The sequence below is a fragment of the Streptobacillus ratti genome (assembly GCF_001891165.1).
GTDB classification, from domain to species: domain Bacteria; phylum Fusobacteriota; class Fusobacteriia; order Fusobacteriales; family Leptotrichiaceae; genus Streptobacillus; species Streptobacillus ratti.
Map to the genome: position 1 here is coordinate 1 of NZ_LKKW01000004.1, position 57671 is coordinate 57671.

Below are 57671 nucleotides of genomic sequence, written 5' to 3' on the forward strand. Positions count from 1 at the left end.
TTTTTTTCACACTCTCAAAAAATAAGGAAGTATTATCTTCCTTATTTTTTTAACTCATATCCTGTAGCTTTTAATTTCTCAGTCCATTCCTTTATTTCTTCTTCAAAATTTCCTAAAAAATCATTTACATCATATCCTGAAATTTCAATATCTAATATTGAATCATCTTGTCTAATTAATCTTGCAATTGATAAATCATTTCTATCTTTTAAGTTTCCAATAATAGAATATTCATCATTATAATCTTCAGCTTTTTGTAATGTTATAAATATTTGTGAACCATTTGTATTTTTTCCAGCATTTGCCATAGCAAGTATTCCAGCTCTATCAAATCTCAAGAAACTAAATTCATCATTTAATAAATATCCTGGATTTCCAGTACCATCTCCAGCTCTATCTCCAGATTGTATAATATTATTTAAACTAACTCTATGAAATTTTAAATTATCATAATAGTCATTAGTTGCTAAAAATACAAAATTGGCAACTAATTTTGGTGCAGCTTCAGGATATAAATAAACATTTATATCACCTTTAGTTGTTTTTATTACTGCTTCAAGTTTATATGCTTTCATTTTATTAGCTAATTTTTCTTCTTCTGTTAAATTAAATAGTTTTTCTCCTAAAAAGCTTGTCAAAAATTTTTCACCGGCACTAGTACAACTTACTACAAAAAGTGAAAAACAAGCAATAAATAATAATTTTACAATTTTTTTCATTTTTTTACCTATAAATATTGAATCCTTCAACCATGTTTTCAATATCTACTTTTTCCTTTCTATTAAAATTAAATATATTAAAATTAAATTCTTCTACTTTTAATGAACTTAATAATTTCATTTCTTCTTTTTCTGAAACTAATAAATCATAAATAACTAATAAATCTAGTACTTCATCATTTGAACTTACAACTTCTACAATTTGAATTAATCTTCTATTATTAATATTCAAACTTTCTTTTAGTATCTCATTTGCAAGTTTTTTATTGGCTATTGCATTATATAAATTAGATTCTAAATTATTTAAAACTAAACCAAATAATATATTAGGTTTATGAGGTTTTTTAATTTTTACTATTGCCATTAAATCTCCTTCCTTTATGTGTAATTTTATCATATTAAGATTAGGAATTCAATTATTATTACCTTAGTTTATAAATATTATTTAACTCATTAAAAACTTCTCTTATCGGTAATCCCATTACATTATGATAAGGTCCTTCAATTTTTTCTATTAAAATTGAGCCTGCATCTTGTATCCCATATGCACCAGCTTTATCAAATGGAGAGAAATTATCAACATAAAAATTTATTATTTCTTCAGAATTATTTGCAAAATATACTTTAGTTTTACATGTAAATTTTATAATATAATTATCATAAATAATACATACTGCAGTAATAACTTCATGTACATTTCCATTTAATTCATGTAACATTTTTAAAGAGTTTTCCTTATTAATTCCTTTTCCATATATTTTTTTATTAAAATATACTATGGTATCTGCTGAAATAACAATTTTATCTTCAACATTTTCAAGTTCATTAAATGCTGTAATTCCTTTTCTCTCAGCTAATTTTAAAGTTAATTCTATAGGATCATTTATATTTATTTCTTTAGTAAATTTCTCCTCATCAAATTTTGGTATATGTATTTCAAAGTTATCAGTTATCATAGAAAGTATTTCTTTTCTTCTAGGTGATGAACTTGCTAAATATATTTTCATTTTAACTCCCTTATATAATAAATACCGATTATATTAATCGGTATCTAATTTATACTAACTCTTTAATGAATTCTTCCATCCAACTACATAATTTCTTACTTGCTTCTTCTGCAATTAAAACTACTTCATCGTGTGAATGATTACCTACACGTAACCCTGTTGCCATATTTGTTATACATGATATACCTAATGTCTTTATCCCTACATAATTTGCAACGATAGTTTCTGGTACTGTAGACATACCTACTGCATCACTTCCTGCACGACCAAACATTCTAATTTCAGATGCACTCTCATAATACGGACCTTGGAAAAAAGTATATACACCTTTCTTTATATCTAGTCCCATTCTTTTAGCTACATTTTCAGCTTTCTCTCTTAATTCTAAACTATATGGTTCTGACATGTCAGGAAAACGTACCCCAAATCTTTCATCATTTGCTCCTCTTAAAGGATTATCTCCAACAGCATTAATAAAATCTTCTATTATCATTAAATCACCAGGTTTAAAACTTGGATTTATTCCACCACACGCATTTGTAACTATCATCTTTTTTATTCCTAATAATTTCATAACATATACAGGATATGCTGTTTCTTTCATAGAATATCCCTCATAATAATGGAATCTTCCTTGTAATGCCATAACTTTTGTTTTTCCTATTCTTCCAAAAACTAAATTACCTGCATGACCTACTACTGATATTTGTGGGAAATTAGGTATATCTTTATATGATATATATTTCTTATCTTCCATAATGTCAACTAATTTACCTAATCCACTTCCTAAAATTACTGCTATGTCTATATCTGTATCAACTAGTGATGATATATAATCTGCACTCTCTTTTACTTTATTATAAAACATGTCTTCTCCTTTTTTATTTTATATATTCGTTATTATTATAACTATATTTTATATTCTAGTCAATATATTTATCTATCCAATATTTCTTTCTTATCCTTAATATATTTTAAAGATAAAATTGCAAAGTATAGTATTATAAATATAAATAATTTTACAATTATTTCTATATTTTGATTTTGTATATTTATAGTATTTTCTATTATAAATATACAAATTATTGAGTTTACAAAAGAAATCATAATAAATTTAAAATATTTTGATAAACTTACATTTGAATATCTAGTTTTTAATGAAATTAGTAGAATTACATAATTTACAAAAGCTGAAAAAGTAGTAGCAAATGTAAGCCCTCTATGAGTAAATTTTTTATATAATAAAAAATCTAAAATAATATTTATAGTAATTGCAATTAGAGATGAAATTACAGGTAATTTTCTATCTTTATTTGCATAATGGGCTCTAGTTAATAGATGTATTGTTGAAAAAAATATTAATCCCAAAGCATATATTTCTAATATTTCAGAAGTTAGAGTTACACTTTCTAATGTAAATTTACCCCTTTTAAAAAGTAAAGTAATAATTTCTTTAGAATAATATATTAAACCTAAACTAGACGGAACAATTAAAATAACAAGTAAATTCATTCCTCTTTCTATAGTAAGTTTGAATAATTCATTATTCTTTTTCAAAACTGCCTTAGATAAGTCTAGAAAAACTACAACTGATAAAGATATTGCAAATACTCCTATTGGTAATAAATATAATCTTGAAGCATAGTTTATAGCACTTATTGTACCGAGTTTTAAACTCCCAGCAAATGCAGTGTCAACTAATTCATTTATTTGATACCCAAATATACCAATTAATGTTGGAATCATTAATAAAAAAAACTTTTTAACATATTCATCTTTATAATCAAATGTAAATTTATATGTTTTCAATATTTTTAAAAATGAAGGTAATTGTATTAAAACTTGAAATAGTCCCGATAATAAAAATGAAACTCCAAGTCCATATATTCCTAAACTATTTTTAGTTAATATTGCTCCTATTATTATTGTTAAATTAAATACTACTCCAACTAAAGTTGAAATATAGAATTTTCCATAATTATTAAGTAGTGATGAAATTAATCCTGAAATAGAAATAAATATTAAGTAAAATGACATTATTTTTAGTAAAATTGATGCTGTAGCAAGCATTTCTGGATCTTTAAATTTCAATATATATTTTAAAGTAAAATCTGAAAATAAAGCCATAAATAAAGAAATAGTAAATGCTAATGAAATTATTAAATTAGTTAAGTTAAATACAAAATCATTAGCTCTCTTTAAATTTTTTTCTTCTTTAACCTCATTATAAATTGGGATAAATGCTGTACCAAGTGAACCCTCACCTAATAAAGTAGTAAAAAAATTAGCTATTCTTGATGATGCAAAATAGGCATCAGTATAACCAGTAGCACCAAAAAAAGCAGCAATAACTATTTCTCTTATTAGTCCTAAAATTCTACTTAACATATTAATTAACATTACAATTAAACTTGATTTAAACATGTAATTCCTTTCTAATAATAAAATCATTATCAGATAAAGTTATATCTATACTACCCTCTTTAAATAAATCTAGTATAGCTAAGAAAAAACTAACAATTCTTCCTTTTGAAAAATTCCCTTTCATTAATGAAGAAAATAATAATTCATTATTTTTACTAAATTCTTTTTCAATTTCAAACAACGCATCTGTTGTTGTAAATGTATCTACAACATTTATTTTAATATTTTCCTTAATTTCTACTTTATTAATCAAATTATTAAATATTTCACACAAATTATTCAAAGTTAAATCTTCCAAAGAATAATATATGTTATATTGCTCTTTAGTTTTATTTCCTTTAACTATATATGGAACATTATATTCAATTTCTCTTTTAGAAAATTCTTCAGCAATTTCCTTAATCACCTTGTATTCAAGTATTCTTTTTTCTAAATCTTGTTCTTTTTCTATTTTTTTATCCTCATTTAATATAGAATAAGCCTTAATTTCTAATAGTTCTGTTGCCATAGCTAAAAATTCTATTTTAATTTTTAAATTTTGTTCAGTTTCTTTATTAATAATATTAAGATATTCATCAATAATTTCTGATATATATATTTTTGAAATATCAATTTTTTTATTATCTATCAAATGTAAAAATAAATCTAATGGACCCTCAAAATCTTCAGTTTTAACTAATAAATCAATATTTATCATATATTTTCTCTTTCCATATTTTTGTATCCATTAAAATTTGTTGTTTTAGTTCTTCTAATGAACACATCTTTTTTTCTAATCTAATATTTTCAAGTAAATCTACAACTATTATTTTATCATAGATTTCTTCATCAAAATCAAAAATATGAGTTTCAATATGTAACCCCTCATTTTCTAATGTTGGATTTTTGCCAATATTCATAATACCGTAATATGTATTATCATCATCTTCTATATGTATCCTAACACCATAAACAGCAAATAAAGGATAAATCTTATTTTTTGATAATAGATTTGCAGTCGGAAACCCTAGAGTCCTAGCAAGTTTTTTTCCATGAACTACTTTATCCATAATAATATATTCGTGACCCAATAATTTTTGTACATAAGTCATTTTACCATTTTCAATTAATGTTTTGATAAATGTACTTGAAATTACACAATAATCTTTATCTAAATAATCTTTTAATTCTTTTATATCTACTATTTTTAATTCATCAGTTTTCAAATTAAATAAAACAGGATTGATAACATTAACTTTAATCTTATCTTTTAATAATTCATTTAATTTTATAACATCACCTTTTTTTCTATTTCCAAAACTATAATTAAAACCACAAAAAATTTCTGATGCGTTTAATTTATCAATTAGTATATTATTTACAAAATCTTCTGGAGATAATTCATTAACATCAAAAAATTCTTCTAAATATACATAATCTAAATTCATTTTTTCAAAAATATATAATTTCTCAGATAATGTTGTAATTAAAGTATCCTTTTTTTTAGGATATTCTCTAAAAGTATATATCAATACTTTTTGATTTAATTTTTTCCCTAATTCTAATGCTTCATTGATAATTTTATGGTGTCCTAAATGGACACCATCAAAATTACCTAAAACTACTATATTTTTTTCTTTAAAAACAATATCATTAAGAATCTTACTCTTACTAAATTTTGCAAATTCCTCTGCATAACTTACATTTTTTAAGATTACTTTCATTTTTTACCTCTCGATTATTCAGAAAATACTATTTTTTCTACTTCTGAATATTTTTTTACATAATGTATTTTAATTTGTGATAATATTTCTTCTGGTAGCTCTACTGTATCACTTTTATTTTCAAAAGGAAGTATTATTTCTCTAATACCTATTCTGTGTGCTCCTAATACTTTCTCTTTTATTCCACCAACTGGAAGTACTTCTCCAGTAATAGTAATTTCACCTGTCATAGCAATATTTTGTCTTACTTTTCTTTCAGATAAAATTGAAACTATTGCAGTTGTAATTGTTATACCTGCTGATGGTCCATCTTTTGGTGTAGCACCCTCCGGGAAATGTAAATGTATGTCATATTCTTCATAAAATTTAGAATTAATTACTGATAACTTTTTATAATTTGCCCTAACATAAGTATAAGCAACACTTGCTGATTCTTTCATTATTAAACCTAATTTACCAGTAAACTGTATTTGACCTTTTCCATCCATTTTAACAGCTTCAACATCTAAAGTAGTTCCTCCAACAGAAGTCCAAGCAAGTCCCTTAACTACTCCTAATTTTGCATTTTTTTCTGCCATTTTATCTTTCTTATATTTTTCTGGTCCTAAATAATCTGATAAATTTTTTAAATTAATCGCATACTTTTTAGATGAATCTTCTAGCTTTAGTTTAGCAATTTTTCTAAGTATTTTTACTATTTCTCTTTTCAAATTACGAACTCCAGCTTCCATAGTATATTTATTAATAATTTCAAGTAAAACACTATCTGAAAATTTAACATCTTTTATACTTGTTTCAACTTTTGCTTGACTAACTAAATAATTTTTAGCAATAACTAATTTTTCTTGTATAGTATATGAATCTACATTTATTACTTCCATTCTATCAAGTAATGGTCTAGGTATACCTGAATAATCATTAGCTGTACAAATAAAGAAAGCATCTGATAAATCATATTCAAAATCAACATAATTATCTTTAAATGTTTTATTTTGTGCAGGATCTAATACTTCTAGCAATGCAGAAGCTGGATCTCCTTTAAAATTAGAATCTAATTTATCTATTTCATCTAATAATATTACAGGATTATTAACCTTTGCTCTTTTTAATGCTTCTATAATTCTTCCTGGCATTGCTCCTATATATGTCCTTCTATGACCTCTAATTTCAGATTCATCATGAACACCACCTAATGAAATTCTTTCAAATTTTCTATTCATAGCATGAGCTATAGACTCCCCTAACGAAGTTTTACCAACTCCTGGTGGTCCTATTAAGCAAAGTATAGTTCCCATTTTTTTATTATTTTCTTTATTTAATTGATTAACAGCAAGATATTCTAAAACAGTATCTTTAACTAATTTTAAACCAAAATGTTCTTTATCTAGTATTTCTTCTGCTATTTTTATATCAATATCCTCTGTTTCACTTTTTTCCCAAGGAATTTCAAGCATAGTATCTATATATGTTCTAATAACACCTGCTTCAGCAGAAAAATTATTCATTTTCTTATATCTATTAACTTCTTTCATTAGCTTATCTGCTAATTCATATGGTAAATCTCTTGATTCTATATGAGATATTAATTCATTTATTTCATCTTCAGTATCTTCTTCATCTAATTCAGAATAAAGCCCTTTAATTTTCTCTCTAATATAGTACTGTCTTTGATTATCTTCTATGTTTTTTTTAACCTTATTTTCTACACTTCTATCAATTTCTTCTAATTCTATTCTAATTTTTAATGCTTTAGTTAAATTTTCAAAAATCTCATCTACATTGTTAGATTTTAAAATTTCTACTCTATTTTCTTCATTTAAATCTAAAGTTGATGCTAAAGTATACATAAAAGTTTCAAAAGATTTAATTTCAAAAATACTTTTTATTAAATCTTCAGGAATTAATTTATTATTTACAATATTTAAATCTTGAATTAAAGATTGTAAATACATTCTATATTTCTTATTATTAGCTTTCTTTGTTTTTTCTATAGGATAGTTTTCATATTTTGCTTTAAACATCCCATTTTCACTAATAACATCTGTTACCTTTATTCTTTCTTCCCCTTCAATTATTAACCTTAAATTACCATCTGGTGTTTTCATTATTTGAATAATTTTACCAATTACACCCACTGTTTCAACATCATCAATTCCCTCTATTTCCTCATTAAATGAGTTTTTTTGAATTGCTAAAACTAATTTACCCTCTGTATGTTCTACAGAATAATCTACGGCTTTTTTACTGAAATCTCTTCCTACTATTATAGGTATAACTGCTTGTGGAAAAAATACTATTTCTCTAATAGGAATAAAAGGTAATATTTCCATTTTATTCATCAATTCTTCCCTTTCTCACTTTTTATAAATAATTCATTTTTTTCAATTATCATGTCTTTAGTAATAATTACTTTCTCAGTATCTTTTTTTGAAGGTATTTCATACATTAAATCAAGCATGGTATTTTCAATAATACTTCTTAAACCTCTTGCTCCTATTTTTCTTTTTAATGCAAGTTCAGCAATTTCTTCTATAGCATCTTCTTCAAAAATCAATTCTACATTTTCAATTTCAAAATATTTTTTATATTGCTTAATAATCGCATTTTTAGGCTTTGTTAAAATAGAAACTAAAGCTTCTTTATTTAATTCTGATAAAGCTGTTATTACTGGTAATCTTCCTATAAGTTCTGGAATTATACCAAATTTTCTAATATCTTCTGGTAAAACATGGTCAAAAATAGTCATATCATCTAATTCTTCGTTTTTATCCAAGTTTAAACCAAAACCAATTTGTTTTTTATTTAATCTTCTTTTTATTTTTGATTCAAGTCCCTCAAAAGCTCCACCAACTATAAATAATATATTAGTTGTATCAATTTCTATCATTTCTTGATTAGGGTGTTTTCTTCCACCTTGAGGTGGAACAGAAGATACTGTTCCCTCAACAATTTTTAATAATGCTTGTTGTACCCCCTCACCAGATACATCACGAGTTATAGAAGTATTTTCAGACTTTCTAGCTATCTTATCAATTTCATCTATATATATTATTCCTCTTTGTGCTAATTCTATATTATAATCTGAGGCTTTTATTAACTTTAACAATACATTTTCAACATCATCTCCAACATAACCTGCTTCAGTAATAGTAGTTGCATCTGCTATAGCTAAAGGAACATCAAGTATTTTGGCTAATGTTTGAGCAAGTAAAGTTTTACCTGAACCAGTTGGTCCAATTAATAATATATTAGATTTTTGAATTTCTATATCATTATCTTCTCTATCAAGTATTGAAAGTCTTTTAAAATGATTATATACTGCAACAGATAATACTTTTTTAGCTTGTTCTTGACCTATAATATATTCATCAAGTTTTTCTTTTATTTCCTTAGGTTTTAATAAATTAAAATTATCAAAATTATCTGTTTCTTCATATTCTAATTCAATATCTCTATTTTCAATACATTCATTACATATAAATGCAGTTGAATCTTCATTTGAAAATAATGTATCTACTTCATTTTCACTTTTATCACAAAATGAACAAAAACATTCTTTTTTATTTTTCATTCTTATTTCTCCAATACTTTATCTACTAATCCATAAGCTACTGCTTCTTCTGCTGATAAATAATTATCTCTTTCAGTATCTGCTATAATTTTTTCAAAACTTTGTCCAGTATTTTTTGAAAGTATTTCAGCTAACTTATGTTTTGTTTTTAATATATTTTCTGCAACTATTTGTATATCTGTTGCTTGTCCTCTTGCTCCACCTAAAGGTTGATGTATCATAACTTCTGAATTAGGTAATGCAAATCTTTTGCCTTTAGTTCCTGAAGATAAAAGAAATGCTCCCATACTTGCTGCCATACCTATACATACAGTTACAACATCACAAGATATATGATTCATTGTATCATAAATCCCAAACCCTGCTGTAACCATTCCACCTGGTGAATTTATATACATTGTAATATCTTTTTCTTTATCCTGTGCATTTAAGAATAATAATTGAGCTATTATTGCATTTGCCATTTCTGTATTAATTTCACCACTTAAAAAAATTATTCTATCTTTCAATAATCTTGAATAAATATCGTAAGTTCTTTCTCCATTACCCTCATTTTCAATTACATATGGTACTAAACTCATTTTTTCTCCCCTTTCTATATATTGGAAAACTAGACCTAAGTCTAGTTCCAAAAATTATTAGTTATTTATTAATAAATAATCATTTACTTTTGCAAAGAATAATTGTGAATTAATTTGTCCAAAAAATCTATTAACTCCATCTGTTTTTTCTAATTCAGCAGTTAATTGATCCATTGTCATTCCATACATTCCAGCAACTCTTTGTAATTCTGCATCAAATTCAGCTTCTGTAACTTCAATTCCCTCTACTTCAGCAATTCTTGATAAAATAAAGCTTGATTTAACACCTTTTTCAGCATTTTCTCTTAAGTCTTCTCTCATTTTTTCAACTGTTTGACCTGTCATTTGTAAGTATGCTTCTAAATTCATACCTTGCATTTGTAATGTTTGTGCAAATCTATCAATTTGTGCATTTATTTCTTGTTCTACAGTTATTGTAGGAACTTCCATTGTTGTTGCATCTGCTATATTTTCAACAATTGTTTGTAATCTTTTATTTTTTGCTTGATTTTCTTTATTTGATAATATATTTCCTTTAATTGCATTTCTTAAATCTTCTAAAGTATCTGAACCTGATGCTTTTGCAAATTCATCATTTAATTCTGGAATTATTGATTCTTCTAAACTATTTAATTTAACTTTAAATACTGCTTCTTTCCCTTTTAAATTTTCAGCATGGTATTCTTCTGGGAATTTAACATTTACATCAAATTCTTCTCCAAGTTTTTTACCAACTATTTGTTCTTCAAAAGTATCTATAAAGCTTTTAGAACCTAATTCTAATCTATGATTTTCTGCTTTACCTCCATCAAAAGCTACACCATCTACAAATCCTTCAAAATTAATAACTGCTATATCTCCTAATTTAGCCTCTTCTCTTTCAGTTTTTTCAAATTTCTTAGCTCTTTGAACCATTCTATTTATTTCATTTTCTACTTCTTCATCAGTAACTGATACTTCTTCTGCTTTTATATCTAACCCTTTATATTTAGGTAATTCAAATTCTGGAAATACAGCAACCTTTAAATTCATTTTTAATTTATTTTCATCATATTCTAATGAAACTATTTGTAAATCTGCTACAGGTCTTAATTTTTCTTCTCTAATTAAAGTAGTATATTCTGTTTTTAATATTTCATTTATTAATTCATCTCTTATTTCACTCTTGAATGTTTTTTCAATAACATCTACTGGTACATGACCTTTTCTAAATCCATCAACTTTAACATTTTTAAATTTAACTAAAATAGATTCTCTTAATGTTTTGTATTCTTGTCCTTCTTTTAATATTTCAAAAGCTACCTCTGAACCTGCTAATTTTTCTAATTTCATTTTTCCTCCTAATTATTCTATATCTTTTAATTTTAATCTTAATATTTTTTTACCTATTAATTCAGGTGTATATATTATTTTATACAATTTATTTGAATTTTTCAAGTTTAATTTATAACTCAAATTATAGCCTAATATTTGTATATCTTTACCATTTCTATATATATTTGCTTTAAAATGTTTATTATCAACACCAAATATTAAAATATTTCTAAATTTAATATTTTCATCATAGAAATTTGGTTCATCATTAGAAAGACCAAATGGTCCTAAACTATTTATTTCAGTCATTTTCTTTGTAGTTATTTGAGCTATAGGAAATTTAGCATCTATAACTATATTATTTTTTGATTTTTCTGTAAGATTTAAATTATACATCTTTTGTTTAAGTTTATCTCTTATTAAATTTAAGTTAGAACTTGTAATTAAAAATCCAGCTGCAAGATTATGTCCACCAAAATTAATAAAATAATCTGAAAATTCAGATATTAATTTATATATATTCTTATTTTCGATACTTCTACACGAACCTTTGCAATAACCATCAACCTTAGAAACAATAATCACTGGAACTTTAAATTCTAATGCTAATTTTGATGTAATAGAACCTAAAACTCCTAAGTTTATATCGTTTATTTCATAATATATATAATTTAATTTTTTAATATCTCTGTTTTCAAGAAATTTTACTATTTTATTGTATATCTTGCTTTCATAATTTTTTCTTTCGTTATTATACTCATACATTTCATTTAATATCTGAGTATTAATTTTTTCAGAATTTGATGTTAAAAATTTTATTATTTTTAACGGGTCATCTAATTTTCCTATTGCATTAATTAACGGTGATATTCTATAACTTATATCATTAATTGTAATATATTCTGGATCAATTTTAAAATTTTCTATTATCATTTTAAATGCCAAAATATTAGTTTTAGAAAAATTCTTAAGTCCTCTTTTTATCAAAAATCTATTTTCATCAACACATTCCATAACATCTGCAATAGTAGCAAGTGAAATTAATTCACAATATTCATATATATCTGAAATTGATTTATCTGGTAATTTTGAATATATAGCTTGAACTAACTTAAATACTACTCCTGCACCTGATAATTCCTTAAATGGATAATTTTCTGATTTTTTAGGGTTGATTTCTAATATAGATTTCATATTTTTATTATTATAATGATGGTCTGTTATTATTAAATCAACACCCATAGACTTTAACATATCCATATGTAATATCTCACCAAACGAATTATCCACTGAAATAACAAGTTTAATATTTTTATCTTCTATATTTTTAAAATATTCTTCATCCAAACTATATTTAAACATTGTTCTTGTAGGAATATATATTTCATTTTTTATATTTAATTTATCAAAAATTTTAGAAAGATAAAGTGAGCCTGATATGCCATCAATATCATAATCTCCAAAAATCAATATTTTCTTGTCTTTATCCATAAATTCTAAAATTTTATCAACTACTTCTTCCATATTTGTTAATAAAAATGGATCATGTAATTGTTTATAACTTGGATTTAAAAAAGAGTTCATTTCTTCTTTAGAATGTATTTTTTTATTAAGTAGTAAAGTTGTAATTAATTCATCTTTATTAAAAAGTTTCATTTTACTTTCTAAATAATCATTCTCATAGAACATCCATTTCCAATTCATGATTATTCCTCACTATCTATATTAACAGTAGCCATTGCTTCTTTTAATATTTTAGATATTTTCACACTATATTCTACACTATCATCTAAATGTATTCTAATTTCTGGAGTATATCTAATTTCTAAATTTTCACCAACTTTTTTCCTAAAAAATCCTTTTAACTTATTTAATTCTTCTAAAAGTTTTTCTTTATTTATATTTTGTTTATAATCTAAAATTGACATAATTACATCTGCATAACGAGCATCTGGCGATAAATTAACTGACTTAACTGTAACCAAGTTTCTAATTTTTTCATTTTTAACTTCTAATAATATAGCTGTACCGATGATTCTTGAAATTTCTTTTTCTAAACCTCTTTTTCTTCTAATATTCATAAATACCCCTATCTATTGTTTTACTTGTTCTACAACAAATGCTTCTATTATATCTCCTGCTTTTATATCATTGAAATCTTTAATTCCTATACCACAATCTTGTCCAATACTTGCTTCTTTAACATCATCTTTATATCTCTTAAGTGATGCAATTTCACCCTCATGAACAATAATACCGTCACGTAATAATCTAATCTTAGATTGACGAGTAATTTTACCTTCAATTACTAATGAACCAGCAATATTACCTACATTTGAAATTTTGAATACTTCTCTTACTTCTAATCTTCCATTATATATTTCCTTATATTCTGGATCTAACATACCTTTCATAGCTTTTTCAAGATCTTCTGTAACATGATATATTACATTATAGTTTCTAATTTCTACTCCAGATTTTTCTGCTTCTGTTCTCGCTGTATTTGTTGGTCTAACACTAAATGCAATAATAATTGCATTTGATGCTGCCGCAAGCATTACATCTCCCTCAGTAACTGCTCCAGCACTTGCTTGAATAATATTCATACTTATCTTATCATTTGATAATTTATTAATTGATTCTTTAAGTGCTTCAGCTGATCCTTTAGAATCTGCTCTAATAATACATTTTAATTCTTTTAATTGTTGATCTTCTAATTCTTTAGATAAACTTTCAAGTGAAATATGTTTTTTCTTATTAAGTTCATCTTTTTTCTCATTTTTAAAATCTTCAACTATTTTCTTAGCTTGTTTATCATTATTTACACAATATAGTAAATCTCCAGCTTCAGGTATTTCATTAAATCCTGTAATTTCAACTGGTTGTGAAACTCCAGCTTTAGTAATCTTATTTCCTCTATCATCTAACATAGATCTTACTCTACCATAAGATGACCCAGAAACAAATATATCTCCTATTTTTAATTCTCCCTCTTGAATTAAAATGTCTGCAACTGGTCCCATTTGTACATCTAATCTTGATTCAACTACTATAGCCTTAGCTCTCTTTTTGTGATTTGCTTTAAGCTCCATTATTTCTGAAGTTAAAAGTATTGTTTCTAGTAGGGCATCTAAATTTAACTTTTGTTTTGCTGAAATTTCTACCATTTCAGTATTTCCTCCCCATTCTGGAGAGATTAAACCATGTTCAAGTAATTCTTGTTTAACTTTCATTACATTTGCACCAGGTTTGTCTATCTTATTAATAGCAACTATAATAGGCACATTTGCTTCTTTAGCATGCGAAATTGCTTCAATAGTTTGTGGTTTAACGCCATCATCTGCTGCAACTATTAATATAGAAATATCTGTTATATTCGCTCCTCTTACTCTCATTTCAGTAAAAGCCTCATGTCCTGGAGTATCTATAAATGTTATTTTTTGTTTATTCCATTCAACTTGATAAGCACCTATTCTTTGTGTAATACCTCCAGCTTCACCATCAATCACATTTGTATGTCTTAGTGCATCTAATAATGAAGTTTTACCATGATCTACATGTCCCATAATTGTTATTACCGGAGCTCTTAATTCTTTATCTTCTTCTTTATCTTCTATTTCAAGATTATATTTTTCTCCATAAGATACTTCTATTATTTCTTCTTTTTCAACTATTACATTATACTCAATAGCTATTTCTTCTGCTTCTTCAATGTTTAATATAGCATTAGCAGTATACATCTTACCTTGCATAAAGAATTTTTTAATTATGTCAGATGAATTAATTCCTAATTTTTCAGCTAATTCTTTAATTGATATTTCTTGAGGTAGAACAACTAGTCCAACTCCACCCTCTTCATCTCTTATTACTTCTGATTTTACAACTTTTTCTTTTTTCTTGATTTTTTTCTTTTTATCTTCTTTTCTAAAATCATCACGTAATTCTTTTAATTTTCTTTCTTCATCTTTTGTTTTTTTATCATTTTCATATTTCTTTTTCTCAAATTTAGATTTTAATTTAGAGTTTTTAGATTTAACATCATTTTCCATTGTTGGAATTTCTATTATAGCTTCTTTTTCTTCTTTAGCGTGTGTTTTAAATGGTTTCTTATTATCATCATTTCTTCTATCTTTATTAAATGGTCTTCTTTCTCCATTTTCAAAAGGCTTTCTTTCTCCAAAATTTTGATTATTTCTTTTCTCAAAAGGTTTTCTTTCTCCATTATTGCTAAAGTTTCTATTGTCTCTATTTACTCTATTATCCCTATCTTTATTAAAGTTTTCTTTATTTTCAAACTTAGGTCTTTCTCCTCTAAAATTATTTTTTCTTTCATTATTATTTTTTTCAGAAAAATCTCTATTTTCTCTATTAAAAGGTTTTCTTTCTCCGAAATTTTGATTGTTTCTTTTTTCAAAAGGTTTTCTCTCACCAAAATTCTGATTATTTCTTTCTGGTCTTTCACCTTTATTTTCATTTTTATCAAATCTATCATTTCTAAATTTATTATTATTATTATTATTTTTATTAAATTTATTGTTATTTCTGTTATTAAATATTATTTTTTCACCAATTACTTCTTCTTTTTTAGAAGTATTTTTTTCAACTGATTTCATTGGATTTAATTTATTTTCTATATCTTTTATTTCACTTTCACTTAAAGCTGATAAACTTGATTTATCATATCCCATTGTTTTTAATTTTGTAATAAGATCATTAGTTGATTGTCCAATTTTCTTAGCAAACTCATAAACTCTCACTTATTCCACCTCCATTTTATTTAGTATCCCTCTTACAACCTTTTTAGTTTTTACCCCTATTACCTTAACATCACTTAAAAAGATTTTTTTTAAAGAATATTGTTTTTCAATAAATATTATATTTACATTATTTAACTTAGCTATTTTTTTTAATTTATTAACATATTTCCCATTAATATCAGATGGTATAATCAAAAGTTTCACTATAGAATCTTTCATTCCATCTAAATTTTCATCTACTCCATATACTAAATATTCAGAATTTTTTAATCCCTCTAATATTCTTAAAATATGTTCATCTTTGTTTTCTCTATTTTCTTTTTTTTCAAAATGCTTAAGAATTTTTTCTGCACTTTTCATTTCAACTTTAAATTTATTAAAAAATTTCTGAAAAACTTCTAAATCATTTTTGATATACTTTCCTCTATTTTGAATATTTTGATTTTCATCATAAACATATTCACCTTTTAAATTTTCAACAAATCTAAGTAAATTTTCTTTCTTATCATTAGCTCTTGTAATTACACAAGTTCTTATTATTACATTACTCTTGTTTTTCTCTCTCTTCTTCTCCAATTTCATCACTCGCCTCTATATTTACTCTTAATTTACATAGTTTACCAGCAAGTTTAGAGTTTACTCCTTTTTTACCTATAGCAAGTGTTAATTGACTTGGATCAACTTCAACTTTAGCAACTATTTCATCTTCATTTCTTACTATTTCTACTGAAAATATTTCAGCAGGATATAGTGCATTTTTAACAAAAAGTCTTTGATCAGCATTCCATTCTACTAATTCAATCTTTTCTCCATTTAATTCATTAATAACATTACTTATTCTAATTCCGTCTTTACCTATACAAGACCCTTTTAAATCTATATTTGGATCTTCTGAATAAATAGCTACCTTAGATTTAACTCCTACTTCTCTTGCTATGTTTTTAATAACTATGCTACCTGAAGCAATTTCAGGAACTTCTCTTTCAAATAGTTTATGTATTAATTTATCATCTGTTCTTGTAATATCCACTTTTGGAAATCTTCCATTAGTATCAACATTTCTAATATATGCTACTAATCTATCTCCAACTTGCACTTTATCAAGTTCTGATAATTCTCTTTGTGGTATTATTACATCTAGTCCATTCATAGAAACGTAAAGACTTCCATTTTCTTCAATTCTTCTTACTATAACATTTACTATTTGGTGTTCTATTGCAATAAGTTGTTTAGAAATTAATTCTTTCTCTTGTTCTCTTATATATTGAATAATTATTGATTTTGCTCTTTGAATTGCATTTCTATTAAATTCATCAGCATTTAATTCTATTTTTAAATAATCTCCAACTTTTATCCTTTTTCTATAGTTTTTAGCCTTACTAAAAGGAATTTCAGTTGTTTCATTATATACTTTAACTTCATCATCTATAATTAACTTTTCACAGAACATTTTAACATCTCCTGTTATTTGGTCAATTTCAATTTCTAAATTTTCTTGATCATTAAAATCCTTTTTATATGCAGCTAACAATCCTGTTTTTAGTCTTTCTAATAAATCACCTTTTGGTATACCTTTTTCTTTTTCTAATTCTTCGATTGCATCTAAAAATGTCAATTTATCTTTAGATTTCATTTTCAACATCCTCCTTAAATATTTTATCAGATAAATTAAATATTAATTTTGCAGTTTTAACTTTTTCTAAAGGTATTTCTATATTTCCTATAACATCATCCTTTAGTAAAATTAGATTATTTTCAAAACCTAATAACATACCTTCAAAACTCTTTTTATTTTCAATATTATTTTTTGTTTTCACACTTATCTTTTTACCTGTAAATCTAATAAAATCTTTTTCTTTTTTTAGCTTTCTTTCAAGTCCAGGAGTTGAAACTTCTAAATAAAATTTATCATCAATTAATTCATCAACAATATTATCTATTTTTGTACTTAGCATAACACAGTCATCTAAACTTGTATTTCCAGTTTTAGATTCAACATATATTCTTAGAAAATTGTATCCTCCCTCTCTAACATACTCAATGTCTGCTAATTCCAAAGAATTTTCATTTAAATATGGCTGTATTTCTTTTTCAATTTTTAATAAAACTTCTTCCACATTATATTCCTCCTTTATTTTAATATTAAAGAGTGGGTCGCCCCACTCTCCTTTCAAATATCATATTTATATTGTTATGATAACATATTTTTACTTAAAAATCAAGAATTTTAGTAATATATACACATTTTTATTTAATTTTTAAAAAGATTATGATATAATTAGGAATATATTATATAACGGAGGGAAAAATGGGAAGACACGGTACTATCGCAGGTCGTAAAGAGGCTCAAGATAGAAAAAGAGCATCTGCATTTACAAAATATGTAAGATTAATTACAGTTGCAGCTAGAGAGGGTGCAGATCCAGATTACAACGTTGCATTAAAACATGCTATTGAAAAGGCTAAAAGTATTAATATGCCTAACGACAATATACAAAGAGCTATAAAAAAAGGTTCAGGTGCTGATGGTGGAGCTGGTTATGAAAGCTTAAATTATGAGGGTTATGGACCAGGTGGAGTTGCATTAATAGTTGAAATACTTACAGATAATAGAAATAGAACTGCTTCAAGTGTTAAATCTTCTTTTGACAAAAACGGAGGGAATCTTGGAACACCAGGATGTGTATCATATATGTTTGAAAGAAAAGGAGAAATTATTATTGAAAAAACATCTGAATCAGATGAAGATGAATTAATGATGATAGCATTAGATTCAGGAATGGATGATATGAAAGTTTATGATGATAGTTTCTACATCACTACTCCTACTGATACTTTTGATAATGTATTAAATAGTATTAAAGAAGCTAAATATTCTGTAGTTGAGGCTGACATATCTTATGTACCCTCTATAGAAGTTGAAAATCTATCAGCTGAAGATTTAGAAAAATTAAATAAATTAATAGATGTACTAGAAGATAATGATGATGTTCAAAAAGTACATCACAACTATACTGGAGAATAAAAAAAAACGACTAGCGTCGTTTTTTTTTATAATAAATGTCTATATCTTTCTCTTAATCTTAAAACCCTTTCAGTTTTAAATTTACCCATACCTTTTATACTACATATTTGCTCATAATCTGCATTTAATAAATTACTTAAATTTTTAAAATGTTCTACAAGATTTTCAACATCTTTTTTTGTTAATTTATTGGCAGTATTAAGTATTCTATATCCCTTAGGAAATAAATTCTCATCAATAAGATCTTGTTTTAAATCATATCCAAGTACTTTAGCGAGTTTAGAATCATCTCTAATATCGTCCTTAGATAATTCAAGTAAATCAGCAAATATCTTTTCTGCACTTTTATTTTTTCTATTATAGTCTTTAATAAAATCTATTAAACTATTTTTTTGATTTGCCATTATCTCATTATGTTGTAATTCAACTAAACGTCCCTCTGTTCCAAGCTCCATTATATATTGTCTAACTTCTTTATCCATAGTAAACATTAAACAAAAATATCTTAAGCCAGAAATCACTTCTTCAAGCAATACAGTATTTTCAAATTCAGATATAGTTAAATTTACTAAATATTTATTCACTGAACTAGCATATTTTTCAAGCGACATTATAGCTTGTGATGATTTAATTAATAAATCTCCTACTAATTCTAATGTACGCTTAAATTGACCTTTTGAAACAGTAATTCTTTTTCTCCTCTCAGAAATAGTTATAACAATATTTCCTGTGAGTTTTGCAATTCTATCAGCAGTTCTATGTCTTGTTCCACTTTCGGTAGTTTCTACATTTTTATCAGGTTGTAATTGTATATTAGCTCCATGAATTATTTTTAAATCTTCAGAAATTAATATTGCTCCATCCATTTTAGCAAGTTCGTAAACTTTTTGAGGAGTAAAAGTTGTTTCTAGTTTAAATCCACCATCTATATATTTTTCCATATCTTCAAGTGAACCTAAAATTATTAGACCTCCTAATGAAGCTTCTTGTATTTTTTCTATGGCAGACCTCAAAGGTTGACCTGGTGCTATTATTTTAAATATTTGTTCATATACTTTCTCTTCTTTATTAATCATAGATTATCACAACCTTTCTACCAATTCACTAATATTATTAATATAACTTAATTTTAATTCTGTTTCAAAATTTTCAAGCTCTAATTGATGTGCTCTAGGAATATATACACCTTTAAAGCCTAATTTTTCTAATTCCTTTATTCTCTTTTTTATAAAAGATATTTTCCTTATTTCACCTCTTAATCCTATTTCGCCTATTGCAGCAATTTTTTGACTAATTTGTAAATTTTTTATAGTTGAAATAAAAGATAAGACTATAGCTAAATCAGCTGCTTGATCTTTAAGTTGTATTCCACCTGGTATATTTAAATAAATATCATTATTACCTAAATCTATTGATAAAGTTTTAGATAATACAGCAAGTAATATTTCTATTCTATTTCTATCATATCCCTCAATAATTCTTTTAGGTAATCCAAATTTAAGAGGAAGTGCTAAAGTTTGTATTTCAAATAATATAACTCTTGAACCCTCTATTGATGTTGTTATAATACTTCCAACATTTTTTTCATCTCTCTCGGATATAAAAAACTCTGAAGGATTTTTTATTTCTTCTATACCGTCTTCTTTCATATCAAAAATTGATATTTCATTTGTAGAACCATATCTATTTTTTATACTTCTTATTATTCTATAATAATTATTTTCATCTCCCTCAAATGAAAGAACAGCATCGACCATGTGTTCTAATAATTTTGGTCCTGCTAATTTTCCATCTTTAGTTACATGTCCAACTATATAAAAAGAAATGTCATTTGTTTTAGCTATATCTATTAATTTTAAAGAACAATCTCTTATTTGAGATACTGAACCAGGAACTGAAGATACAGTTTCTGAATATATGGTCTGTATTGAATCTATTATTACAACTTTAGGCTTTGAATTATTAATTGCAACTTCAATATTTTCTAAATTAGTTTCACTTAATAAGAAAATTGATTTAGAATTGACACCAATTCTCATAGCTCTTTCTTTTATCTGCTTTGTAGATTCTTCTCCTGATACATACAAAACCTTATTATTTTCAGCATACTCATTAGATAATTGTAATAAAAAAGTAGATTTTCCTATTCCAGGATTACCTGTAATTAATACAACTTCTCCTTGTGTTAATCCACCACCAAGGACTCTATCAAATTCTGAAAATTTAGTTTTTATTCTAAATTCTTTTTCAAATTTAACTTCATTTATTGTAGTTAAATCAATATTTTTACTTGATTTTATTTTAGAAATATTTAATTCTAATTCTTCCTCTATAGTTCCCCAACTCTCACATGATGGACATTTTCCAATCCACTTTAAAGTTGTATTTCCACATTCGGTACAAACATATCTCACTTTTTTATTTGCCATTTTTTATCATATTTACCTTTTCATTGATATCTGAAATAATAGCTTTTGGTAAAAATCCAGATAAATTCCCACCATTTAAAGCAATTTCTTTTACTATACTAGAACTTAAATAAAGATACTCTCTGGAAGCTGTTAAAAATATTGTTTCAAAAGGTTTAGATGCTAGAGTTTCATTTGTTAATGTAACTTGAAGTTCATATTCATAATCTGAAACTGCTCTTAATCCTCTAACTAAAATATCAATATTTTCATTTTTCATATATTCTACAAGTAGTCCAGAACATTTAACTACCTTAGCATTATTAATATTTTCTTCTCTTAAAACTTTTTCTATTAATTTAACTCTTTCATCTATACTAAACCATTCTTTTTTAGATGAATTTATAAATACTCCTATTATTAAATCATCAAACAATTTAGCACTTCTTTTTATAATATCTAAATGACCTTTAGTAATAGGATCAAAACTTCCTGGATAAATAACCTTAATATTCATCTAATGCTCCTTATTTAATTTCTCTATAGCTTGTTTTGCTGCAATTTTTTCTGCCATTTTCTTACTTTTGGCTATACCTTTACCATATAATCTTTCTTCAACTCTTACTTCTATTTCAAAAGTTTTATCATGATCTGGTCCTAATTCACTTACCACATTGTAAATAGGTGTTACCTTGTATTTTAGTTGAGTAATTTCCTGTAATGCCGATTTATAGTCTGAAACCCATTCTATCTTATCTAAATTATTAATTTTAGATTCTAATAATTTCAACACAACATCTCTAGTTGTAGAATAATCTGAATCAAGATATATTGCTCCTACCATAGCTTCAAATACATCCCCTAACACAGAATTTCTTTCTCTACCTCCAGACATATTTTCTCCATTACTCAAAAAAACATAATTTCCTAAATCTAAATCTCTTGAAATAGTTGAAAACACTGTTTCACTAATAATTTGACTTTTTATTTTGGATAATTCTCCCTCATTACTTTTTAAATTATTCTTATATATATATTCTGTTGTAATTAAATCCATAACAGAATCTCCTAAAAATTCTAATCTTTCATTATCCTTAATATTAGGAGAATTATGTTCATTCACATATGAACTATGAGTCAAAGCTTCTAAAAGTAGCTTTTTGTTTTTAAAAGTATAATTTATTTTGGACATCAATTCATCAAAATCCATTTTTTTCATATTATTTTACTCTTTTCTCCTCAATAATTTTAATTAAATCATTTACTGTCTTTATATCTTTTATTTCTTCTTTTGTAATTTCAAATCCATATTTTTCTCCTATAGTCGAAGATAATTCAATTAAATCTAATGAATCTGCTCCGAAGTCTTCAACTATTTTAGATTCAAGTGTTATATTTTCACTTTCAATATCTAATTGATCTAATATTATTTCCCTTATTTCTTCAAACATACTTTTTTCCTTTCAAGTTTAATACCTTATTATATCATATTTTTAAACTACTTACAATGATTTAAGATTTCTAAAATATCAGCAAAATCACTTGCAAAATATGTTGGTTTAATATCTATATCATTATCTTTTTTCATATAATTAAACCATATAGAATCAATACTATAATTATTGGCACCTAAAACATCAGCAGTTAAACTATCACCTATCATTAAAACTTCTTTTTTATTAAATTTTAAATCTTTTTCTATAAACTCAAAAAATTCTTTAGAGGGTTTACTACTACCAATTTCTTGAGAAATATATACTTTTTTAATATATTTTTTAATACTTGAATTATTTAATCTACTGTTCTGTATTTCTGTAAATCCATTAGTTGCTGCATAAATTTCATATTTGCAAGATAATTTTTCTAATAATTGACTAGCACCTTTCATTTCTATTCCTTGTTTTCCAATTATTTTAGTATATTTTTCTGATAATTCTTTGCCATCTTTTTCTATGCCAAAATGATTAAATACTATGGAAAATCTTGTGTCCATTAATTCTTCACTATTAATTAAATTTTTTTCTAATTTTTCCCATAATTTTTTATTTTCTATTTTATACAAAGATTTAAATTCTTCAATATTTTCTACTCTTTCTTCAGTAAAAAATTCATTTAGTGCATTTTCTTCTGATTTATTAAAATCTAATAATGTATTATCTAAATCAAATAATAATATTTTATACATATCTATCTCCTACTTTAAAAACACTCTTAATCGAAATCAAGAGTGTTAATCTATTATGGTGTTGTTTTTGCTATTTGATATAATTTTTCATATTCTTTAGAAGATTTATCCCAAGAATTATCAATCATCATATTTCTTTTTATAAGTTTATTCCATATATCTTTTTTATCATAATATATATGTTCTGCATATCTTATAGTATTTAACATATCATCTGCATTGAAATTTGTAAATGAAAATCCATTACCCTCATCAGTATATTCATTATACGCTATAACTGTATCTCTTAATCCTCCAGTTTCTCTAACTAGAGGTATAGTTCCATATCTCATAGCTATCATTTGTGATAGACCACATGGTTCATATCTTGATGGCATTAAAAATAAATCTGAACCAGCATACAATAAATCAGATATTTCTTCAGAATATCCTATATATGCTTTAAATTTATCCGGATATTTATATTCTAAATATTTATAGTAATCTTCATAATATTTAGAACCTGAACCAAGTATTACAAATTGAACAGCATCATGTTTTAATATTTCTTCTATTCTTGAAGATACTAAATCTAATCCCTTACCTTCAACTAATCTTGAAACTAAAGTAATAAATAAAGTGTCATCTTGTTTAAAATCAAATATTTCTTGAATTTTTCTTTTATTTAATATTTTTTTATCTAAGCTTTCAACATCAAAATTAATAATTTTACTATTTGTCATAGGATTATATATATCATAATCTATTCCATTTAAAATTCCATGTATTTGCTTATATGATGTAAGCCATTCTAATCCCTCTGCAAAATATGGATATTTTATCTCTTCAGCATAACTAGGACTTACTGTATTAATTACATCTGCAAAAGAAAGTCCTATTTCCATAAAGTTTAAAAAACTACTTTCTCTTTGATAACCTAATTTATCAAATGAATAATTATTAAATCTTCCTTGATACATTAAATTATGTATTGTAAAAACTACTCTCATATCCCAATAATAGGGATCTTGCTTATATCTATTCTTTAAAAAATATGGTAAAGGTCCTGTTTGCCAATCATTACAATGTATAATATCAACTTGTAATCCTATCTTTTTTAGGAAAATTAATGTTGCCTCACAAAAAAGTGCATATTGATAATCTTCATCTAAATCACCATATACTTTTCCTCTTTCAAAAAAATTTCTATTTTCTATAAAATAATAGTTGATTTTATCTTCACCACTATATCTAATTAAATTAAATATTTCTCCATTTATCTCAGTAGTAGCTATAAACTCCATTTTTTCTAAAAATTTAAGAGGAATTTTATCATATTTAGGCATGATAACTGAAACATCATGTCCTAAACTCTCCATTTTTTTAGGCAATGCTTGTAATACATCTGCAAGACCACCTGTTTTAAAAAAAGGATATACTTCTGATGATACATATATAATTTTCATATAACTCCTATTCTCTATTTCTTAATTGTTTCTCCACTATGTATATAGTTACCCTCATTTAACATATGAACTTTTGAAAAAATTCTAACATTTCTTTCAACTATTGTACTATTACCTAACTTGGAACTTTTTCCTATTACACTTATTCCTTTATATAATAAGTCGGGTTTTTCAATATTTGTAGTATAATCATCACCATGTCCTATTAATGAATTTTTACCTATATATACATTTTTATCTAATATTACCGTATCTAAATGTGTATTTTCATCTATGTATGTATTAGAAAATATAATACTATTTCTAACTGTAGCTCCTTTTCTAATAGTAACTCCAGGACCTAGTACTGAATTTTCAACTCTACCCTCAATTTTACAACCATTACAAATCAATGAATTTAATACACTTCCTGTAACACCTATTCTCACCGGTGCCATATCTTCACTTCTTGTATAGATTTTCCAATTAGGGTCGTATAAATTTATACCAATTTCTTCAGATTTTTTTATTAAATCTAAATTTGCCTCTAAATATGAGTCATATGTTCCTACATCCATCCAATAAGAATCATAATAATGTAAAAACACTCCTCTTTGATCTTCAATTAATTTAGGTATTATATGTTTACCAAAATCTAAATCAGGAATATCACTTTCTTCAATATACTTAATTAATGTTTCAGTATTAAATATATAAATACCCATAGAAGCAAAATTGCTCTTAGGATGTTCTGGTTTCTCTTCAAAACTTAATATTTTATTATGTTCATTTACTTCAAAAATACCAAATCTTGAAGCTTCTTCATAAGGGACGTTAATTGCAGCTATGGTTAGTTCTGCATTATTTCTTTTGTGTTCTTCTAACATCCATAAATAATTCATCTTGTATATATGATCTCCAGATAAAATTAAAACATATTTAGGTGCTTTACTTTTAATAAATGCTAAATTTTGTCTTATTGCATCTGCAGTACCCTCATACCATGATTGACCTTTTAAAGTTTCGTGTGGTTGTAATAATGTAATGCTAGAATCTCTTCTATCAAAATCCCATGGCTTACCTGAACCTATATGCTCATTTAATGATAAAGGTAAATATTGTGTCAACAAAGCAACATCATATATACCTGAATTAGAACAATTACTAAGTGTAAAGTCTATTATTCTAAATTTACCAGCAAATGGAACACTTGGTTTAACTCTTTCTTCTGAAAGAATATCTAGCCTAGAGCCACGGCCACCAGCTAAAATCATTGCCAATACTTCCATAACTTTCACATCCTTTATTTGTATATATTAAATTATAGCCTAATTTTATGAAAAGTCAAATTAAAAAGAAATAATTCAAGCAAAAAGCTTAAACTATTTCTCCATATAATGTCCACGTTTTACACTCATTTATTTTTACATTAACAAAACGACCTCTATATAATTTATTATCGCCACTAAATAATACTACTTTATTAGTTGAAGTTCTACCAGTAAGAACTTCCTTATTTTTTTTACTAGGTCCCTCAACCAAAACTCTAACTGTTTTACCAAGATATTTTACACTTTCTTTATATGCACATCTATCTTGTAAATTATTTAATTTTTGCAATCTTTCTTTCTTAATTTCCTCAGGAATTTGTTCTTCCATAAGTGATGCTCTAGTACCTTTTCTAATTGAATACATAAAAATATAGGCATTTTCAAATCCTACTTTTTCTACCACATCTAAAGTATCTTTAAAATCTTCATCAGTTTCTCCTGGAAATCCTACTATAATATCTGTAGTTAAAGATGCTCCGGGTATTCTTTCTTTTATTTTTCTTGCAAGTTCTATAAATTGCTCTTTAGTATACCCTCTTATCATTTTTTTAAGTATTTTAGTTGAACCTGATTGTAAAGGCATGTGTATACATCTTGCTATTTTCTCATTTTTTGCTATTACATCTATAACATCATCTGTGAAATCCTTTGGATGTGGTGATGTAAATCTTAAGATGTAATCTCCCTCTATCTTACAAATTTCATCAAGTAATTTTGCAAAAGTATCTCCATTTTTAAATTTTTTACCATAGGCATTAACATTTTGACCAAGCAATACTATTTCTTTTGCACCTTTTTTTAAATAGTGTCTAACATCAAATAATATATCTTCCATTGGAACTGATCTTTCTTTTCCTCTTACATAAGGAACTATACAAAAACTACAACGTTTATCACAACCATAGCTTATTGAAATTGAAGCAGTTTTGTCACTTCCAAAATCAGCATCAAGCCTTGGTGGTAATTCATCTTCATTATCTGTATATACTTCATGTTCACTTTCATGTTTTAGAATTTTTTCAATAGCATCAGGTATACGACCTATATTTTGGTTACCCATTACTATATCTATCATAGGGAATTTTTTAATAAGTTCAAATCCTGCCTCTTGTGCAAAACAACCTGTAATACCTATTATTGTCCCTTTATTTTTCTTTAATTCTATCAATTCACCAAGTTTACCAAATATTTGTGTAGCTGCACCCTCTCTTACTGTACATGTATTTAAAAATACTGCATCACAATCATCAATATCATCTACAACTTGATATCCCATATTTTGAAATATTTTTTTAATCTTTGCACTTTCATTTACATTCATTTGACAACCATATGTAATTACCGTTGCTTTTTTCATAAATTCAACTCCTAATCTTTATTACAATACCATAAAGTTAATCCTATAACTATTCCTCCACCTATAAAATTACCTATAGTAACAAACACAAAATTATACATTACATTTAAAATTGTAACTCCCTCTACGCCATACATTAAGGCTAAAGGTAAATAAAGCATATTGGCTACAACGTGATCATATCCCAAGATTATAAACAGCATTATAGGGAACCATATTCCAAATAATTTTGATATACCGTCATTTGCAATATATCCAAGTAAACTAGCACCACAAACTAATACATTACATAATATTCCTTTTAATACTAAATCATATACACCTGTATGTACTTTATGTTCTGATAAATGAGATAAAAAGGTAACTCCTGCATCACTTAAAGTATGTGTTTCATATGAAATATATGCTACTATTATTGAACCTATCAAATTAAAAATCCAAACTATTGATAATATTTTTAACATTTTTAATATACTAATCTTTTTTTCTATATAACCTACTGTCATCATACAATTACTAGTGAATAATTCTAAGCCAAGAAGTACTATCATAATTAAACCCACTGGAAATACAGATGCTCCAAAAAATTTTGCAATACCAGCATTTGTTTCAATTAAATTTGCTACTGTAATGATATTACCTACAGAACCAAATGCAATAAACATTCCTCCTAATACTGACAATAAAGCCAGTTTAATAAATGGTTTTTTCATTCTTTTTTCTGTCGCATATACAACATATTCCATCAATTCTTTTTGTGTCTTTAACATAGTTTATAATATGATTTTTATCATATTCTCCTTTCTTTTTATTCAAGATAAATATATCACAAAAACACATAAAATTCAACAATATATATTGAATTGTAAAAAAACACCAATAAAAATATTGATGTTTTTAATCTATATACAATACAACAGGACAATGATCTGACCCCTCAACTTTATCATGAATTTCTGCATTAATTAATCTATCTTTTAATACATCAGAAACACAGAAATAATCTATTCTCCACCCTGTATTATTTTTTCTTGCATTTCCTCTATAAGACCACCAAGAATATGAATGTATTTTATCTGGATAAAAATATCTAAAAGTATCTATAAATCCATTTTCAATAAGTTCTGTAAACTTATTTCTCTCTTCTATTGTAAATCCAGCACTTCTAGTATTAGTTTTAGGATTTTTTAAATCTATTTCTTTATGTGCTACATTTAAATCTCCACATACTATAACTGGCTTTTTTTCTTCTAATTTTTTTAAATAAGCTCTAAACTCATCTTCCCATATCATACGGTAATCTAGTCTTTCTAATTCATTTTTAGAATTTGGAGTATAAACAGTTACAAAATAGTAATCTTCAAATTCTGCTGTTATTACTCTTCCCTCTTTATCATGTTCTTCTATTCCTATACCATAACTAACAGAAATAGGCTCAGTATCTGTAAATATAGCTGTGCCAGAATAACCTTTTCTTTCAGCATAGTTATAATATGTATAATATCCCTCTAATTCTAAATCTAATTGACCTTCACTCATTTTTATTTCTTGTAAACCAATAATATTAGGTTTTTGTTCATTAAAATAGTCTAAAAAACCTTTTTTAATACAAGCTCTTAATCCATTAACATTCCATGAAATATATTTTTTCATTTTTCACCTCTTCAAATTATATGATTAATTATACTTTATTTAAAAAAATATATCAAATAAAAAAATTGCTATTAAAAGCAATTATTTTATGTATCTTACATTTTCATTATATACAAATCCTAATTCTTTACTTTCTTTTTGAATTTTTATTACATTTGATATAGCCATTAATTCTGATTTAATAGAGTCTATTTCTTTTTCTACTCTTTCTATTCCTTTTGTATTAGCATAATTCTCACGAGCTATATTAGTTAAATTAAATTCTGTAACTATACTTACTAAAGCTACAAATATTAATGGTAGCATAAATAAAGTTAATTTAAAAAATGCAACTTTTTCTAAATTAGCTCTTAAACTTCTTATTCTTCTTAAATTTATTATTCCTTCATTTCTTCTTAAAACTCTTTCTCTTTTCATTATTTATCTCCTTTAATAAACACTCTTAATTTTGCCGAATGGGCTCTGTTATTTGTTTCTAATTCTATTTCTTTTGAAACTATAGGTTTTCTTGTAAGCACTTTCCCCTTTGATTTATTTCCACATTTACATATTGGTAAATCATATGGACATGTACAAGGGTTTTCATAATTTCTAAATTTTTCTTTTACAATTCTATCTTCTAAAGAATGAAATGTAATTACTAATAATCTTCCATTTGGATTTAACAATTCAATAGATTTATCTAATGCTTTTTCAAGAACTTCTAATTCTCTATTTACATATATTCTGATTGCCTGAAATGTTCTTTTTGCAGGATGTTTTTTCATGCTTTTACCTATTGCTTTTATAACTATATCGGCAAGTTCAATTGTTGTTTCTATACTTTTATTCTTTCTATATTCTACAATGTATTTAGCTATTTTTCTTGATTTTGGTTCTTCACCATATTTATACAATATATTAGCTATTTCTTCTTCTTTATAATCATTTACTACTTCATATGCACTAAGTTTTTGACTCTCATCCATACGCATATCAAGTTTTGCTTCTTTTCTATAAGAAAATCCTCTTTTATCATCATCTAATTGTTTTGAAGATACTCCTATATCCATTAATATTCTATCAACTTTATCATATCCAGCTAAATAAGCTACTATATCAATATTTTCAAAATTATTCTTAAATATACTAACTTTATTTCCGAACTTTTTTAATCTTTCACTTGCATATTTAATTGCATTATCATCTTGATCTATAGCAATAAGTTTTGAATTATCAGTAGAATTTGATAAAATACCTTCACTATGTCCTCCTCCACCAAGTGTGCAATCCATATATATTAAATCTTTTTTTTCTATGATATTTTCTAAAACTTCATCATATAGTACAGGTAAATGATATTCCATTTTATACCGTCCTTTTCTTAGAAGTCTATATCTATTTCTTCCATTATTTCATTTATATCTTCATCTTCTCTATAAATATCTAGTTTTTCACTATCCCATATTTCAATCTTATTTCCCATACCTATTACTGTGGCTTTTTTTGATAATTCAGCATATTTTTTTAAAGTTGATGTAACTGTAAGTCTTCCATGGCTATCAAGTTCTATTTCTTGTGCTGACCCTATAATAAATCTTTTAAATTTAGTTGCTTTTTCATCTGTTTGTCTAACTTTAGATAATTTTTCTACAATTTCTTTCCAATTTTCAAGATTATATAAATCAATTTGTCCATTAACACCTCTAGTAATATAGAAATTTTCTCCATTTAATAATTCTCTAAATTTAGCAGGTAACATTAAACGACCCTTAGTATCTACACTACAACTATATTCACCAATAAACATACATTACACCTCCTTTTCTAAAAATTTACCACTTTCAACCACTTTTTACCACCTTTTACTAATTTATACCACAAAAAACATTTAAAGTCAATATTTTTAGTACTTCTTTTACATTTTTATTAAAAAAAAATAAGTTACTTAAATTTAAGTAACTCACATTTTTATTTTTTTATATAAAATCAACCATATATTTATATATTAATTCTAAAAATTATACATTTTTCAAACTATCATTTGTTTATAAAAAAAATTTATTTATAGTAAATATAAAAGCCCTATAAATATTAGATTTATAGGACTTTTATTATCTATTTAAAAAATATAGTTTCTAGGTAAACAAGGTTTAATATTCCATATATTTTCAGCATAATCTTGTATAGTTCTATCTGAACTAAATTTACCAGCATTTGCTATATTTAATAATGATTTTCTTAACCATGTTTTTTGATCTTTATAATCTTTACTAATTTTTTCTTGTGCTTTTCTATAATCAGAGAAATCTTTTAATACAAAGTATACATCTGGTCTATTACCCTCAACACCATTTAGTAATGAATCGTATAATTCTCTGAATATTCCTGTATGAGAATCATCATATGTTCCATCAACTAATTGTTCCATTACTTTCTTAAGACCTTCTACTGTTTCATAATCGACTCTTGGATCATATTTACCATATCCCTCAAGTCTTAAAACTTCATCGGCTTTTAATCCAAATATATAGGCATTTTCCATTCCAACTTCTTCAACTATTTCCACATTAGCACCATCTAATGTTCCTAAAGTTAATGCACCATTTAACATAAATTTCATATTACCTGTACCAGATGCTTCTTTCCCTGCTGTTGATATTTGTTCTGAAATATCAGATGCTGGGAATATTTTTTCAGCAAGTGAAACTCTATAATTTTCTAAGAATACAACTTTAATTTTATTATTAATACTTGTATCATTATTAATTACTTCAGCAACAGTATTAATTAATTTAATAATACCTTTAGCTCTTCTATATCCAGGAGCAGCTTTTGCACCAAATATAAATGTACGAGGTGTTACATCTAATAATGGATTTTCTTTTAATTTATTATATAAATCCATAATATGTAAAACATTTAATAATTGACGTTTGTATTCATGTAATCTCTTAACTTGAACATCAAAAATTGAATTAATATCTACTTCTATACCTGTTGTATCTTTAATATATTTAGCTAATTTAATCTTATTTTCTTTCTTAATATCAGATAATTTATTTAATACATTTTCATCATCTAAATATTTTTCTAATTTTTTAAGTTCTTTTAAATCAACTATCCATTTATCTCCAATTAATTCAGTAATTAATGAAGCAAGTTCTGGATTTGAATTTAATAACCATCTTCTTTGTGTAACTCCATTTGTTTTATTTTGGAATTTTTCTGGATATAATTCATACCAATCTTTTAATTCTTGATTTTTTAGAATTTCTGTATGTAATTCAGCAACTCCGTTTACAGCATGTGAACCAACTATTGCAAGCCATGCCATTTTAACTTTGTCATCTCCTATTATACTCATTCTTTTAATTTTTTCATAATCTCCATTAATTTTTTTAGAAAGCTCTATTAAAAATCTTCTATTAATTTCTTCAATTATTTGATAAATTCTTGGTAATAATGGTCTAAATATATTTATTTCCCATTTTTCTAAAGCTTCTGATAAAATTGTATGATTAGTATATGCAAATACTTTTTTACAAATTTCCCATGCTTCATCCCAACTTAGTTTTTCTTGGTCAAGTAATATTCTCATTAATTCTGGAATTGCAACCACTGGGTGAGTATCATTTAATTGTATTGCAACTTTTTCTGGTAATATTGCAAAATTATTTCCAAATGTTGCTTTATGTCTTCTGATAATATCTTGTAAAGATGCAGATGTAAAGAAAAATTGTTGTTTAAGTCTTAAAATTTTTCCTTCTCTTTCTGTATCATTTGGATATAATACTCTTGAAATATCTTTAGCTCTAACTTCTTTTTCAGATGCTAAAATATAGTTTTGAGAATTAAATAATTTTAAATCAAATCCCTCGGGTGATCTTGCTTCCCATAATCTTAAAGTATTAATAACATTATTTCCATAACCTATTACAGGAACATCGTATGCAACAGCTAATACATTTTCTGTATTTACTCTTTTAAAATATTCTTTTCCTACTTCATCTTTATGGATTTCAATATCTCCTCCGAATTTAACTTCAAACACTCTGTCTATTCTTTTTACAGACCATGGAGTTCCATACTGTTGCCAATCATCTGGATATTCAACTTGGAATCCATTTTCTATTTTTTGTTCAAACATACCATATCTATATCTTAATCCATATCCATGTCCTGGCAATCCTAAAGTAGCAAGTGAATCTAAGAAACAAGCTGCAAGTCTTCCTAATCCACCATTTCCAAGTCCAGCATCCATTTCATAATCTTCTAATTTATTAATATTAAGTCCTAATTCTTCTAATACTTCTTTCATAACTTCATTATATCTTAAATTAATCAAGTTATTACTCATATATCTTCCCATTAAAAATTCTGCTGATAAATAATACATTTGTTTAACTTGATCTTGTTGTCTAGTTTTTTTAGTATTATACCAATGTTCAGTTATTTCATCCATAGTTGCTCTTGCAACTGCATAATATATTTCATATTCTTTTGCATCATCTAAAGTTTTACTATACTGTCTTCTTAAAGATAATAGAATTTTATCTTTCAATATCTTTTTATCCATGATTTCCTCCAATAATAATATATTTACATTTTATAATATTTGCCTTGATTTGTCAACTATTAAACCGTTTGCATAAAATTTAGAAAATCGAAGTATTTTAAGTTACAATTCATTATTAAAAATATATCAAAATCATACATTTTATGTTTTATGTAAAACTTATAAAAAAAGATACCCAAATTTTGGATATCTTAATTTTATCTACCATTTATATTCAAGTCCAGTTCTAATATTAAAATTAACTTCTTTATAATCCTTATTTTTAAAATATACAGGTAATTCTCCACTTATTCTTGCTTTTAAATTATGAATTAATCTATATGTCATTTTAACCTCTGGAATTATAGTATTCTCAAATGAATAATGATTACTTCCATATAACCTAATATCTTTTAATATTATCTTATCTGTAGATTCATACTTTCCAATTAATTTATATCTCATTCCAAGTGATATATCTACATTTTTAGTTGCATTAAAATTATACCCTAAATATGTGTTTAAATTTACATTTATCTTCTTTGCATGTAAATAAGTATTTTCCACTATACTCTTATTTTCTGATACTTTATTTGGTATAGAAAGTATTTCTTTTAATTCAGTTTCGGTTATTTTTGCATAATTAAGTTCATAAAATTTCTTTCCTGGTACATAAATTTCATTACCATCTGCATTTTTCTTTTTAACAAAGTCTTTTAAAGATTGTAATAAATCATTTTCATTCATGTCTACTTTATTATTCATGTTATTTTGAATGTCAGTATCATTTATAGAATTTTTATTACTTTCAACTACTATAACTTTTGATTTAGTTTCTATCTTTGTTGTTTCTTTCTTTATATCTATTAATTTTGTATCATTATACCCTAATACTAAATTTAAATTAAAGTTAATACCTTTTTCTTGTCTATATTCTGTTTCTATATCAATATCATATTTTTCATGTTCTAAAGTTTTAATTTCATTTTTTGATGTTGTTTTTTCCTCTGTTTGTACATCAACGAAGTAATTATATACTTTCCGAGAAAAAAAGTGCCACCAAGGGAAATTTTTTTGAGTATTCCATGCAAAAGTTGTATTTTTAGTACTTACATTACTATTGACTTCTTTTTTCTCTATAGAACCACTTACTTTAGTACTATCAGCTTTAATATTTACTCTAAAATTACCCTCTTCTTTCTTTATATCTAAAAATGGTGTAATTATATACTCTAACTTATCATCAAACGCTACATTGGATAAAGCATTATTTACATGGCTATATTCATTACTATTACGTTTTTTTAATATACCTAAAACATTAGGCTTTAATTCATCCCCAAGAATATCTTTTCTAGGTTTAAAAACATATTTAAATCCTACTACTGTTGAAAATTCAGTCCCTTTTGAATATTCCAATCCAACTCTTGTTGATATATCTGAATCATCCTTAGATATCATAAATCTTGGCTTAATAGGTAAATTAACTATCAATGGATTTAAAGATACATTAAAGTCTATATTTTTATCATTTCCCTTTATATCTCCTCTTAAAAAAGTAAGATCTGCCATAGCTTTATATGAGAAATAATAGCCTGGTTCATTACCTAATACTGCTCCACCCTCAATATTACCAGATGTTTTAAATTTAATTGGATTTTCTTTAGTAAATATTATATCTTTATAACTATCATCTATTAAATATTTAATTTCTCCTGAATACATAGCCTTTAATCCAGATGGTGAGAAATTTCTAAATCCTATTGGTAATTCAAAATTAGTAGAAAATATTATATTATCATATGGTCTATATAACATAGTAATTCTTGGAGATACTATATTATACATCTCATACATAGATGTTACTGCACCACTTTCCACAGTTTCTATATAGTCTGTTTGATGTATATCTCTTTTTAGTTTAGTTTTATTTTCACCTTTAAGTTTATTGTATTCTTTATCAACTAATTCTTTTTCTGTTGTTTGAGATGTTATTATAGGGTTTTTATCTTTACCTATAGGATTATTATCTTTATCTCTTTTAGCAATATTCCACTTTACATCTTTGTCATCTTTTAAAATATGTTTTGGATTAATCCAACCATATTGACCAATATGTCTTATACCTAATAATAAATTAAATCTTTTTGTTGCTGGTATATTAAAACCAAAATATGTATCTGTATTTAAATCAATAGTATTGTATACATATTTTAATTCATTTTCATTTACTTTTTTATTATCTTTTTTCTTAATTAAATCATTTTCAGAGAATGATAATCTAACTTTACTACTAAAGTCTAAAACTCCTTTTTTATATATTGCATCAATATCTAAATGATGAGCTTTTTTTGAATATGAATATTTTTCTGCATCAACTTTAACACTATCATTTACTAAAAAAGAAAGACCAAATTTATTAATTCTATCAAAATAACCTAAATCTATCCTTATTTTAGGTGAGTATTTTGCCTTATTATCATTTAAATCAATCTCAGAAAAAATATTTTTTAACTCTTCTTCATATTTTAATATATTTTTTCCTTTTTCACTTTGATGTATATATAGTCCTCTTAAAATATCAAGACTCTTAACTTCATAAGGATTTTTAATAGTCTCTTGTATTATATCAAATTCAGTATGTACAGTATCTCTAATTCTTTTATACCAAAATATATCTTTTATAATATTCCAAGTACCAAGTTTAGAAATATTTTGAATTGGATCTATTTTATGTTCCCTTAATAATCCAGCTATTAAATAATCTCTAATATCATTGTCAAAAGTATGAAATCCATTTTTTTTCAATAAAAAACTATCAGAATCTTTAGGATTGGGCAATAAATTTCCTCCTGAAGATTGAGGCTGAGGACTAGAAACATTTCTTTTTCCTTTTAAATAAGAAACAGTAGCACTAGAAGCTCTATATACATCTGGAAGTTGAGGGTTTCTTATACCGTCATATAGATAGTCTGGACCTAAGTCATCAAAATTTATATTAGAATAATCAAAATTTTTATAATATCCAGGTAACAGATATTCAAAATCTTTTTGAACTTGAGTCCAAAGACCTACCTTTGAATATTTTCTATCAGGATCTATCCCTAATTTTTTATATATATCTTTTGCTATCTTTTTTGCTATACTATTAAACTGATTTTTATTTTCTACTTCTGCCATTGTACTTTTATATTTAATTGCAGGCCACCAAAAATCTGTTATAGCTGCTTTTTTATCTTTTTCAAAAATCTTTACTATTTCTGAAATATTTTTAAAATATGGATTAGAATGTATTTCATCAAATATACTCTTACTAACATATCTAATCAAAGAATCCCCATAAAGTGAACCTGAATTATATCCAAGTATTCTTATTGTTCCCTTTCTACCAGATACTTCAGCTTTTGATAAATCTGCATAATCCTTATCATATTTATCTGCATTAATCATATCATCTTTATTATATTCACTTTTTAATGTCCATTTTTTAAAATATTCTATTTTATTATAACCGGGTACAACATATTTAATCTTATCTAATTCATTATTTAGATTATACGATGATTCATTATGATTAAGTAAAACAGAAACACTAGAATATATATTGTTACTTCTATATCTAATAGTTGGTCCATAATCTAAATTTTTATTTTGACCATAAAAATCAAAAGAAACAGATACTTTACTATCTGGAATAGGATTAACACTAAAATTATAGTCTACAACCTTATTTTTCAAAACTTTTTCTGCATCTGTTTTATCCAAATCTATTTTTTCAGAACTCTCTCCCTTGATATAGTAATTAATTTCTCCATTAATATATTTATTATCAGAAATTAATGAAAGTTTTATTTTATCTATATCATTATTACTTAAAAACTTATCATATGAAAGACCTTTACCAATTACATCAACCTTTATTCCTAAACCAAAGTAGTTTTCTTTTAATTTAATTCCAAGTCTTTTTCTAAGTTCTATATTTTTTGATAAATATTTTATAGCTAATTTTACATCTCTTTCTGTTGGACTATAGCTAGGTTTATAATAATTGTATCCTGAATAATAACTAGGTTGTGGCAAATAATTAGTACTTCTTGGACTTATATTACCAACATTTTGACTAGTAAGCATAGCACTTCTATAATTATAATTTAATTTTACATAATCTGTATATACTCTAGGTCTAACTAAATCTATTAATTCTGGTAATGATCTTATAGTACTTTCTACTCCATCTACACCAGATGATGTATCTATACCAAAACTAACTTCCCCCTCTATTTTACTCTTTTCTTCAATTGAATATGTAATTGAAGATAATAAGAATAAAAATAGTAGTTTTTTATTTATAATCTCTTTAATATTAAATATCACATGCTACCCTTTCGTTATCTATTAATCAAACACTTCTATATTATAAAGTAAAAAAAATGAATTTGCAATAAAATTTTGTTAATGTTAAACTTTTAACAATCTTACATTAAATAAGGATTTGTAAAAACTATTTTTGTTTATAAATTACCATTTTCAGTTCTAAATTTTTTACACAAAATTATAGCATAAAAAAAACTACACACTTAAATATGTAGTTTTATATATCATTATTTTGCTTTTGAAACTTTTTCAGCAAATTTTTTACCAACTTTGAATTTTAAAACTTTTTTAGCAGGTATTTTAATTTCTTTTTGAGTTTTAGGATTAATTCCTTCTCTTTCTTTTCTCTCTTGAACTTTGAATGATCCCCAACCAACGAATTGAACATCTTCACCTTTAACTACTAAGCTTTCAACTGTTTCTAAGAAAGCATTAACTAACTCTTCTGATCTTTTTTTAGTTTCTCCTGTTAATTTTGCATATTCTTCAACAAATCCTTTTTTTGACATAAACATTTCCTCCTTATTTTATAATCAATATTATTATACACTTTTTTTTTTCTTTGTCAAGCTCAAAGTGTCATAAATCTCAGTTTTTATCATATTTATCTAATAATATTATGTAAAATTGCAACAAATAAGAATAAAAAAGCAACATATTCTGTAAACTTCTCTATACCCTCTTTTTCTTGATCTAATACATTTGCAGTTTTAGCAATACCACGACTTCTATCTGGTTGAATTAAAATAACTCCTATTAGAATAATCGCTAATATTACTAATAATACTACTAATAATGTTTTCATTATTCAATCCTCCTTATATTTGAGAACCAGCTTCTACAAGTTTAGCAAAACTCATAGGATCTAATGCTGCTCCACCAATTAATCCACCATCAATATCATTTTGTGACATTAATTCTAAAGCATTTTCTGGTTTCATAGATCCACCATATTGTACAGTTATTTCATTTGCAATGTCAGAACCATACATATCTATTAATAAGTTTCTAATAAAAGCATGAACTTCTTGTGCTTGTTCAGCAGTAGCAGTTTTACCAGTTCCAATTGCCCACACTGGCTCATATGCTAATACTACATTAAGTATACCTTTATCACAAACATCTTTTAAACCTTCTCTTAATTGTTCTTCAACAACTTTTTCAGTAACATTAGCTTCTCTTTGTTCAAGAGTTTCACCAAAACATAAAATTGGTTTTAATCCATTATGAATAGCTGCAAGAACTTTTTCATTAATAAATTTATTACATTCTTTATAGTATTCTCTTCTTTCAGAATGTCCTACTAATACATATTCAACACCTAAATCTTTTAACATTAAAGGAGAAATTTCTCCAGTATATGCTCCATTATCTTTTGGGTTCATATTTTGAGCTGCTATTTTAACATTAGAACCTTTTGTTTCTCTAATCGCAGTTTCTAAGTTTGTAAATGGTGCAGCTACAACTATTTCAACATTTTTCCCCTCTACTAAAGGTAATAATTCTTTAAAGAATTTTTCTGTTTCAGTTCTAGTTTTATTCATTTTCCAGTTTCCTGCAACAATAATTTTTCTCATTTCATTCCTCCAATTTTAATTCTATATGTAATAATATCATATTTTACTTAGCTTGTAAATAGTAGAAAGCCCATATTTACTTAATTAATATAAATTTTTCAATTAAATCTGCAAGTATTCCCTCATCATTACTTACCCCTACATAATCAGCCATTTCTTTTACCTCAGGCTTAGCATTACTAGGTGCAACTTTAAAAGCACCAGCAGAAAGTAAAGGTATATCATTGTAGCTATCTCCTACAACTATTGTATTACTTTTATCAAAATTTAATATTTCTAATAATTTATGTAAAGTTTTACCTTTATCTATATTTTTATTTACTATCTCTAAAAATATAGGTAGAGATCTAGCAAAAAATAGTTTTTCAGCAAATTTACTTTCTTTTAATATTTTTTCATGTTTAATCAAATTTTCTGGTTCAGAAAGTAATGAACATTTAATAGAATTTTCAAAATTCATTTTTTCTATATCTTCTATTAATTTTATTTCTCCTTTTGTAATTTCACCTTCAACTATTGCATATTCATTAATTTCATTTACATATATACTTTTATCATCATACATTAAAAAAGTTAAATTATTTTCTTGTGCATAATTATACATTTCTAAAATATCATTTTTTTCTATACCTAAACTATATATTGTCTTCCAAGTTTTACAATCTATTATTTCTCCACCATTAAATGATACTATATATCCACCAAATTTATCCATTTTAAGTTCTTTAGCAAAATCAATCATAGCAAAAGTTGGTCTACCACTTGCTAAAACAAATTTATGACCCATTTCTTGTATCTTTATAATCTTATCTACATTTTTTTCTGCAATTTCATGCTTGCTATTTAATAGTGTGCCGTCCATATCGGTAGCAATTAATTTTATCATACAATTCTCCTCTTTTATTATATAAATATATAAAGTTGTTTTCCAATACATATTACAGTAGTATTATATCAAAAATTCACTATTTATTCAAACAACAAAAAAAGCCACCTCAAGTGAGGTGTAGCGCTTATTTTCTCCAACATAAATATTTACAAAAGTCTATGTACCTGTACTAGTATAACTCTTTAGATAATTTAAAAAGACTAAACAACTAATACAAAAGAATATCAAAGATACTCCAATAGAAATTAATAATATAATAAGAGAATTTAAAAAATTATTCTCAATAAAAATATGACTAGAAATAAAACTAATCCATGCTACTGGTAATATATATGTAAAAATAGCTACTAATACATTACCATATATAGTTACAGGGTATTTCATAAATTCATATATCAGATAAGGAATATCTGAAAAATCACTAACACCTACTGTTTTTAATGATATAATTGAACCTAAAATTGAAAAACTTGCAAAAATTAAACTACCAAAGAAAGATAAAATAATAGAAAATATTAAAGTATACCAACTTAATTTTAATTGATAAATACATATAATATTAATCAAAATACCAATAATTAAATCTCCCCAGGCATCATCATCAAACCCCTCCATAAAAATCTGAAAAAGTGGATTAACAGGTTTTACTAAAAAACGTTCTAAAATTCCATTACGAACATAATAAGAAATATTAAGTGTGTTCATAAATAGAGAACGCCACATAGCAAAGCCCATAGTAGAAAGTGAGTATAAATGCAACAATTCATAAAAAGACCAACCATCTAACTTAGGTACAAGTGTATAAAGGAAAAATAACATAAATAAGCTAGATATATTTTTTATCATCATTGCAAAAATTCCTATATAGAAATCAGTCCCATATGACTTTAATCCTTTAATATTTAAACTGAAATATTTACAAAATAAATTAATGTATCTCATTTTTAACCTCCATTCACAGTAAGTCTTTTAATACATATTTTCATTACCATTTTATATAATATGAATATAAGTATAATGTATATAAATTGTACTAATAAGATTTTTGAAAAATCTATTTTAAATATATAAAATTCTGAAATTTTACCAATAGTCAATGAAAATGGTAAAAAAGAAACAATCTGTTTTAACCAATTAGGATATAGGAATAATGGAAAAATAGATCCTGAAAACACAGTCATCAAGGCTTGTTTTAATGAATCAATCCCCCATATACTTTGTGTAAAGAATGCAAGACTTCCAAAAAATAATTCCATTACAAAGTTTAAAACATATCCAGTTATAATTAAGAAAAATGTTTGAATTAATATAAATAAACTAAAATTATCTGTAAGAACAATAATAAAAGCAATGTTCATAATACTTATCGTCGCAACTTTAGCTACACTTGAACCAAGAGATTCAAAGAAATACTGTTTTTCTAATGGAACAGGTTTACATAATCTATGGATAATAGTCCCCTCTCTAATATCATCACTGATAGTCATTGAAATATTAGTATGTAGAACACTCAAAAATTGATTAAGTAAAAAGTATGTCATTAAAACAGGTAATTCTACTTGCTTATTTTGGTAAGCAAGTATGTTAGACCATAACATATATTGAATAAAGATATAAATAATATTTTTTAATATTGAAAAGAAAAGAAATTCTCTATAAATCGCTATTTTCTTAATTCCAATAACAGTAATTCTGTATATCTGATTCATATTCTATAATTCCTTTCCAAATTCTATTAACAATGATTCTAAATCACTCTCTTTTATTTCAAAATGAACAATCTGATTTTTTTGAAAACAATATATTAACATATTCTGTCAACTTATGTTTTGGAATATCCTTGATTTGATATTCATAATCATTAAATTTTTCAATAGAAGTATTACTAGATAAATGTTCTAGTTCTAGTCCTTTTTCTGAAAGAGTAAGATTCATTGTAACATAACCTATTTTTTCTTTTACTTGTTCTTTGTTATTATCCAACAATATTTTTCCATGATTTAACACAATAAATCTATCACATACTTCGTAAACATCTTGTAATTGGTGTGAAGTAAAAATAATTGTCATTTCTTCTTTTAATTTAATAATTAAATCAATTATTTTCCTTTTACTAACTACATCAAGTCCAATTGTTGGTTCATCTAAAATTAATAACTTTGGTTTGTGTAATAATGATGCAAGAATATCTGCTCTCATCTTTTGACCTAAACTTAAAGTTCTAACGGGTCTATCCCAAAATACTTTTACATCTAATAATTCAGCATATTTATTTAAAAGATTATCAAATTCTTCTTCATCAATCTTATATAAAGCCTTATTTAGTAAATAAGCATCAAGTGGAGTTACGTCCCATCTTAACTGACTACGCTGTCCAAAAACAACACCAATTTCTTTCATATTTTGTTCTCTATAATCAACAGCATTTTTCCCAAATAAGAGTGCATCCCCTCTATCAGGTTTAAGTATTCCTAAAACAACCTTTAATAACGTTGATTTCCCTGCTCCATTTAAACCGATTAATCCAATACATTCCTTATCTTGTATTGTTAAACTAACATCAGTTAAAGCTGGAATTTCTTCTATTGTTCGTTTAAAGAAACCTTTTTTAATCACATATTTTTTAAATACAGATGTTAATTGAATCATATTCTATCTTGTATGATATAAAACTATATCATACAACTCCTTTCTTTTATGTTTTATTGTTTATGAGTAGTTGCTAAATTAAATTTAATTAAAACAGCATTAAGCTAGGTTTGAATTTTTAAAAATAATATCTAATAAAGTGAATCCTTAAATCTCAATAAATTATTTATATAATCTAAAAAAACATATTATGAAAATAATATGCTTTTTCAACTTTTGATATTTATAAAATTTAAAAATATACACATTACTAACTTAATCTATATAGCATCATAAATGATATTATTTTATACTAATACTTTAAACTATCTATATCAATACCCTCAAGAGCCAATAATTCTACTTTTATATCAATTCCTCCAGCATAACCTGTAAGTGAGCCATTAGCTCCCACTACCCTATGACAGGGTATTAAAATAGAAATTGGATTATGTCCTACTGCTCCACCAACAGCTCTTGCAGAACTTTTTATTCCATATTTTTCATTTAATTTATCAGAAACTTCTTTATAGCTCATAGTCTTACCATAAGGTATAGATAGCAATACCTCAAATACTTTTTTTCTAAATTCTGTTGCTTCTGGTAATAAAATATTAGTATTAATTGTTGGATTTTCTCCTAAAAAATATCTTTTTAACCAATTTATAGTTTCTAAAATTATTTTATTTTCTCCAACTTCTATATTAGAAATATCATACTCTGAACCAAAATATTTTTGATTTTCAAACCAAAGTCCTTTTAAAGTTTTTTCATCTGCTAGTATAATAATTTTACCAATATGTGAATTATAAATATTTTTTATTAACATATTAACCTTTCAATAAATTATATGTTTCAATAGAAATCATAAGTTCTTCATTTGTGCCTATTTTAAATATACTTGTTTCTGAATCAGATGTACTTAAATCTACATCTCCAGATTGTCTAATCTTATTTTTTTCATAATCAAGTTTAACACCTATAAATTCTAAATTTTCACATACTTTTTGTCTTGTTTCACTAGAATTTTCTCCTATACCACCAGTGAAAATTATTGCATCAACACCTTGTAAAAGTATATAATATTCTCCTATATATTTTTGTATGCTATATGCCATCATATCAAAAGCTAATTTAGCTCTTTCATCTCCACTTAACATAGCCTCTGTCAATTCTCTATTATCAGAACTTTTACCAAATATCCCTAAAACTCCTGATCTTTTATTTAATTTTTGACTCATTTCTTCAACTGATAAATTATATTTTTCCATAATATGTAAAACAATTGAAGCATCAATATCTCCACAACGAGTACCCATCATAAGACCTGCAAGTGGTGTAAATCCCATAGATGTATCTAAAACTTTTCCATCTTTAATTGCAGTAATTGAAGCACCATTACCTAAATGACAACTTATTATCTTATACCCACCATAAGGTTTTTTTACACCTTTTTCAAGTAATAATTTTTCAGCAACCTTAGATACATACTTATGACTAGTTCCATGAAATCCATATTTTCTAATTTTTAATTTTTCATATTCTTCATAAGGAATTGCATACATATATGATTTTGCAGGCATAGTTGAATGAAAAGCCGTGTCAAATACAGCAACATTTGGTATATCAGGTAATAATTCCCTCATTACCTTAATTCCCATAATATTTGCTGGATTATGTAAAGGGGCTAGTGATGAAATATTTTCAAGTGATATCATATTCTTATCATTTATTAATAATGGTTCTATAAACTCTTCTCCACCATGTACTACTCTATGACCAATAGCTTGTATTTGACTTACATCTTCAAAAACTCCAAATTCATTGTCTACTAATACATTCAACACAAATTCTAAAGCTCTCTTATGGTTAGGAAATAATTCAGGAACTTTATCTATCTTATTATTTCTAATATAGTTTTTAATACTAAATCTTGAATTTTCTATACCAATTCTTTCACATAAACCATTTATCATTATCTTTTCAGTAGTAGTGTCAATTACAGAAAATTTCAAAGATGAACTACCACTATTTAATACCAATATCTTCATAACTTCACCTCTTTTATATTATTTCTAAAATTACTTTCTCTATCCTTTTATTATTTACTTTAAGTATCTTTATTTTAAATTGCTCAAAAACTATATCATCTATCTTATTATCCATAGGTATAAATCCTAATTTTTCAATAAGTATACCATTTAATGAATCATAATGATTAGATTCTATATTAAAATTAAAATAGTCATTAAAATCGTTTAAACTTATAGATGAATTAATCATATATTTATTTTCAGATATCTTCTGAATATCTTCATTTTCTAAATCATATTCATCATTAATATTACCAACTATTTCTTCAAGTAAATCCTCAAGTGTAACTATACCTGATACACCACCATATTCATCAATTAATATTGCGATATGTTTCTTTAAAGTCTTCATTTCTACAAATAATGATTGTATTTTTTTAGTTTCAGGTACAAAATATGCCTCTTGAAGAATTTCATTAATCTTGATGTTTTCAAAACCAATTTCATATGATTTTTTTAATAAATTCTTAGTATGCAATATACCAACTATATTATCTAAATCCTCTTTATATACTGGTATTCTTGAAAATCTAATTAAATCATCATATGAAAATATTTCTTGAATATTAGAATCAATATCAATTGCAAACATCGAAGTTCTAGGTATCATAATTTCTCTAGCTACCTTATCTTCAAAATCTATTATTCTTTCTATCATTTCTCTTTCACTATCTTTAATATCACTATCATTTACAATCATTTTTATTTCTTGTTTACTTACAATTTCTAAATTATCATTTTCATTAATTTTAAATATTCTTAGAAATATGTTAGTTGAAAAAGATAATATTTTAATAAAAGGTATAAACAATCTATATACAAATAATATTATATTTATATTTGTAAGAGCAATTTTTTCTGGATTTAAAAGTGCCAACCTTTTAGGTATCAATTCACCAAATACTAAAGATAAATATGATAATATCAATGTTACAAGTACAACAGATACTTGTTGATAATACGGAAATGATAACTTATTTAAAAATGAAGCTAAAAATTCCGATAATGAAATTGCTGCTGAAGCAGATGCTAAAAATCCTGCCAAAGTTATTCCTATTTGTATAGTAGATAATAAATTGGCTGGTTCTTCCATAAGTTTTTCAAGTTTTATAGCTTTTTCATTTCCCTCATCAATTAATATCTTTAATTTATTTTTATTAATAGAAACTATTGCCATCTCACTTCCAGAAAAAAAAGCATTAATTAATATCAACACTATTATCAATAATATCTGGGGCAATATGGACGATCCTGTATTCATTTATTTCACACTCCTATTTTATTGACTGCATTGCTAGATATGCTGAACCATAAATCCCTGCATCATTACCAAGTTTTGCAATTTTTATTTCAATATTTTTTTCAATAGATGTAATTAAGTACTCAGGTAAATATTTCTTTATTTTATCTATTAGAAATTCTCCAGCAAGTGCAACTCCACCACCTATAACTACTACATCAGAATCAAGTATAGAAAGAGCTGAGCCTATACCCATAGCTATATATTCTGCTGTTTCTTCAACTATGTCAATTGATAATTTATCCCCTTGTTTTGCACAGTCAAAAACATCTTTTGCTTCTAAAGTTCTATCTTTTGTTAGATTATATAGCATGTTATTCTTATCAACTTGTAATCTATCTTTGGCTATTCTTTCTATACCAGTTGCTGAGGCATAGGCTTCAAAACATCCTCTTTTACCACAACCACATAGTCTACCTTTTTTTTCTAAAGGAATATGTCCAATTTCTCCAGTCGCACCGTTTTTTCCTGAAATTATTTCTCCATTTACTACTATTCCTCCACCAATTCCAGTTCCTATTGCCATACCTAATACATTTTTATATCCTTTTGCAACACCAACCCATAATTCTCCAAGTGTAATAACATTAACATCATTATCTATATATACTGGTTTTGATAATTGACTTTCAAACTCATAAGCTAAATTTAGATTTTCAGGCCAAGGAAAATTTGCCCACATTATTACTGTTGATTTATTTATAGTAGGTCCAGGAACACCTATTCCTAATGAAATAAAATCATCATAATTTATTTGTTTTTGTTCTAATCCAAATTTTAAACAGTCCGATAATTTTTTGACAGTTTCTTTATAACCTAAATTTGATTCAGTTTTAACTATTGTTGAATAAATAATATTTCCATTTTCATCCAAAATACCTATTTTTGAATTAGTCCCTCCTAAATCAATTCCACCATAATATTTCATTTTTACCTCCACTACATATCTAATACTATTGTTTTTATCTTAGTCATTGAAAGAATACTATGTCTTATACCTTGAACACCAGCTCCAGAATTTTTAATTCCTAAAAATGGAAAATTATCTGGTCCACGTTGTGTCTTATTATTAATATGTACTGTTCCAACTTCTAATTCATTTGCAAATTTAAATGCTTTTTCAATACTATTTGTAAAAATAGAGCTTTGTAAACCATATTCTGATTTATTTGCTATTTCTAATGCCTCATCTTCACTATTTACTCTAATTATTGGTAATACAGGTCCAAATGGTTCTTCCCATGCTATATCCATTTCTGTATTTACATTATCAAGTAAAACAGGATACATTAAATTACCCTCTCTTTTAATTTCTGTTAGTGCTTTTGCCCCTTTATTTATTGCATCTATAATTAAATTTTCAACAAAAATTGCACTCTTTTCATCAATTAAAGGCGTTATAACAACATTTTCAAAAGGATTTCCAACTTTTAAATTTAATACCTTATCTTTAATTTTTTCTAATAACTTATCAGCAATACTTTCCATTACTAAAACTCTTTTAATTGCAGTACATCTTTGTCCTGAATATGAAAACGCTCCTGAAACAATATCATTTGCTGCCTTATCTAAATTAGCGTCTTCAAGTACTATAGCAGCATCTTTTCCACCAAGTTCTAATAATATTGGTTTCATTTTTGCCTGAACTCCTATTTTTTCACCAATAGCTGTACTTCCAGTAAAGTTTATAAAATCTATTTCTTTATGAGTATTTAAATAATCTCCAATTTCTGAACCTTTACCTGTTACAATTTGCAATACATCTTTTGGTAATCCAGCCTCTTCAAAATATTTTACTAATTCTATACCCGATAGTACACCTTGACTTGCAGGTTTAAATACAACAACATTACCAGATATTAATGCTGGCACAATCTTAGAAGCTGCTAAATTAATAGGATAATTAAATGGAGATATAGCCAGAACTACACCTACTGGTTCTCTTCTAACTATTGCAACCTTGTTTTTAGAAGATTCATCATAATTTTTACCCTCATAAACTTCTCCAAAAATTCTCATTCCCTCTTCTGCTGAATATTTTATTAAACCTACAGTTCTTTCAACTTCAATTAAAGCATCTTTAAGAGGTTTAGAAATTTCTTTACTCATTAAAATAGCAATCTCTTCTTTATTTTTTTCTAAAACATCTGCTGCTTTATACATTATTTCTGCTCTTTTAGCTGTAGATAATTCTTTCCATTTCTTAAATGATTTACGTGCATTAATATATATTTTATCCACATCTTCTTGCGTCATTTTTTTAATACTACCTAACATGCTTCCATCTATTGGAGATAATACATTAATTTCCATTATTTATACCATCCATATTTTTTATTATTTCTTCTATTATTTTATCCTTATTTAATTCAAATAAAATATCATGTCTTGCTTTATTAACTTTTAAAAACTTAATATTATTTTTCCCATTATTTATCTTCTGCATATATTTTTTTAATTTTGTTTCAGAAACTAAAGCATCTTTAGTTCCAAACACTATAAATATATTTGCATTCTCACTAATTTTTTTAATATTTGATTTTATAAATGCAGTAAGTGATAATATATTATTATATGATCTTGCTGAAGCTTGTTTTAAATAATTTTCATCATTTAAATAAGAGTTTACAATTTCTTTATCTCTATTTAACCAAGCTGATTTACCCTCTTTAATGAATGACCTATTAAGGCTTTTTACCATACAATTATTAACAAAACTATTTTTAAAACCTAATTTCATTTCTAACTTAGTTATTATTTTACCTATAAAAATTGAAAATCTTTTTTCTATAGGCATTGAAATCAATACAGAATTTTTTAATTGCATATCTTCTTGAAGATATAGAGAGAATAATCCTCCCAATCCTTTACCTATTAAAAAAATATTTTCATTAGGTGTATTATTAAGTTTATGTTTTATAAATAATTTAATGTCATTTAAAACACCAGTAATACCTTTATCTCCAAAATCTGCAATATTTCCCTCTCTAAGTTCTCCATGTCCTCTGTATTCAAAAATATATACATCATAACCTGCTTCATTAAGTTTCATTGCAAATTCATTATATCTATCTATATATTCATATAATCCGTGTAACATTAATACTTTTTTTGTATTACCACTTTCAAATGAAGTATACGGAATTTTTAAACCATCAAAACTTTCAAAATATTCTTTATTCATTATACTCACTTATTTTCTCCTTTAAATAATTTTAATGTCAAGGCATTTAATAAAATACATATAGAGCTTACACTCATAGCAAATGCAGCAAACATAGGATTTAATGTTAAACCAAATTTAACAAATACTCCCATTGCTAAAGTAATCCCAATTATATTATATATAAAAGCCCAGAAAAGACTAAATTTTATATTTCTAATAACAGCTTTACTTAAATTAATCGCATTAATTATATCTATAAGTCTTTGTTTCATTAATACTATATCTGAAATTTCCATGGCTATATCTGTAGAACCACCTATACTTATACCAATATCTGCTTTAGCTAAAGCTGGTGCATCATTAATTCCATCGCCTACCATTATAACCTTATTATCTTTTTGTAAATTAACTAATATATCATATTTTTCATTTGGTAATAATTCTGCATGAACTTCTTCTATACCAACCAACTGTGCTACATATCTAGCAGTTTCTACATTATCTCCTGTTAGCATAATTGGTCTAATGTTTTTATCTTTTAATTTTTCAATAGTTATTTTTGCATCTTCTCTAATTTCATCAGCTATAGTTATTATAGCTACCAACTCTTTGTTAATTGAAGCTAAAATAACAGTTTTACCTTGTTTTGAAAAATTATTAATACTCTCAATATATTTAGATAAATCTACATTACCCTCTATCATCATTTTTTCATTTCCTATTAATATCTCATCATTTTTTACTTTTGCGTTAATTCCTCTTCCCTCAATCTGAATAAATTCATCAATATCTACTGAATTTACATTTAAACTTTCACAATAAGTTATTATAGATGTTGCAATATGATGTTCTGATTTTTTTTCAGCAGAATATATATATCTAATTACTTTATCATCATCTAAAAAGGAAATATAATCAATTACCTTAGGTTGCCCTTTAGTAAGTGTTCCTGTTTTATCCATTAATATTATACCTGCTTCTTTAATAATTTCAAGTAGTTCTGCTCTTTTAAATAAAATTCCTATTTGAGAACCTTTTAAATTACCTATCATTATTGATATTGGAGTTGCAATTCCTAATGCACAAGGACATGAAATTACAAGTACTGAAATAGCTCTATTAACTGCAATTGAAAAATCATTTCCAACTATTAACCAAAATCCAAAAGTTATAGCTGAAATAATAAATATTATCGGAACTAAAATTCCACTTATCTTATCTGCTAATTTTGAAATTGGTGCTTTACTTGATGTAGCTTCCTCTACAAGCTCTATAATTTTAGCAATTATAGTGTCATTACTTTCTTTATTAACTCTTACTTTTAAATATCCTTTTTCAAGAATACTTGAGGCTATTACTTCATCATTAATATTTTTTTCTATTAATTTACTTTCACCAGTTATAGATGATTCATTTACATAAGCTTTCCCCTCTAAAACTATACCATCACAACTAATTATTTCTCCTGTTTTAATTAAAACTTCATCATCTATTTCTAAATCTTCTACATCTATTATTATTTCTTTACCATCTTTAATTATAGTAGTTTTTTTAGGAGCTAAATTAATCATTTTAGTAATACTTTTTGTAGCATTTTTCTTAATTCTACCCTCTATATATTTCCCTATACTTACAAGTGTTAATATTACAACTATAGATTCAAAGTATAAGTCATGATTTTTTCCTTGAATAACGTTATATAGACTATATACAAAAGATGCAAGTGTACTTACTGCTATTAAACTTGACATATTAGAACTATTATTTTTTAATGCCATAAATCCTGAGAAATAATAGGATTTATAAATAAGCATTATACTAATAGTAATTATAATTTGTATTATCTCTGAATGATTTACCTTATTAAAGCCTAACATATGAGACATAGATACATACATTATTAATATACTTAATATTATTGAAACTATTAGTCTTATTATACTATAATCGCTATTTACAGTTTCAATATTTTCTTTATTTCTCTTATTATTTATTTTTTCTATTCCATACCCTATTTCTTCTACTTTTTCAATTATTTTTTCAACGCCAATAATTTTTTCATCATATATTACTGACATTTTAGAAGTTATAAGATTAATATTTACTTTTTCTATCCCCTCTAATTTTTCGAGATTTTTATTAATATTTAAAGCACAATTTGTACAGTGAATGCCAGTTATATTAAATTTTTCTCTTTTCATATTTCTCCTTAATTTTAAAAATATTTTTTATATTATATCACAAAAGAAAGTAATAGTATATATTAAAAAGATGTGAACCATGTCCACATCTTAAATTAAAATTATATGTTATTTTTTACTAAAGAAATTAATTCTTCTTTTGTTTTAAATCCTAAATCTGTAGCAACCTTTTCTCCATCTTTAACTACAAATAATGTAGGTATACTTCTTACTCCATATTCTCCAGCTAATTCAGGGAATTGATCTACATCTATTTTAACTATTGAGAAATCAGCTTCTTCACTTAATTCATCTAAAACTGGTCCAAGTCTTTTACATGGTCCACACCAAGTTGCAAAAAAGTCTACTAAAACAACTTTTTCTTTCTCACAAATTTCTTTTAATTGCTCTACAGCACCTAAATGTAATACTTTACTCATTATTATTCCTCCTAAATAATTATTTTGCTCCTAATGCAGTCATTGTGAAGTAGTTATATGGTTTATTAAAATGAGGTAAGAAGAAGATATCAAGTAATTTAAATTTATCTATAGTTACCTTTTCTTGAATTGCAAGTGAGAATACATGTAATCCAAGTGAAATATCTAATGTAGAAGCCATTTGTGCTCCTAAAATTCTTCTATTATTTTTATCATAAACTATTTTAACTGTTACTGCGTCATTTTCTGTTTTCATAAATTCAGGTTTTTGATTGTCTGTAAATGTAGTAGTTTCAACTTCAAATCCATATCTCTTAGCATTTTCTTCAGATAATCCTGTAGAAAGCATGTTTAACTCATAAACAGAGATTCCATTTGAACCTTGAACTCCTATTCCTTCTAATTTAGTTCCACATACATTGTGAGCTGCAACTATACCACTTCTAACAGCATTTGTTGCAAGTGCAATATAGTTAATATCATCTATAGAGTTATCATATATAGTTGCACAATCTCCTATAGCATAAACATCTTCACAAGAAGTCTTTTGAGTTCTATCAACTAAATATGCTCCATTTCTAAATAATTCAACTTTTCCTTTTAATAAGTCTGTGTTAGGTCTAAATCCTGCACATAATATTACCATATCAGTTGCATATTCAGATTTATCAGTTACTATAGATGAAACTTTACCATTTGTTCCTTTAATTTCTTTTAACATTTCTCCAAATGATAATTCAATACCATGACTTGCTAATTTTTCATTCATTCTTGTTCTAAATTCTTTATCATAGTAAGTAGATAAACAATCGCTACAAGAATCTACTAATCTAACTTTTTTACCTTTTCTTTCAAATGCTTCTGCTAATTCTACCCCTATATATCCAGCACCTATTACAGTAACATGTTTAATTTCAGGATTTTTTAATTTTTCAATAACTTCAGCTGCATTTTGGAATAATTTTACATATTGTACATTTTCTAATTCTTTTCCTGGAATTGGTAAATCAATTGGTAAAGATCCTGTAGAAACTATTACCTTGTCATATTTTTCTGCAAATTCTTTTCCACATTTACTTTTTGCATATACTACCTTATTTTCAAAGTCTATGTCATATACTTCAGTTTCCATGTAAACTTTTGCACCATTAGCTTCTAATTTTTCCTTATTTGAATAGAATAGTCCATCTGAACCATCAATTTGATCTCCTATCCATAATGCCATTCCACAACCTAAGAAACTAATATTATTATTTCTATCAAATACAACTACTTCTGTTCCTGGATAATTTCCTAAAATTGTATTAATTGTTGCTGTTCCTGCATGATTTGCACCTATAACTACTACCTTCATTTAGTCCTCCTATAAATTTGTTTATACAATACATTTTAACTTATTTTATTTAAAAATTCAAGAATTGTACCACTAGTTACACTTGTAGGAGAAATCATATTTTTCCACATTTTACTATATTTTGTATTATAAAATAAACCCAATGTATGTCTAAGAAAATGATGTGGTTTTTCATTGTTTTCTTCTAACATTTTCACATAGTGAAACATTTCATTTACTATTTCTATATGTTTTTTTACACTTTTACCATTTAGTAAATTTATTTCATTTGCTAACATAGGGTTATCATAAAATGCCCTACCTATCATTACAGAATCAACATAATTATGATGAATTTTAATATCTTCAATAGTTTTAATTCCACCATTAATTTCTATTGTTAAATTAGGTCTATCTTTCTTAAGTCTATAAACCATTTCATAATCTAGTTGTGGTATAGTTCTATTCTCCTTTGGACTTAACCCCTTTAAAATGGCAATTCTAGCATGAACAATATATTTATTAACATTAGTGATGTCAATAAAATCTAATAATTCCCTATAACTTACAATTTTTCTATCATTTTCTAAAATACCTTTACCGTCTATACCAATTCTATTTTTTATGGTAACTTCTTTACCTGAATATTCTTTCATAGCTTGTGCAATATCTCTTACAAGTTCTGGCTCACTCATTAGATAAGCTCCCATATTATGACCTGAAACTCTATCTGATGGACAACCTACATTAAGATTAATAGCATCGTAGTTTGTATGTTTAATATATTTTGCAACTTCAATACTTTCTTGTAAACTAGATGTAGCTATTTGTAATACTACAGGATTTTCAACTTTTGTACTTCTTAATATTTTAGCTCTATCTCCATTTAAAATCGCTTGAGTAGTTATCATCTCTGTATATAACTCTATATCTTTATTTATCATTCTAATAAAATTTCTAAAATGAATATCAGTTCTATCTACCATTGGGGCTAAAGCTATTTTAAACATAAATACCTACTTTCTGTTTATTAAAAATATTCCAATAGCCATTAATGCAACACCTATCATTCTTTCTACAGAAAAAGATTTAACTGCATATCCAAAAAGTCCATAATGATCTATTATCATAGCCATAACTAATTGTGAAAACATTAATAATATAGTTGCAAGTCCTACTCCTAAAGCTGGTATAACCGTAATTACCGATAATACATAAATCGCTCCTGTAATTGCACCTAAATACTTCCACCAAGCAGTAGTTGTAAACTGAGTAATTGTTGGTGATTTCTGACCTGTTAGAATTATAAATAAAAATATAAATAATAATCCTATAAAAAAAGATGTAAATGCCGACCAATAATCACTTCCTAAAGATTTTCCAAGTTCAACATTTATAGGACCTTGAATTGTAACAACAAATCCTGCAAATACCGTTAATAATATATATAATACTTTTTCCATTTATTTTTCTCCTTTTATTTTAATCCAAATTTCTTCCATATTTTTTTCAAACTTATTGTTTCCTGCTAAATAATATTTTTTCTTTTGATTCATATATTTTTGATTAACATAATTATTTTCATAATCATGAGGATATAGATATTTTTTTGCACCAACTTTAGTTAAATGCACCGGAACACTCTGTGCTCCATTTTCTTCTATATCAGCCATAGCTTCATTTACAGCCATATATGCACTATTACTTTTAGGTGAAAGTGCTAAATATATCGCACATTCTGATAAAATTATTCTTGATTCAGGCATTCCAATTTCTTTTACTGCATTCATACAAGAAACGGCAACATTAATTGCTTGAACATTTGCAAGACCTATATCCTCACTTGCAGAAATAACTAATCTTCTAGCAATGTACATAGGGTCTTCTCCACCAATTAATAACTTACTCATCCAATAAACAGCAGAATCTGGGTCAGAACCTCTTATTGATTTAATCATTGCAGAAATTGCATCATATCTATCTGCAAATACCTTAATATTAAATAATTCTGTAACTTCTTCAATACTAGAATTTAAAAAATCTGCGTTTATTAAAGTTTCTAAAAAGTTGATAGAAGTTCTTGCATCTCCATCTGATATCATAGAAATGTATTTTAATATATCTTCCTTATACTCAAGTTGCTCTTCTTTAACAATTTTTTCTAATATATTAAATATATCTTCTTCATCTAATTTTTTAAATTCAAATAAAAGTACCCTAGATAATAAAGCTCTATTAAGTGAATAATAAGGATTTTCTGTTGTAGCCCCTATTAAAATAATATTCCCATTTTCTAAATCTTCTAATAAAGAATCTTGTTGCAATTTATTAAATCTATGTATCTCATCAAAAAACAATAGTGTCTTATTGACACTATTCTTAGCTTTTAAAGATATCTGAGTTATATCATTTTTTGATGCCTTAATTGCATTTAAATAAACATAGTCATATCCAAGTTTATCTGCAATTATTTTAGCTAAAGTTGTTTTACCAGTACCACTTGGTCCAAAAAATATTGAGCTTATGATTTTATTGTTTTCAAGCATTCTAAATAATATTTTCCTTATATTTTCTTGCCCGTAAAACTCATCAAAATCCTTAGGTCTATATTTATATGCTAAAGGTTCTTTATCATAATTAAATAAATTCATAAGCCCTCCTTTTTATCTACCATATATTTCAGTTATGTGTGCAATTGTTGATGCTAAATCATCGTTTAATTCCCAACCATTTAATCTCCATTGCCAGTTTCCACTTGCAAGTCCTGGAGTATTAATACGTGCAAATTCTCCTAAATTTAAATAATCTTGCATTGGTATTATTGCAGTTTCAGCAACAGATCTTAAAGCAAGTCTAATCATTGAATAAACTATATATGAATCATCACTTACATTTAAGTAATCTCTTACCTCTCCTTTTTGCATATCATTAAGTTTAAAATACCATGAATTTGTTGTATCATTATCATGTGTTCCTGTATAAACTACAGTATTTTTTTCATAATTATGTGGTAAATATTCATTTTCAGGATCTTTATCAAATGCAAATTGTAAAATTTTCATTCCTGGAAATCCTGCACTTTCTTTTAATTCTACAACTTCATCTGTAAGTATACCTAAATCTTCTGCAATAATATTAATCTCTCCTAAAGATTTTTTTATAGCATTAAATAAATCAATTCCTGGTCCTTTTTCCCATTTACCATTAATAGCTGTAGTTTCTCCATAATTAACAGCCCAATATGATTCAAATCCTCTAAAATGATCTATTCTTATTATATCATATAGAGAAAGGTTAGCTTTAACTCTATCTATCCACCATTTATATCCTGTTTCTTTTAATTTATTCCAATCAAATAATGGATTCCCCCATAATTGCCCAGTTGCTGAGAAATAATCAGGTGGAACTCCTGCAACCTTAACTGGATTTCTATCTTTATCAAATAAGAATATTTCTGGATTTGACCACGCATCTGCTGAATCCATAGATACAAATATTGGTATATCTCCAATAATTTCAATCCCATTTTGATTAGCATATGATTTAACAGATTTCCATTGTTTAAAAAATATATATTGTAAAAATTTTTGATAGTTAATTTCATCAGCTAATTTAACTTTATATTCCTCTATTGCATTATTTTCTCTATTTTTTAATTCATTTGGCCAATTTGACCATGATTCTCCATTAAAATA

Annotated in this window: 54 protein-coding genes (1 of these 54 running past the window's edge); 1 reads left to right on the top strand and 53 read right to left on the bottom strand. The window is 25.6% G+C overall.

All coding sequences use genetic code 11. The features are described 5' to 3' along the window. Positions 1 to 41 precede the first annotated feature (41 nt). From BT993_RS01190 to BT993_RS01275, 17 genes are all read right to left on the bottom strand, one after another. Positions 42 to 719, bottom strand: a complete 678-nt coding sequence (locus BT993_RS01190; RefSeq protein WP_083557350.1) for a peptidylprolyl isomerase — start codon at positions 717 to 719, stop codon at positions 42 to 44. Positions 720 to 723: 4 nt separating this feature from the next. Continuing rightward, positions 724 to 1083 (bottom strand): hypothetical protein, encoded by a 360-nt coding sequence (locus BT993_RS01195; protein ID WP_072592856.1) that lies wholly within the window; start codon positions 1081 to 1083, stop codon positions 724 to 726. Between the two features lie 58 nt (positions 1084 to 1141). After that, on the bottom strand, positions 1142 to 1726 hold the full coding sequence (locus BT993_RS01200) for a nucleoside triphosphate pyrophosphatase (protein WP_072592857.1): 585 nt from the start codon (positions 1724 to 1726) through the stop codon (positions 1142 to 1144). Positions 1727 to 1775: 49 nt separating this feature from the next. After that, positions 1776 to 2594 (bottom strand): purine-nucleoside phosphorylase, encoded by an 819-nt coding sequence (locus BT993_RS01205; RefSeq protein ID WP_072592858.1) that lies wholly within the window; start codon positions 2592 to 2594, stop codon positions 1776 to 1778. 68 nt (positions 2595 to 2662) lie between these two features. Further along, positions 2663 to 4177, bottom strand: coding sequence for a murein biosynthesis integral membrane protein MurJ (gene murJ / locus BT993_RS01210; RefSeq protein ID WP_244147528.1), 1515 nt, complete (start codon positions 4175 to 4177; stop codon positions 2663 to 2665). Then, complete coding sequence (locus BT993_RS01215) at positions 4143 to 4847, bottom strand: segregation and condensation protein A (protein ID WP_072592859.1); 705 nt, start codon at positions 4845 to 4847, stop codon at positions 4143 to 4145. The genes murJ and BT993_RS01215 overlap by 35 nt, the downstream gene beginning before the upstream one ends. Next, positions 4834 to 5853 (bottom strand): riboflavin biosynthesis protein RibF, encoded by a 1020-nt coding sequence (ribF, locus tag BT993_RS01220; protein ID WP_072592860.1) that lies wholly within the window; start codon positions 5851 to 5853, stop codon positions 4834 to 4836. Before ribF ends, BT993_RS01215 begins: the two co-directional genes overlap by 14 nt. A 14-nt stretch (positions 5854 to 5867) precedes the next feature. Then, positions 5868 to 8192, bottom strand: coding sequence for an endopeptidase La (gene lon, locus BT993_RS01225; RefSeq protein WP_083557348.1), 2325 nt, complete (start codon positions 8190 to 8192; stop codon positions 5868 to 5870). Continuing rightward, complete coding sequence (gene clpX / locus BT993_RS01230; protein ID WP_072592861.1) at positions 8192 to 9424, bottom strand: ATP-dependent Clp protease ATP-binding subunit ClpX; 1233 nt, start codon at positions 9422 to 9424, stop codon at positions 8192 to 8194. Before clpX ends, lon begins: the two co-directional genes overlap by 1 nt. A 2-nt stretch (positions 9425 to 9426) precedes the next feature. Then, complete coding sequence (gene clpP / locus BT993_RS01235) at positions 9427 to 10005, bottom strand: ATP-dependent Clp endopeptidase proteolytic subunit ClpP (protein WP_072592862.1); 579 nt, start codon at positions 10003 to 10005, stop codon at positions 9427 to 9429. Positions 10006 to 10062: 57 nt separating this feature from the next. Next, the gene (tig, locus tag BT993_RS01240) at positions 10063 to 11337 is read right to left on the bottom strand and encodes a trigger factor (protein WP_072592863.1); all 1275 of its coding nucleotides are present in this window, start codon (positions 11335 to 11337) and stop codon (positions 10063 to 10065) included. Positions 11338 to 11349: 12 nt separating this feature from the next. Continuing rightward, positions 11350 to 13023 carry a single-stranded-DNA-specific exonuclease RecJ gene (gene recJ, locus BT993_RS01245; RefSeq protein WP_072592864.1) on the bottom strand — a complete coding sequence of 558 codons (1674 nt, stop codon included), beginning with the start codon at positions 13021 to 13023 and terminating at the stop codon, positions 11350 to 11352. Positions 13024 to 13025: 2 nt separating this feature from the next. Then, positions 13026 to 13400 carry a 30S ribosome-binding factor RbfA gene (gene rbfA / locus BT993_RS01250; protein WP_064579694.1) on the bottom strand — a complete coding sequence of 125 codons (375 nt, stop codon included), beginning with the start codon at positions 13398 to 13400 and terminating at the stop codon, positions 13026 to 13028. A gap of 12 nt (positions 13401 to 13412) precedes the next feature. Continuing rightward, positions 13413 to 16076: a translation initiation factor IF-2 gene (gene infB, locus BT993_RS01255; RefSeq protein WP_083557349.1), complete on the bottom strand. Its 2664-nt coding sequence runs from the start codon at positions 16074 to 16076 to the stop codon at positions 13413 to 13415. Beyond that, the gene (locus tag BT993_RS01265; RefSeq protein ID WP_158007921.1) at positions 16077 to 16652 is read right to left on the bottom strand and encodes a DUF448 domain-containing protein; all 576 of its coding nucleotides are present in this window, start codon (positions 16650 to 16652) and stop codon (positions 16077 to 16079) included. Next, positions 16621 to 17709, bottom strand: a complete 1089-nt coding sequence (nusA, locus tag BT993_RS01270) for a transcription termination factor NusA (protein WP_072592866.1) — start codon at positions 17707 to 17709, stop codon at positions 16621 to 16623. Before nusA ends, BT993_RS01265 begins: the two co-directional genes overlap by 32 nt. After that, complete coding sequence (locus BT993_RS01275; RefSeq protein ID WP_072592867.1) at positions 17699 to 18193, bottom strand: ribosome maturation factor RimP; 495 nt, start codon at positions 18191 to 18193, stop codon at positions 17699 to 17701. Before BT993_RS01275 ends, nusA begins: the two co-directional genes overlap by 11 nt. Positions 18194 to 18384: 191 nt before the next feature. On the opposite strand from BT993_RS01275, the gene BT993_RS01280 reads away from it, so the two are divergent. Beyond that, a complete protein-coding gene (locus BT993_RS01280) occupies positions 18385 to 19101 on the top strand; it encodes a YebC/PmpR family DNA-binding transcriptional regulator (RefSeq protein ID WP_072592868.1) in 717 nt (238 codons plus the stop codon). A 26-nt stretch (positions 19102 to 19127) separates the two neighbouring features. Here BT993_RS01280 and disA read toward each other — a convergent pair whose 3' ends face one another. The 36 genes from disA to malQ form a co-directional block, all read right to left on the bottom strand. Next, a complete protein-coding gene (gene disA / locus BT993_RS01285) occupies positions 19128 to 20177 on the bottom strand; it encodes a DNA integrity scanning diadenylate cyclase DisA (protein ID WP_072592869.1) in 1050 nt (349 codons plus the stop codon). Positions 20178 to 20183: 6 nt separating this feature from the next. Beyond that, positions 20184 to 21530: a DNA repair protein RadA gene (gene radA / locus BT993_RS01290; protein ID WP_072592870.1), complete on the bottom strand. Its 1347-nt coding sequence runs from the start codon at positions 21528 to 21530 to the stop codon at positions 20184 to 20186. After that, complete coding sequence (coaD, locus tag BT993_RS01295) at positions 21520 to 22026, bottom strand: pantetheine-phosphate adenylyltransferase (RefSeq protein WP_072592871.1); 507 nt, start codon at positions 22024 to 22026, stop codon at positions 21520 to 21522. The genes radA and coaD overlap by 11 nt, the downstream gene beginning before the upstream one ends. Next, complete coding sequence (gene rnc / locus BT993_RS01300; protein WP_072592872.1) at positions 22027 to 22728, bottom strand: ribonuclease III; 702 nt, start codon at positions 22726 to 22728, stop codon at positions 22027 to 22029. 1 nt (position 22729) lies between these two features. After that, a complete protein-coding gene (locus tag BT993_RS01305) occupies positions 22730 to 22960 on the bottom strand; it encodes an acyl carrier protein (protein ID WP_072592873.1) in 231 nt (76 codons plus the stop codon). 47 nt (positions 22961 to 23007) lie between these two features. Further along, complete coding sequence (locus BT993_RS01310; RefSeq protein ID WP_072592874.1) at positions 23008 to 23694, bottom strand: YjjG family noncanonical pyrimidine nucleotidase; 687 nt, start codon at positions 23692 to 23694, stop codon at positions 23008 to 23010. A gap of 53 nt (positions 23695 to 23747) precedes the next feature. Then, a complete protein-coding gene (locus BT993_RS01315; protein WP_072592875.1) occupies positions 23748 to 25139 on the bottom strand; it encodes a glycogen synthase in 1392 nt (463 codons plus the stop codon). A 14-nt stretch (positions 25140 to 25153) separates the two neighbouring features. Beyond that, positions 25154 to 26407, bottom strand: coding sequence for a glucose-1-phosphate adenylyltransferase (locus BT993_RS01320; protein ID WP_072592876.1), 1254 nt, complete (start codon positions 26405 to 26407; stop codon positions 25154 to 25156). An 88-nt stretch (positions 26408 to 26495) separates the two neighbouring features. After that, the gene (gene miaB, locus BT993_RS01325; protein ID WP_072592877.1) at positions 26496 to 27806 is read right to left on the bottom strand and encodes a tRNA (N6-isopentenyl adenosine(37)-C2)-methylthiotransferase MiaB; all 1311 of its coding nucleotides are present in this window, start codon (positions 27804 to 27806) and stop codon (positions 26496 to 26498) included. An 11-nt stretch (positions 27807 to 27817) separates the two neighbouring features. Then, positions 27818 to 28576 (bottom strand): formate/nitrite transporter family protein, encoded by a 759-nt coding sequence (locus BT993_RS01330; RefSeq protein WP_072592878.1) that lies wholly within the window; start codon positions 28574 to 28576, stop codon positions 27818 to 27820. Between the two features lie 127 nt (positions 28577 to 28703). Then, positions 28704 to 29459, bottom strand: coding sequence for an exodeoxyribonuclease III (locus tag BT993_RS01335; RefSeq protein WP_072592879.1), 756 nt, complete (start codon positions 29457 to 29459; stop codon positions 28704 to 28706). A gap of 81 nt (positions 29460 to 29540) precedes the next feature. Next, positions 29541 to 29876: a hypothetical protein gene (locus BT993_RS01340; RefSeq protein WP_072592880.1), complete on the bottom strand. Its 336-nt coding sequence runs from the start codon at positions 29874 to 29876 to the stop codon at positions 29541 to 29543. Continuing rightward, positions 29876 to 30805 carry a 16S rRNA (cytosine(1402)-N(4))-methyltransferase RsmH gene (gene rsmH / locus BT993_RS01345; RefSeq protein WP_072592881.1) on the bottom strand — a complete coding sequence of 310 codons (930 nt, stop codon included), beginning with the start codon at positions 30803 to 30805 and terminating at the stop codon, positions 29876 to 29878. The genes BT993_RS01340 and rsmH overlap by 1 nt, the downstream gene beginning before the upstream one ends. Before the next feature lie 17 nt (positions 30806 to 30822). Then, positions 30823 to 31248, bottom strand: coding sequence for a division/cell wall cluster transcriptional repressor MraZ (gene mraZ / locus BT993_RS01350; protein ID WP_072592882.1), 426 nt, complete (start codon positions 31246 to 31248; stop codon positions 30823 to 30825). 312 nt (positions 31249 to 31560) lie between these two features. Further along, on the bottom strand, positions 31561 to 34017 hold the full coding sequence (locus tag BT993_RS01355) for a glycogen/starch/alpha-glucan phosphorylase (RefSeq protein ID WP_208600499.1): 2457 nt from the start codon (positions 34015 to 34017) through the stop codon (positions 31561 to 31563). A gap of 201 nt (positions 34018 to 34218) precedes the next feature. Then, the gene (locus tag BT993_RS01360) at positions 34219 to 38370 is read right to left on the bottom strand and encodes a hypothetical protein (protein ID WP_072592884.1); all 4152 of its coding nucleotides are present in this window, start codon (positions 38368 to 38370) and stop codon (positions 34219 to 34221) included. 227 nt (positions 38371 to 38597) lie between these two features. Next, complete coding sequence (locus BT993_RS01365) at positions 38598 to 38879, bottom strand: HU family DNA-binding protein (RefSeq protein ID WP_072592885.1); 282 nt, start codon at positions 38877 to 38879, stop codon at positions 38598 to 38600. Positions 38880 to 38974: 95 nt separating this feature from the next. Next, positions 38975 to 39175: a preprotein translocase subunit SecG gene (locus BT993_RS01370; RefSeq protein WP_208600500.1), complete on the bottom strand. Its 201-nt coding sequence runs from the start codon at positions 39173 to 39175 to the stop codon at positions 38975 to 38977. Positions 39176 to 39188: 13 nt separating this feature from the next. Next, on the bottom strand, positions 39189 to 39947 hold the full coding sequence (gene tpiA, locus BT993_RS01375) for a triose-phosphate isomerase (RefSeq protein WP_072592887.1): 759 nt from the start codon (positions 39945 to 39947) through the stop codon (positions 39189 to 39191). Positions 39948 to 40023: 76 nt separating this feature from the next. Continuing rightward, on the bottom strand, positions 40024 to 40833 hold the full coding sequence (locus BT993_RS01380; protein WP_064580818.1) for a Cof-type HAD-IIB family hydrolase: 810 nt from the start codon (positions 40831 to 40833) through the stop codon (positions 40024 to 40026). Positions 40834 to 40992: 159 nt separating this feature from the next. Next, positions 40993 to 41778 (bottom strand): ABC transporter permease, encoded by a 786-nt coding sequence (locus BT993_RS01385; RefSeq protein ID WP_072592888.1) that lies wholly within the window; start codon positions 41776 to 41778, stop codon positions 40993 to 40995. A gap of 2 nt (positions 41779 to 41780) precedes the next feature. After that, a complete protein-coding gene (locus BT993_RS01390) occupies positions 41781 to 42545 on the bottom strand; it encodes an ABC transporter permease (protein ID WP_064580097.1) in 765 nt (254 codons plus the stop codon). A gap of 58 nt (positions 42546 to 42603) precedes the next feature. After that, positions 42604 to 43485, bottom strand: coding sequence for an ATP-binding cassette domain-containing protein (locus BT993_RS01395; protein ID WP_244147529.1), 882 nt, complete (start codon positions 43483 to 43485; stop codon positions 42604 to 42606). A 292-nt stretch (positions 43486 to 43777) separates the two neighbouring features. Continuing rightward, entirely contained in the window at positions 43778 to 44293 is a 516-nt protein-coding gene (locus tag BT993_RS01400; RefSeq protein WP_064580101.1) for a methylated-DNA--[protein]-cysteine S-methyltransferase, read from the bottom strand. Position 44294: 1 nt separating this feature from the next. Further along, positions 44295 to 45515: an acetate/propionate family kinase gene (locus BT993_RS01405; protein WP_072592889.1), complete on the bottom strand. Its 1221-nt coding sequence runs from the start codon at positions 45513 to 45515 to the stop codon at positions 44295 to 44297. Between the two features lie 13 nt (positions 45516 to 45528). After that, entirely contained in the window at positions 45529 to 46818 is a 1290-nt protein-coding gene (locus BT993_RS01410) for a hemolysin family protein (RefSeq protein WP_072592890.1), read from the bottom strand. A gap of 13 nt (positions 46819 to 46831) precedes the next feature. Continuing rightward, complete coding sequence (locus BT993_RS01415; protein WP_072592891.1) at positions 46832 to 47785, bottom strand: ROK family protein; 954 nt, start codon at positions 47783 to 47785, stop codon at positions 46832 to 46834. Between the two features lie 11 nt (positions 47786 to 47796). Further along, positions 47797 to 49170 (bottom strand): NADP-dependent glyceraldehyde-3-phosphate dehydrogenase, encoded by a 1374-nt coding sequence (locus BT993_RS01420; protein ID WP_072592892.1) that lies wholly within the window; start codon positions 49168 to 49170, stop codon positions 47797 to 47799. Further along, complete coding sequence (locus tag BT993_RS01425) at positions 49160 to 50041, bottom strand: alpha/beta fold hydrolase (protein ID WP_244147530.1); 882 nt, start codon at positions 50039 to 50041, stop codon at positions 49160 to 49162. The genes BT993_RS01420 and BT993_RS01425 overlap by 11 nt, the downstream gene beginning before the upstream one ends. A 5-nt stretch (positions 50042 to 50046) precedes the next feature. Continuing rightward, entirely contained in the window at positions 50047 to 52224 is a 2178-nt protein-coding gene (locus BT993_RS01430; protein ID WP_072592894.1) for a heavy metal translocating P-type ATPase, read from the bottom strand. 101 nt (positions 52225 to 52325) lie between these two features. After that, positions 52326 to 52643 carry a thioredoxin gene (trxA, locus tag BT993_RS01435; protein WP_072592895.1) on the bottom strand — a complete coding sequence of 106 codons (318 nt, stop codon included), beginning with the start codon at positions 52641 to 52643 and terminating at the stop codon, positions 52326 to 52328. A gap of 19 nt (positions 52644 to 52662) precedes the next feature. Then, entirely contained in the window at positions 52663 to 53997 is a 1335-nt protein-coding gene (gene nox, locus BT993_RS01440; RefSeq protein ID WP_072592896.1) for a H2O-forming NADH oxidase, read from the bottom strand. Positions 53998 to 54032: 35 nt separating this feature from the next. Further along, on the bottom strand, positions 54033 to 54986 hold the full coding sequence (gene dusA, locus BT993_RS01445) for a tRNA dihydrouridine(20/20a) synthase DusA (protein ID WP_072592897.1): 954 nt from the start codon (positions 54984 to 54986) through the stop codon (positions 54033 to 54035). 6 nt (positions 54987 to 54992) lie between these two features. After that, complete coding sequence (locus BT993_RS01450) at positions 54993 to 55439, bottom strand: DMT family transporter (RefSeq protein ID WP_072592898.1); 447 nt, start codon at positions 55437 to 55439, stop codon at positions 54993 to 54995. Then, positions 55440 to 56627: a replication-associated recombination protein A gene (locus BT993_RS01455; protein WP_072592899.1), complete on the bottom strand. Its 1188-nt coding sequence runs from the start codon at positions 56625 to 56627 to the stop codon at positions 55440 to 55442. A 12-nt stretch (positions 56628 to 56639) separates the two neighbouring features. Then, positions 56640 to 57671, bottom strand: the 3' portion of a protein-coding gene (gene malQ / locus BT993_RS01460) for a 4-alpha-glucanotransferase (RefSeq protein ID WP_072592900.1). 435 nt of this gene lie beyond the right edge of the window; 1032 of the gene's 1467 nt are visible here — the last part of the coding sequence; the start codon falls outside the window, past its right edge; it ends in the stop codon at positions 56640 to 56642.

Coding starts and splice junctions, on each gene's coding strand:
- BT993_RS01190 (WP_083557350.1), bottom strand. CDS start 719: ATGAAAAAAATTGTAAAATTATTATTTATTGCTTGTTTTTCACTTTTT.
- BT993_RS01195 (WP_072592856.1), bottom strand. CDS start 1,083: ATGGCAATAGTAAAAATTAAAAAACCTCATAAACCTAATATATTATTT.
- BT993_RS01200 (WP_072592857.1), bottom strand. CDS start 1,726: ATGAAAATATATTTAGCAAGTTCATCACCTAGAAGAAAAGAAATACTT.
- BT993_RS01205 (WP_072592858.1), bottom strand. CDS start 2,594: ATGTTTTATAATAAAGTAAAAGAGAGTGCAGATTATATATCATCACTA.
- murJ (WP_244147528.1), bottom strand. CDS start 4,177: ATGATTTTATTATTAGAAAGGAATTACATGTTTAAATCAAGTTTAATT.
- BT993_RS01215 (WP_072592859.1), bottom strand. CDS start 4,847: ATGATAAATATTGATTTATTAGTTAAAACTGAAGATTTTGAGGGTCCA.
- ribF (WP_072592860.1), bottom strand. CDS start 5,853: ATGAAAGTAATCTTAAAAAATGTAAGTTATGCAGAGGAATTTGCAAAA.
- lon (WP_083557348.1), bottom strand. CDS start 8,192: ATGAATAAAATGGAAATATTACCTTTTATTCCTATTAGAGAAATAGTA.
- clpX (WP_072592861.1), bottom strand. CDS start 9,424: ATGAAAAATAAAAAAGAATGTTTTTGTTCATTTTGTGATAAAAGTGAA.
- clpP (WP_072592862.1), bottom strand. CDS start 10,005: ATGAGTTTAGTACCATATGTAATTGAAAATGAGGGTAATGGAGAAAGA.
- tig (WP_072592863.1), bottom strand. CDS start 11,337: ATGAAATTAGAAAAATTAGCAGGTTCAGAGGTAGCTTTTGAAATATTA.
- recJ (WP_072592864.1), bottom strand. CDS start 13,023: ATGAATTGGAAATGGATGTTCTATGAGAATGATTATTTAGAAAGTAAA.
- rbfA (WP_064579694.1), bottom strand. CDS start 13,400: ATGAATATTAGAAGAAAAAGAGGTTTAGAAAAAGAAATTTCAAGAATC.
- nusA (WP_072592866.1), bottom strand. CDS start 17,709: ATGAAATCTAAAGATAAATTGACATTTTTAGATGCAATCGAAGAATTA.
- BT993_RS01280 (WP_072592868.1), top strand. CDS start 18,385: ATGGGAAGACACGGTACTATCGCAGGTCGTAAAGAGGCTCAAGATAGA.
- disA (WP_072592869.1), bottom strand. CDS start 20,177: ATGATTAATAAAGAAGAGAAAGTATATGAACAAATATTTAAAATAATA.
- radA (WP_072592870.1), bottom strand. CDS start 21,530: ATGGCAAATAAAAAAGTGAGATATGTTTGTACCGAATGTGGAAATACA.
- coaD (WP_072592871.1), bottom strand. CDS start 22,026: ATGAATATTAAGGTTATTTATCCAGGAAGTTTTGATCCTATTACTAAA.
- rnc (WP_072592872.1), bottom strand. CDS start 22,728: ATGAAAAAAATGGATTTTGATGAATTGATGTCCAAAATAAATTATACT.
- BT993_RS01305 (WP_072592873.1), bottom strand. CDS start 22,960: ATGTTTGAAGAAATAAGGGAAATAATATTAGATCAATTAGATATTGAA.
- BT993_RS01310 (WP_072592874.1), bottom strand. CDS start 23,694: ATGTATAAAATATTATTATTTGATTTAGATAATACATTATTAGATTTT.
- BT993_RS01315 (WP_072592875.1), bottom strand. CDS start 25,139: ATGAAAATTATATATGTATCATCAGAAGTATATCCTTTTTTTAAAACA.
- BT993_RS01320 (WP_072592876.1), bottom strand. CDS start 26,407: ATGGAAGTATTGGCAATGATTTTAGCTGGTGGCCGTGGCTCTAGGCTA.
- miaB (WP_072592877.1), bottom strand. CDS start 27,806: ATGAAAAAAGCAACGGTAATTACATATGGTTGTCAAATGAATGTAAAT.
- BT993_RS01330 (WP_072592878.1), bottom strand. CDS start 28,576: ATGTTAAAGACACAAAAAGAATTGATGGAATATGTTGTATATGCGACA.
- BT993_RS01335 (WP_072592879.1), bottom strand. CDS start 29,459: ATGAAAAAATATATTTCATGGAATGTTAATGGATTAAGAGCTTGTATT.
- BT993_RS01340 (WP_072592880.1), bottom strand. CDS start 29,876: ATGAAAAGAGAAAGAGTTTTAAGAAGAAATGAAGGAATAATAAATTTA.
- rsmH (WP_072592881.1), bottom strand. CDS start 30,805: ATGGAATATCATTTACCTGTACTATATGATGAAGTTTTAGAAAATATC.
- mraZ (WP_072592882.1), bottom strand. CDS start 31,248: ATGTTTATTGGTGAATATAGTTGTAGTGTAGATACTAAGGGTCGTTTA.
- BT993_RS01355 (WP_208600499.1), bottom strand. CDS start 34,017: ATGGATAAAAAGATATTGAAAGATAAAATTCTATTATCTTTAAGAAGA.
- BT993_RS01365 (WP_072592885.1), bottom strand. CDS start 38,879: ATGTCAAAAAAAGGATTTGTTGAAGAATATGCAAAATTAACAGGAGAA.
- BT993_RS01370 (WP_208600500.1), bottom strand. CDS start 39,175: ATGAAAACATTATTAGTAGTATTATTAGTAATATTAGCGATTATTCTA.
- tpiA (WP_072592887.1), bottom strand. CDS start 39,947: ATGAGAAAAATTATTGTTGCAGGAAACTGGAAAATGAATAAAACTAGA.
- BT993_RS01380 (WP_064580818.1), bottom strand. CDS start 40,833: ATGATAAAATTAATTGCTACCGATATGGACGGCACACTATTAAATAGC.
- BT993_RS01385 (WP_072592888.1), bottom strand. CDS start 41,778: ATGAGATACATTAATTTATTTTGTAAATATTTCAGTTTAAATATTAAA.
- BT993_RS01390 (WP_064580097.1), bottom strand. CDS start 42,545: ATGAATCAGATATACAGAATTACTGTTATTGGAATTAAGAAAATAGCG.
- BT993_RS01395 (WP_244147529.1), bottom strand. CDS start 43,485: ATGATTCAATTAACATCTGTATTTAAAAAATATGTGATTAAAAAAGGT.
- BT993_RS01400 (WP_064580101.1), bottom strand. CDS start 44,293: ATGTTAATAAAAAATATTTATAATTCACATATTGGTAAAATTATTATA.
- BT993_RS01405 (WP_072592889.1), bottom strand. CDS start 45,515: ATGAAGATATTGGTATTAAATAGTGGTAGTTCATCTTTGAAATTTTCT.
- BT993_RS01410 (WP_072592890.1), bottom strand. CDS start 46,818: ATGAATACAGGATCGTCCATATTGCCCCAGATATTATTGATAATAGTG.
- BT993_RS01415 (WP_072592891.1), bottom strand. CDS start 47,785: ATGAAATATTATGGTGGAATTGATTTAGGAGGGACTAATTCAAAAATA.
- BT993_RS01420 (WP_072592892.1), bottom strand. CDS start 49,170: ATGGAAATTAATGTATTATCTCCAATAGATGGAAGCATGTTAGGTAGT.
- BT993_RS01425 (WP_244147530.1), bottom strand. CDS start 50,041: ATGAATAAAGAATATTTTGAAAGTTTTGATGGTTTAAAAATTCCGTAT.
- BT993_RS01430 (WP_072592894.1), bottom strand. CDS start 52,224: ATGAAAAGAGAAAAATTTAATATAACTGGCATTCACTGTACAAATTGT.
- trxA (WP_072592895.1), bottom strand. CDS start 52,643: ATGAGTAAAGTATTACATTTAGGTGCTGTAGAGCAATTAAAAGAAATT.
- nox (WP_072592896.1), bottom strand. CDS start 53,997: ATGAAGGTAGTAGTTATAGGTGCAAATCATGCAGGAACAGCAACAATT.
- dusA (WP_072592897.1), bottom strand. CDS start 54,986: ATGTTTAAAATAGCTTTAGCCCCAATGGTAGATAGAACTGATATTCAT.
- BT993_RS01450 (WP_072592898.1), bottom strand. CDS start 55,439: ATGGAAAAAGTATTATATATATTATTAACGGTATTTGCAGGATTTGTT.
- BT993_RS01455 (WP_072592899.1), bottom strand. CDS start 56,627: ATGAATTTATTTAATTATGATAAAGAACCTTTAGCATATAAATATAGA.